Origin of the sequence: Arthrobacter sp. AG1021, assembly GCF_003633665.1 — a bacterium.
Lineage (GTDB): Bacteria > Actinomycetota > Actinomycetes > Actinomycetales > Micrococcaceae > Glutamicibacter > Glutamicibacter soli.
Genome location: NZ_RBLB01000009.1, coordinates 454223 through 510179, shown reverse-complemented (window position 1 = coordinate 510179; position 55957 = coordinate 454223). Strand labels below are relative to the sequence as shown.

Annotated in this window: 56 protein-coding genes and 1 riboswitch (2 of these 57 cut by a window edge); of the genes, 30 read left to right on the top strand and 26 right to left on the bottom strand. The window is 65.3% G+C overall.

Features of this window, described 5'->3' with window-relative positions; genetic code table 11:
* The 3 genes from DFO58_RS13515 to DFO58_RS13505 form a co-directional block, all read left to right on the top strand.
* A protein-coding gene (locus tag DFO58_RS13515; protein ID WP_120991387.1) for an AMP-binding protein crosses the window boundary here: on the top strand, positions 1–1132 show its 3' portion. 485 nt of this gene lie to the left of the window's left edge; 1132 of the gene's 1617 nt are visible here — the last part of the coding sequence; its start codon lies off the left edge, out of view; its stop codon occupies positions 1130–1132.
* A 123-nt stretch (positions 1133–1255) separates the two neighbouring features.
* The gene (locus tag DFO58_RS13510) at positions 1256–2686 is read left to right on the top strand and encodes a glycosyltransferase family 2 protein (protein ID WP_120991386.1); all 1431 of its coding nucleotides are present in this window, start codon (positions 1256–1258) and stop codon (positions 2684–2686) included.
* A gap of 2 nt (positions 2687–2688) precedes the next feature.
* Positions 2689–2910 carry a hypothetical protein gene (locus DFO58_RS13505; RefSeq protein ID WP_231735878.1) on the top strand — a complete coding sequence of 74 codons (222 nt, stop codon included), beginning with the start codon at positions 2689–2691 and terminating at the stop codon, positions 2908–2910.
* Here DFO58_RS13505 and DFO58_RS13500 read toward each other — a convergent pair.
* Complete coding sequence (locus DFO58_RS13500) at positions 2872–3567, bottom strand: EAL domain-containing protein (RefSeq protein ID WP_047120382.1); 696 nt, start codon at positions 3565–3567, stop codon at positions 2872–2874. The two genes, DFO58_RS13505 and DFO58_RS13500, sit on opposite strands and share 39 nt — an antisense overlap.
* A gap of 140 nt (positions 3568–3707) precedes the next feature.
* On the opposite strand from DFO58_RS13500, the gene DFO58_RS13495 reads away from it, so the two are divergent.
* A complete protein-coding gene (locus tag DFO58_RS13495; protein WP_183043206.1) occupies positions 3708–4730 on the top strand; it encodes a GGDEF domain-containing protein in 1023 nt (340 codons plus the stop codon).
* On the opposite strand, the gene DFO58_RS13490 is transcribed toward DFO58_RS13495, so the two are convergent.
* Positions 4727–6211, bottom strand: a complete 1485-nt coding sequence (locus DFO58_RS13490) for a SulP family inorganic anion transporter (protein WP_047120381.1) — start codon at positions 6209–6211, stop codon at positions 4727–4729. The genes DFO58_RS13495 and DFO58_RS13490 overlap by 4 nt on opposite strands.
* Before the next feature lie 94 nt (positions 6212–6305).
* Here DFO58_RS13490 and DFO58_RS13485 point away from each other — a divergent pair, with 94 nt between their 5' ends.
* From DFO58_RS13485 to DFO58_RS13445, 9 genes are all read left to right on the top strand, one after another.
* Positions 6306–6494 carry a hypothetical protein gene (locus DFO58_RS13485; protein ID WP_047120380.1) on the top strand — a complete coding sequence of 63 codons (189 nt, stop codon included), beginning with the start codon at positions 6306–6308 and terminating at the stop codon, positions 6492–6494.
* A gap of 640 nt (positions 6495–7134) precedes the next feature.
* Positions 7135–8211: a sugar diacid recognition domain-containing protein gene (locus tag DFO58_RS13480; protein WP_183043205.1), complete on the top strand. Its 1077-nt coding sequence runs from the start codon at positions 7135–7137 to the stop codon at positions 8209–8211.
* Positions 8212–8220: 9 nt separating this feature from the next.
* A complete protein-coding gene (locus DFO58_RS13475; protein ID WP_047120378.1) occupies positions 8221–9387 on the top strand; it encodes a glycerate kinase in 1167 nt (388 codons plus the stop codon).
* A 108-nt stretch (positions 9388–9495) separates the two neighbouring features.
* Positions 9496–10329: an alpha/beta hydrolase gene (locus DFO58_RS13470; protein ID WP_047120377.1), complete on the top strand. Its 834-nt coding sequence runs from the start codon at positions 9496–9498 to the stop codon at positions 10327–10329.
* A gap of 192 nt (positions 10330–10521) precedes the next feature.
* A riboswitch (SAM riboswitch) is annotated at positions 10522–10612 on the top strand.
* A 51-nt stretch (positions 10613–10663) separates the two neighbouring features.
* Positions 10664–11869, top strand: coding sequence for an acyl-CoA dehydrogenase family protein (locus DFO58_RS13465; protein ID WP_183043204.1), 1206 nt, complete (start codon positions 10664–10666; stop codon positions 11867–11869).
* Between the two features lie 49 nt (positions 11870–11918).
* Positions 11919–13136, top strand: a complete 1218-nt coding sequence (locus DFO58_RS13460; RefSeq protein WP_120991383.1) for an acyl-CoA dehydrogenase family protein — start codon at positions 11919–11921, stop codon at positions 13134–13136.
* Between the two features lie 57 nt (positions 13137–13193).
* Positions 13194–14924: an HNH endonuclease signature motif containing protein gene (locus DFO58_RS13455; protein ID WP_120991382.1), complete on the top strand. Its 1731-nt coding sequence runs from the start codon at positions 13194–13196 to the stop codon at positions 14922–14924.
* 117 nt (positions 14925–15041) lie between these two features.
* On the top strand, positions 15042–15470 hold the full coding sequence (locus DFO58_RS13450; RefSeq protein ID WP_120991381.1) for a DUF6069 family protein: 429 nt from the start codon (positions 15042–15044) through the stop codon (positions 15468–15470).
* A 149-nt stretch (positions 15471–15619) separates the two neighbouring features.
* A complete protein-coding gene (locus DFO58_RS13445; RefSeq protein WP_120991380.1) occupies positions 15620–16057 on the top strand; it encodes a DUF6069 family protein in 438 nt (145 codons plus the stop codon).
* Positions 16058–16120: 63 nt separating this feature from the next.
* Here DFO58_RS13445 and DFO58_RS13440 read toward each other — a convergent pair whose 3' ends face one another.
* The 6 genes from DFO58_RS13440 to DFO58_RS13415 form a co-directional block, all read right to left on the bottom strand.
* Positions 16121–16378 (bottom strand): hypothetical protein, encoded by a 258-nt coding sequence (locus tag DFO58_RS13440; RefSeq protein WP_120991379.1) that lies wholly within the window; start codon positions 16376–16378, stop codon positions 16121–16123.
* Between the two features lie 149 nt (positions 16379–16527).
* Positions 16528–17325, bottom strand: coding sequence for a CoA ester lyase (locus DFO58_RS13435; RefSeq protein WP_053799040.1), 798 nt, complete (start codon positions 17323–17325; stop codon positions 16528–16530).
* Positions 17322–17822: a MaoC family dehydratase gene (locus DFO58_RS13430; protein WP_120991378.1), complete on the bottom strand. Its 501-nt coding sequence runs from the start codon at positions 17820–17822 to the stop codon at positions 17322–17324. Before DFO58_RS13430 ends, DFO58_RS13435 begins: the two co-directional genes overlap by 4 nt.
* Entirely contained in the window at positions 17815–19788 is a 1974-nt protein-coding gene (locus tag DFO58_RS13425; protein WP_120991377.1) for a biotin carboxylase N-terminal domain-containing protein, read from the bottom strand. The genes DFO58_RS13430 and DFO58_RS13425 overlap by 8 nt, the downstream gene beginning before the upstream one ends.
* A gap of 2 nt (positions 19789–19790) precedes the next feature.
* A complete protein-coding gene (locus tag DFO58_RS13420; protein WP_120991376.1) occupies positions 19791–21386 on the bottom strand; it encodes a carboxyl transferase domain-containing protein in 1596 nt (531 codons plus the stop codon).
* On the bottom strand, positions 21383–22015 hold the full coding sequence (locus DFO58_RS13415) for a TetR/AcrR family transcriptional regulator (protein ID WP_120991375.1): 633 nt from the start codon (positions 22013–22015) through the stop codon (positions 21383–21385). Before DFO58_RS13415 ends, DFO58_RS13420 begins: the two co-directional genes overlap by 4 nt.
* Positions 22016–22162: 147 nt before the next feature.
* Between DFO58_RS13415 and DFO58_RS13410 the strand changes: the two genes are divergently transcribed.
* Positions 22163–23350: an MFS transporter gene (locus tag DFO58_RS13410; protein WP_120991374.1), complete on the top strand. Its 1188-nt coding sequence runs from the start codon at positions 22163–22165 to the stop codon at positions 23348–23350.
* Here DFO58_RS13410 and DFO58_RS13405 read toward each other — a convergent pair.
* Positions 23238–24065 carry an ABC transporter permease gene (locus DFO58_RS13405; RefSeq protein ID WP_120991373.1) on the bottom strand — a complete coding sequence of 276 codons (828 nt, stop codon included), beginning with the start codon at positions 24063–24065 and terminating at the stop codon, positions 23238–23240. The two genes, DFO58_RS13410 and DFO58_RS13405, sit on opposite strands and share 113 nt — an antisense overlap.
* 312 nt (positions 24066–24377) lie before the next feature.
* Complete coding sequence (locus tag DFO58_RS13400) at positions 24378–25019, bottom strand: metal ABC transporter ATP-binding protein (protein WP_053799034.1); 642 nt, start codon at positions 25017–25019, stop codon at positions 24378–24380.
* A gap of 23 nt (positions 25020–25042) precedes the next feature.
* Here DFO58_RS13400 and aztB point away from each other — a divergent pair, with 23 nt between their 5' ends.
* From aztB to aztD, 4 genes are all read left to right on the top strand, one after another.
* On the top strand, positions 25043–25951 hold the full coding sequence (aztB, locus tag DFO58_RS13395) for a zinc ABC transporter permease AztB (RefSeq protein WP_120991372.1): 909 nt from the start codon (positions 25043–25045) through the stop codon (positions 25949–25951).
* Positions 25948–27219, top strand: coding sequence for an ABC transporter (locus DFO58_RS18285; RefSeq protein WP_147407289.1), 1272 nt, complete (start codon positions 25948–25950; stop codon positions 27217–27219). The genes aztB and DFO58_RS18285 overlap by 4 nt, the downstream gene beginning before the upstream one ends.
* Positions 27216–28139 (top strand): zinc ABC transporter substrate-binding protein AztC, encoded by a 924-nt coding sequence (aztC, locus tag DFO58_RS13385; protein ID WP_183043203.1) that lies wholly within the window; start codon positions 27216–27218, stop codon positions 28137–28139. Before DFO58_RS18285 ends, aztC begins: the two co-directional genes overlap by 4 nt.
* A 76-nt stretch (positions 28140–28215) precedes the next feature.
* Complete coding sequence (gene aztD / locus DFO58_RS13380) at positions 28216–29409, top strand: zinc metallochaperone AztD (RefSeq protein ID WP_053799031.1); 1194 nt, start codon at positions 28216–28218, stop codon at positions 29407–29409.
* A gap of 416 nt (positions 29410–29825) precedes the next feature.
* Here the strand turns inward: aztD and DFO58_RS13375 are convergent, their stop codons facing one another.
* From DFO58_RS13375 to DFO58_RS13360, 4 genes are all read right to left on the bottom strand, one after another.
* Positions 29826–30581 (bottom strand): ATP-binding cassette domain-containing protein, encoded by a 756-nt coding sequence (locus DFO58_RS13375; protein ID WP_053799030.1) that lies wholly within the window; start codon positions 30579–30581, stop codon positions 29826–29828.
* The gene (locus DFO58_RS13370; protein WP_120991417.1) at positions 30578–31561 is read right to left on the bottom strand and encodes an iron chelate uptake ABC transporter family permease subunit; all 984 of its coding nucleotides are present in this window, start codon (positions 31559–31561) and stop codon (positions 30578–30580) included. The genes DFO58_RS13375 and DFO58_RS13370 overlap by 4 nt, the downstream gene beginning before the upstream one ends.
* Before the next feature lie 55 nt (positions 31562–31616).
* Complete coding sequence (locus DFO58_RS13365; protein ID WP_060617053.1) at positions 31617–32597, bottom strand: iron chelate uptake ABC transporter family permease subunit; 981 nt, start codon at positions 32595–32597, stop codon at positions 31617–31619.
* 87 nt (positions 32598–32684) lie between these two features.
* On the bottom strand, positions 32685–33671 hold the full coding sequence (locus tag DFO58_RS13360; RefSeq protein ID WP_120991368.1) for an ABC transporter substrate-binding protein: 987 nt from the start codon (positions 33669–33671) through the stop codon (positions 32685–32687).
* Positions 33672–33972: 301 nt separating this feature from the next.
* Between DFO58_RS13360 and DFO58_RS13355 the strand changes: the two genes are divergently transcribed.
* Positions 33973–34569, top strand: coding sequence for a GNAT family N-acetyltransferase (locus DFO58_RS13355; RefSeq protein WP_113608096.1), 597 nt, complete (start codon positions 33973–33975; stop codon positions 34567–34569).
* On the opposite strand, the gene DFO58_RS13350 is transcribed toward DFO58_RS13355, so the two are convergent.
* Positions 34559–35089 carry a DUF488 domain-containing protein gene (locus DFO58_RS13350; RefSeq protein ID WP_120991366.1) on the bottom strand — a complete coding sequence of 177 codons (531 nt, stop codon included), beginning with the start codon at positions 35087–35089 and terminating at the stop codon, positions 34559–34561. The genes DFO58_RS13355 and DFO58_RS13350 overlap by 11 nt on opposite strands.
* A gap of 3 nt (positions 35090–35092) precedes the next feature.
* Positions 35093–35308, bottom strand: a complete 216-nt coding sequence (locus tag DFO58_RS13345) for a DUF2945 domain-containing protein (protein WP_047120975.1) — start codon at positions 35306–35308, stop codon at positions 35093–35095.
* A 196-nt stretch (positions 35309–35504) separates the two neighbouring features.
* Here DFO58_RS13345 and DFO58_RS13340 point away from each other — a divergent pair, with 196 nt between their 5' ends.
* Entirely contained in the window at positions 35505–36185 is a 681-nt protein-coding gene (locus DFO58_RS13340) for an SDR family oxidoreductase (RefSeq protein WP_120991364.1), read from the top strand.
* Between the two features lie 231 nt (positions 36186–36416).
* Here the strand turns inward: DFO58_RS13340 and DFO58_RS13335 are convergent, their stop codons facing one another.
* The 3 genes from DFO58_RS13335 to DFO58_RS18805 all read right to left on the bottom strand — a co-directional run bounded on the left by DFO58_RS13335 (position 36417) and on the right by DFO58_RS18805 (position 38962).
* Entirely contained in the window at positions 36417–37166 is a 750-nt protein-coding gene (locus tag DFO58_RS13335; RefSeq protein WP_120991362.1) for an aspartate/glutamate racemase family protein, read from the bottom strand.
* Between the two features lie 9 nt (positions 37167–37175).
* A complete protein-coding gene (locus DFO58_RS13330; protein ID WP_120991360.1) occupies positions 37176–38705 on the bottom strand; it encodes an NCS1 family nucleobase:cation symporter-1 in 1530 nt (509 codons plus the stop codon).
* A gap of 131 nt (positions 38706–38836) precedes the next feature.
* On the bottom strand, positions 38837–38962 hold the full coding sequence (locus DFO58_RS18805) for a hypothetical protein (RefSeq protein ID WP_272926293.1): 126 nt from the start codon (positions 38960–38962) through the stop codon (positions 38837–38839).
* Between the two features lie 479 nt (positions 38963–39441).
* Between DFO58_RS18805 and DFO58_RS13325 the strand changes: the two genes are divergently transcribed.
* The 9 genes from DFO58_RS13325 to DFO58_RS13285 all read left to right on the top strand — a co-directional run bounded on the left by DFO58_RS13325 (position 39442) and on the right by DFO58_RS13285 (position 49525).
* Positions 39442–40239 carry a TIM barrel protein gene (locus DFO58_RS13325; protein ID WP_120991358.1) on the top strand — a complete coding sequence of 266 codons (798 nt, stop codon included), beginning with the start codon at positions 39442–39444 and terminating at the stop codon, positions 40237–40239.
* Between the two features lie 39 nt (positions 40240–40278).
* Positions 40279–41178: a 2-hydroxy-3-oxopropionate reductase gene (locus DFO58_RS13320; RefSeq protein ID WP_120991356.1), complete on the top strand. Its 900-nt coding sequence runs from the start codon at positions 40279–40281 to the stop codon at positions 41176–41178.
* 322 nt (positions 41179–41500) lie between these two features.
* Complete coding sequence (gene gcl / locus DFO58_RS13315) at positions 41501–43294, top strand: glyoxylate carboligase (protein WP_120991354.1); 1794 nt, start codon at positions 41501–41503, stop codon at positions 43292–43294.
* Between the two features lie 143 nt (positions 43295–43437).
* The gene (gene allB, locus DFO58_RS13310) at positions 43438–44820 is read left to right on the top strand and encodes an allantoinase AllB (protein WP_047120347.1); all 1383 of its coding nucleotides are present in this window, start codon (positions 43438–43440) and stop codon (positions 44818–44820) included.
* A 152-nt stretch (positions 44821–44972) separates the two neighbouring features.
* Positions 44973–45914, top strand: a complete 942-nt coding sequence (locus DFO58_RS13305; RefSeq protein WP_120991352.1) for a zeta toxin family protein — start codon at positions 44973–44975, stop codon at positions 45912–45914.
* 165 nt (positions 45915–46079) lie between these two features.
* Positions 46080–47204 carry a YihY/virulence factor BrkB family protein gene (locus DFO58_RS13300; RefSeq protein WP_286163600.1) on the top strand — a complete coding sequence of 375 codons (1125 nt, stop codon included), beginning with the start codon at positions 46080–46082 and terminating at the stop codon, positions 47202–47204.
* A gap of 6 nt (positions 47205–47210) precedes the next feature.
* A complete protein-coding gene (locus DFO58_RS13295) occupies positions 47211–47672 on the top strand; it encodes a DUF2243 domain-containing protein (protein WP_047120345.1) in 462 nt (153 codons plus the stop codon).
* Positions 47669–48469 carry a cytochrome c oxidase assembly protein gene (locus tag DFO58_RS13290; protein WP_120991349.1) on the top strand — a complete coding sequence of 267 codons (801 nt, stop codon included), beginning with the start codon at positions 47669–47671 and terminating at the stop codon, positions 48467–48469. The genes DFO58_RS13295 and DFO58_RS13290 overlap by 4 nt, the downstream gene beginning before the upstream one ends.
* A 363-nt stretch (positions 48470–48832) precedes the next feature.
* Positions 48833–49525 carry an ASCH domain-containing protein gene (locus DFO58_RS13285; protein WP_286163599.1) on the top strand — a complete coding sequence of 231 codons (693 nt, stop codon included), beginning with the start codon at positions 48833–48835 and terminating at the stop codon, positions 49523–49525.
* A gap of 10 nt (positions 49526–49535) precedes the next feature.
* Here DFO58_RS13285 and DFO58_RS13280 read toward each other — a convergent pair whose 3' ends face one another.
* The 7 genes from DFO58_RS13280 to DFO58_RS13250 form a co-directional block, all read right to left on the bottom strand.
* Positions 49536–50525: a putative sulfate exporter family transporter gene (locus DFO58_RS13280; RefSeq protein ID WP_120991415.1), complete on the bottom strand. Its 990-nt coding sequence runs from the start codon at positions 50523–50525 to the stop codon at positions 49536–49538.
* A gap of 296 nt (positions 50526–50821) precedes the next feature.
* Entirely contained in the window at positions 50822–51022 is a 201-nt protein-coding gene (locus DFO58_RS13275; protein WP_147407288.1) for a hypothetical protein, read from the bottom strand.
* A gap of 78 nt (positions 51023–51100) precedes the next feature.
* Positions 51101–51304: a hypothetical protein gene (locus DFO58_RS13270; RefSeq protein ID WP_120991345.1), complete on the bottom strand. Its 204-nt coding sequence runs from the start codon at positions 51302–51304 to the stop codon at positions 51101–51103.
* A gap of 21 nt (positions 51305–51325) precedes the next feature.
* Positions 51326–51865, bottom strand: a complete 540-nt coding sequence (locus DFO58_RS13265) for a hypothetical protein (protein WP_120991343.1) — start codon at positions 51863–51865, stop codon at positions 51326–51328.
* A gap of 302 nt (positions 51866–52167) precedes the next feature.
* Positions 52168–53436, bottom strand: coding sequence for an ATP-binding protein (locus tag DFO58_RS13260; protein ID WP_120991341.1), 1269 nt, complete (start codon positions 53434–53436; stop codon positions 52168–52170).
* Positions 53433–54143, bottom strand: coding sequence for a response regulator transcription factor (locus DFO58_RS13255; protein WP_286163598.1), 711 nt, complete (start codon positions 54141–54143; stop codon positions 53433–53435). The genes DFO58_RS13260 and DFO58_RS13255 overlap by 4 nt, the downstream gene beginning before the upstream one ends.
* On the bottom strand, positions 54140–54763 hold the full coding sequence (locus tag DFO58_RS13250) for a hypothetical protein (protein ID WP_147407287.1): 624 nt from the start codon (positions 54761–54763) through the stop codon (positions 54140–54142). The genes DFO58_RS13255 and DFO58_RS13250 overlap by 4 nt, the downstream gene beginning before the upstream one ends.
* A 188-nt stretch (positions 54764–54951) precedes the next feature.
* On the opposite strand from DFO58_RS13250, the gene DFO58_RS13245 reads away from it, so the two are divergent.
* Positions 54952–55957, top strand: partial view of an acyltransferase family protein gene (locus DFO58_RS13245; RefSeq protein ID WP_183043201.1) — the 5' portion only. Its footprint extends 896 nt past the window's final position; 1006 of the gene's 1902 nt are visible here — the first part of the coding sequence; its start codon is at positions 54952–54954; the stop codon falls past the right edge of the window.

Here is a 55957-nt window from a genome sequence, read left to right as displayed (position 1 = left end):
AGAATCCGTAACGGACCAGGCGCTCGCCGAGCGGCTGGCAGCCACCTCACCGGGGGACGCCATTAACATCCAGTACACCTCCGGCACCACCGGCTACCCCAAGGGTGCGGTGCTCAGCCACCACAACATCCTGAACAACGGCTACCAGGTCACCGGCATGATCGACCTGACCGAAGAAGACCGGCTGTGCATTCCGGTGCCCTTCTACCACTGCTTCGGCATGGTCATGGGAAACCTGGGCTGCGTGGCCCGAGGCACCGCCATGGTCATTCCGGCGCCCGGCTTCGACCCGGAAGCCACCTTGAGGGTGGTCGCCGAGGAGCAGTGCACGGGCCTGTACGGGGTACCCACCATGTTCATCGCCATGCAGAACCATCCGAACTTCGCCGACTACGACCTCTCGCTGCTGCGCACCGGCATCATGGCCGGATCCATCTGCCCGGTTCAGGTCATGCGCCGCTGCGTGGAAGACATGGGCATAAGCGCGGTGTCCATCGCCTACGGCATGACCGAGACCAGCCCCGTCTCCTGCCAGACGCGCAGCGACGACGATTTCGAGCACCGCACCAGCACCATCGGCCGCGTCCATCCGCACGTGGAAATCAAGGTCATCGATCCGGTGAGCGGCGAGACTCTGGAACGCGGCGAAACCGGGGAATACTGCACCCGCGGCTACTCCGTGATGCTCGGCTACTGGGACGACGATGAGAAAACCCGCGCCGCCATCGACGCCGAGGGCTGGATGCACACCGGGGACCTGGCGGTCATGCGCGAGGATGGCTACTGCACCATCGTCGGGCGCATCAAGGACATGGTCATCCGCGGCGGGGAGAACATCTACCCGGCGGAGATCGAGGAATTTCTCTACAAGCACCCGGACATCGAGGACGTCTCGGTCATCGGAGTGCCGGACCCGAAATTCGGCGAGGCCATCTGCGCCTGCATCCGGATGAAAACCGGGCGCGAACCGTTGGATGTCGAGCAGCTTCGCGCCTACTGCGAAGGGCATCTGGCGCACTACAAGATCCCCGCCTACGTGCGCATCCTGGAGGAATTCCCGACCACCGTGACCGGCAAGATCCGCAAGAACCAGTTGCGCGAGGACGCCGCGCAGCAGCTTCGTCTTTCCTAGGCGCGCAAAGCTGCGGATTCCCGGTGCACCGCACGGCGAGTCCTGTACGAACTCCGAGGTGATGGGATAGGTTTTAGCTGGGGTCCCACAGCTGAATATTTTGCCTATTTCCGAAAGATAGTTATGCACAAGCATTTCGGTCGCCTCGTGGGTATCGCCGTCATCGTCATCGTCGTGCTGGCAGCGCTGCTGCTCTGGTGGGTGCTGAGCGCCAGCGGGACGACTCCGCAGATGTGGCACCCGGTCAAGGTGCAGCTCGGCGGCATCTGGTCCACGTTCTACAGCACCCAGTTGCCCGACCTGTCGATCCTCATTGGCGCGGTGCTCATCGCCCTGGTCCTCATCCTGTTCGTCGTGGTCGGCGAACGCGTGGTCACCCTGCGCTACCGCCGCACCCCGATCCAGAAGTCCTCCCGGCCGCTGGCGCCCAAGCGCATCATGGACCGCACCCGCGGCGTGTACGCCGGGCCGGTTACCGTCACCGTGCTGATTCCCGCGCACAATGAGGAAGCCTCGCTGGGGCACACCATCAACGCGCTGAAGCAGCAGAGCTTCCTGCCCGCCCGGATCCTGGTGGTCGCGGACAACTGCACCGACGGCACCGTGGACGTCGCCCGAGCGCACGGCGTCGACGTGTTCGAATCCGTGGACAACAAGCACAAGAAAGGTGGCGCGCTGAACCAGGCGCTGGCGCAGATCCTGCCCGGCATGGGCGACAACGACTGCGTCATGGTCATGGATGCCGACAGCCAGATCGGCACCGACTTCCTGGCCACCGCCCGCGACCGCTTCACCGCCGACCGCGCGCTGATGTCCGTGGGCGGGCTGTTCCACGGCGAAGAGGGCCACGGGGTGCTGGGCCAGTTCCAGCGCAACGAATACGCCCGCTACCAGCGCGAGATCGCCCGCCGCGACGGCCGCGTTTTCGTGCTCACCGGGACCGCCTCGGTCTTCCGCGCCACCGCGCTGCGCGAGGTGGCCGCCGCCCGCGGCACCACGATCCCGGGCAAGCATGGCGAGGTCTACGACACCGCGGCGCTGACCGAGGACAACGAGCTGACCATCGCGCTGAAGTCCCTGGGCGCGCTGATCACCTCCCCGAACGAGTGCACCGTGGTCACCGAGCTGATGCCCAACTGGAAGATGCTCTGGGCGCAGCGCCTGCGCTGGCAGCGCGGGGCGCTGGAGAACCTGGGCGCCTACGGAGTCACCCCGCAGACCGTGCGCTACTGGTCGCAGCAGATCGGCATCGGCTACGGGGTCATCGCCCTGTTCAGCTACTTCTTCCTGATGGTGCTGATGCTTGTTTCCATGGACACCTGGGTGTGGTTCCCGTTCTGGATGCTGCTCGGCCTGGTCTTCGCGGTTGAACGCGTGGTCACCGCCTGGAGCGGCGGCTGGAAGGCCCGGCTCCTGGCGGCGCTGGTGCTGCCGGAGCTGGTCTACGACGCCTTCCTGGACCTGGCGTTCCTCAAGGGCGTTTGGGACATCGCATTTGCCAAGAGCGCCGACTGGAAGCACGTCGAGCACGCACCGGCCCGAAAGGAAGCCTAGTCATGATGGAATTAGCGATGTATGTCCCGCGAGGCATACTGCTTCCCGAGTCGGTGCTCTACGCGCAGTGGTTCAGCGTGCTGGCGTCGTTCGTCGCGATCAACACGGTGATCTACCTGATCCTGGGCATCACCAAGATCCTGCCGCCGATCCGCTTCGGCGGCTCCAGGGGGCGCGAGCGGCGCTCAGAAACCCGGAGTATCGATCCCGACGCGCCGGTTTAAATCGCGCATGGCATCTGCAAGCTCCGCGGCGGGCAGGCCCCGGCTGTAGTAGAACCCCTGGGCGTAGCTGAAGCCCAGCCGGTCGACCAGCTCGATGTGCTCCGGGGTCTCGATGCCCTCGGCCAGGGTCCGGGCCCCGGTCTCCCGGGCGGCCTCCAGCAGGTTGGCGACCATGCCGCGTACCTCGGCGGAGGACTCGTAGTTGATGATCATGCTGCGATCCAGCTTCACGATGTCGGGATGCAGGCATTCGATGCGCTCGCGGTTCGCGTAGGCGACGCCCGCGTCGTCGATCAGCAGCAGGCACCCGAGGGTATCGGCGTACTGCCGGGCGCGGCCGGAGCTGCAGGGCTCGGATTCCTCATTCAGCTCCAGCCCCCAAACCAACCGCCCATCAAGCTTCATCGCGGAAGCGGCGAAGGCCTCGATGGTCGGGCCCGAGGCATTGAGCGTGACCAGGTACTCGTCTGGCAGCTGGCGGCTGGCGTCGAGGATTCCCTGGATGGCCTCCAGCTCCAGCTCGACGATCCGGCCCTCGGCGCGGGCTTCGCTGAAATGCTCTTGAGGGCCGCGGCCGTCGTCGAATCGGGTCAGTGCCTCGAAACCCAGTAGAGTTTTGTTTCGAAGATCAATGAGGGGCTGGAAAACGAACTTCACTATTTGCCTAACGGGTGAGGGACCGTACGTTGCGTCTGGCCAAGGTCAGCCGGAGCTTACGCCCGAAGCAGATTTTACACATCCGGCCGATCCGATGCGGTCCGTTTTTGAACAATTTGTAGACAATGGGGTGGCGGGGCTTGGAAAAACAGGTAGAGCGCCGAAGTCAGGCGGGTATTTCATGGCGCTCCAGGCTGCTTCCTGCGCGAGTCCGCGCCATCACCAGTATGGAGATCGCGGTGACCGGCATGGTCGCCTGCTTCCTGTCCGTCTTCTACGGCCTGAACCTGTTCAGGACCTTCCCTTCGGAAGCGCTGCAGGTGGTGGCCGTAGGGCGGTTTGTCGGGGCCCTGGGTGTCGCGACGCTGGTGGTGATCCTGCGCGACGCGTTCCCGCTGTGGCTCGCCTATCTCGGCGCCGTGGCGGAACTGACGGCCTTCGTTTACTTTGTGGGTTTCACCGTCGACCACGAGCAGTTCGTCTTCAGGCTCCAGGAATTCCCGCTGATCGCGCTGTACATGGCGTGGCTCTTCCCTTCGGTGATCTCCCGGATGACCATTTATCCCATCCTCGTCTTCACCCTCACCTATTCGCTGCTGTTCGGCCCGGCGGTGGGCACCGAGCACCAGAACGGCCTGCTTAACGTCCTGAGCCTGGTGTTCTTCACCGTGGTCGGCATGTTTGTCGGCAGCTTCGTGAAACGCAAATTCAAGCAGCAGACGGAAATCGACGTGCTCACCGGCGCCTACAACCGCCGGGCGCTGGGCCGGATGGGCGATGCCGCCCTGGCCCAGGGGCGCCGGCAGAACCAGCCGGTCAGCGTCGCGTTGGTGGACATGGACGGCTTCAAGCAGATCAACGATCAGTTCGGCCACGCGGCCGGCGACGAGGTGCTGCGCGGGCTGGTCCGGCACTTGAAGCGCGCGACCCGCAAGAACGATGTGATCACCCGGCTGGGCGGCGACGAATTCGTGCTCCTGCTGCCCCAGACCGGATTCGACCAAGCCCAGCAGCTCATGGAACGCGTCCACGAATCCTCCGAGCACAGCTGGAGTTTTGGTGTGGCCACCGCGGAACCGGACGACAACCTGAGCATGGTCATCCTGCGCGCGGACCGCGCCATGTATATCTCCAAGCGCGAGCGGGCGGAGCAGCGCGACTAATCCAGGTTGCCGCTGAGCCGGTCGCGGAACCTGGCGCTGGGCTCGTTCAGCCCGCGGACCTCGACGCTCTTGCCGTAGCTGGCGTACTTGGCGGCTACGGAATCCAGCGCGGCCACGGTCGAGGCGTCCCATACGTGCGAGGCGCCCAGGTCGATCACTACCTGCTGCGGATCCTGCGCGTAGTCGAACTGCGTGTACAGGTCGTTGGACGAGGCGAAAAACAATTCCCCGGTCACCGTGTAGATAGCGGTGTCCCCGTCCACCCTGCGGTCGACCGTCACAAAATGCGCCACCCGGTTGGCGAACAGCACCATTGCCGTGAGGATGCCGGCGCCCACCCCGATGGCCAGGTTGCTGGTCGCCACGGTCAGCACCACGGTGACGAGCATGACGAAGGTTTCGCTCTTGGGCATCATCCGCAGCGTGGAAGGCCGTATGCTGTGCCAGTTGAAAGTCGCGGCGGAGACCACCACCATCACCGCGACCAGCGCGGCCATGGGGATCTGCGCCACCACGTCGCCGAACGCCACCGCCAGCACCAGCATGAACACCCCCGCGAACAGCGTGGAAATGCGCGTGCGCCCGCCGGAAACCTTCACCCCGATCATGGTCTGGCCGATCATCGCACAGCCGCAGATCCCGCCGAAGAAGCCGGTCACCACGTTGGCGGCCCCCTGCGCCCAGGACTCGCGCGTCTTGTTCGACGGCGTGTCGGTGATGTCGTCGACAAGCTTCGCCGTCAGCAGCGACTCCAGCAGGCCGACGAACGCCACCGCCACCGCGAACGGCGCGATGATCCGCAGGGTTTCCATGTCGATCGGGACAGAGGGCAGCGTGAAGACCGGCAGCGACTCGGGCAGTTCGCCCTGGTCGCCCACCGTGGGCACCGTGATCTTCGCGAACACCGTCACCGCCGTGAGCACCGCAATGGCGATCAGCGGCGCCGGAACCGCGTTGGTCAGCTTCGGGAACAGGTACACGATCGCGATCCCGACTGCCACCAGTGGATACACGGCCCACGGCACATCGACCAGCTCGGGCATCTGTGCCAGGAAGATCGAGATGGCCAGGCCGTTCACGAAGCCGATCATCACCTGCCGCGGTATGAACCGCAGCAGCTTGGCCACGCCCAGCGCGGCCAGCAGGATCTGGATGATTCCGGCCAGGATCACGGCCGGGAACAGGTACTCCACGCCGTGGGTCCTCACCAATGGAGCGACCACCAAGGCCACCGCTCCAGCCGCCGCGGTAATCATTGCCGGCCGTCCGCCAGTGAAGGCGATGACAACTGACATGGTGAACGAGGCGAAAATGCCGACCCGCGGATCCACCCCGGCGATCACGGTGAACGCGATGACCTCCGGAATCAGCGCCAGCGAGACCACCAGCCCGGCGAGCAGCTCGGTTTTCAGCAATCGGGGAGACTTGAGGGTTCGCCACACCGACTGCCGTTCTAAGGGGGTCAATGCCGCCGTTGCCATGGTGGACCTGTTCTTTGGCTCGCCGAATTCCGTACCTATGTATTCTAGTTGCCCGGCAGGTTCCAGCACTGCGCTTGGCTGTTAGATTACTGCCATGGCCATATTGAAGGATCCCACCAAACGCACCATCAATATCTGTGAAGCCGCGGGGAAGCAGCGGTACCGCACTAACGCGATCGCGCTCAAGGCCGCGCTGAGGCATTCCACGGTAGCTGGCAAGCAGCTGGGCACCTACGCATGCGAACAGTGCAAAGGCTGGCATATCGAAGGCCAGGGCGGTTAAAGAAAAGTTCCCGTTGGGAGGAAATCCAACGGGAACTTCACGATCATCACTCGCACCTTTATGAGGTACTTCAATTCTAGGAATGCACCCTGTGCCGGAGCTTTGGAATTCCGAGCCGCTAGCTAAGCATTTCTGCGGTGTCCACGCAGCTGGCCGGACGTTAAACTCAAAACCCCCACCGAAATCATTTCGTTGGAGGGTTCTCGATCATCACTCGCACCTTTTGAGTTACCTTCACTGCACTTCCGGTTCCTATGCCGGGCCTGGACACCATCTGGAGAATGCCGGCGCATCGGTGATGCGGCGCTCGAAGGTTTCTTAAAAATACTGGCTCCGTTGCCGTGCGCAACGGAGCCAGACTTACATCATCACTCGCACCTTTGAGGAAGGTAACTTCCATTTTAGGGAGCAAGGCTATGCCTCGGCTTTGCCCGAGCCCGGCGCAGGCAAAGAGTCTGCATCAGCCATGGGACGCAGGAAAGTGAAAACTCCCGCCGGCTGAAGCCGGCGGGAGTTTACGATCATCACTCGCACCTCAAGGAGGTGTGTACGACATTACTGCCCGACTCTGTGCAGAAGCTTGGCTCAGCCTCCACGTTGTCAAAAGACGCGTGGTCAGATGGTGGGTAGACTACCAAGCATGGCGCAGAAGGCAACAGGAAAACTCACCCACACGGTGGCGCTGCGTGTTGTCCAAACCATCGCCCCGCGCGTCGACTACCCGCTGAACATCATGGACGAGCGCGGGATCATCATCGCTTCGTCCGACCCTAAACGGTTGGGGAACCCGCATCCGGACGCGCTCAGGGCCCTGTCGGAGAACCGCACAATTGTCACCGCCCAGGCCGACCCGGTGTCCGGGCAGCTGCCGGGCGTCAACGTGCCACTTTATGCGGACGGCATCGTGCAGGGTGTCGTGGGGGTGACAGGGGCACCGCAGGAGGTTGCGTCGCTGGCCCAGCTGATTTCGCTGACCGTGCAGCTGCTGCTTACCCAGCACGAGGAGCATGTCCGAAGCACGGTGCGCGCCACCCAGATTAGTGACATGCTCTCCGGACTTGTGTCGGGATCCGCGAGCGACGAAGCCTTGGCTGAGCAGCTCGAGCAGCTGGGCTTGAGCGCGCCATGGTCGCTGAGCCTGCTGCTCGACGAGGACGGGCCTGAGCAGTACGAAGCAGCATTGACGATTAACAATGCCCGATGGGTGCTGTCCTCCGGTCCAATCGAGGATCCTGCTTCTGCCCGCGCGATCCTCGGGCCCCCTCGGACACAGCCCAGCGACCTTCTGGTCGACGCCGAGAACCTGCGGACCCTGGGCGCGGTGCCCGCGCTGGTTCCGGCTGCCGGACTTCGCGAGCTCTGGAACGAGGACATGGCGCTGTCGGCGGCCAGAGCACCGGAAGCGTACTGCCGTTCGCTGGCCCGGCGCACGGCCCAGATCAGTGCGGAGCATGCGTTCACGCTGCTGGCGCTGGCCGCCAGTTCGACGCAGTCCGAAGCCATCGCAAGGCTCACGGTCCACCGCAATACGCTGATCCAACGAATGGACCGGATCAAGCAGGTCACCGGCAGCGACCCGCGGGTTCCCGGCGAGCTGATGGCCTTGCTCAACTCCATCTACGCCCGGGTCCGGCTGGGCGAAATGCACATATTCCAGTATTCGAAGCAGCTGAAGTATGGGCTTCGGCCTATAGGACTTGTGGAGGAATCTCCATAGGGTTAATGCATGACCTCAACACCGAACTCTTCGCCGGCCACTGGGTTGCAAATCGCCGTGGTGCCGGATTCCTTCAAAGGCAGCGCTCGCGCCAGCGAGGTCGCCGAAGCCATCAGGACCGGATTCCTCGCAGGTGCCGGCAGCCTGGGCCGTGAAATCTCCGTGACCGCGGTGCCCTTCGCCGACGGAGGCGAGGGAACCCTGGAAGCGCTGATCGACGCGTGGGGCACCGAACCGGTTCCGGTGCAAACCGCTGATGCCTTAGGCAGACCGGTGCAATCACGGCTGGGGCTGTCTGCCGACGGGAAGATCGCGGTGGTCGAAGCAGCCGAAGCAGCCGGCCTGCCGCAGGTCGCCGATGCGCCGCGCCAGCCGCTGTCGGCCACCACCTACGGGCTCGGCGCGCTGGTATCCAAGGCGCTGGACCTCGGGGCCGAGCAAATCATCCTCTGCCTGGGCGGCTCCGCGACCACCGACGGCGGCACCGGTTTGCTTTCCGCTCTGGGCGCCAAGTTCCTCGACGCCGACGGCAACCAGCTGCAATCGGGAGGCGGCCCGTTGAACGAGCTACACAGCATCGATGTCAGCGGGCTGGATCCGCGCGCCGCCGGGGTAGTGTGGCAGATCGCTTGCGATGTCACCAACCCGCTATTGGGCGAGAACGGCGCCGCAGCGATCTTCGGGCCGCAAAAGGGTGCTTCCCTGAAGGATGTCGCAACCCTCGACGCCGGGCTGGGCCGGCTGGCCGATGTGCTGGAAACCGCCACCGGCCGGGTGCTGCGCGACCGAGAAGGCATGGGCGCCGCCGGAGGCCTGGCCTTCAGCCTGGGCAGCTACTTCGCGGTCGACCTGGTCCCCGGGTGGGAGCTGGTCGCCCGGGTGCTGGACGCCCACCGCATCATGGGCGGCGCGGATCTGGTCATCACCGGCGAGGGCCGGCTGGACTCGCAGTCCCTGCAGGGCAAGGTGGTATCCGGGGTACTGCAGGCCGCCGGGGGAGACGTTATCGTGATCGCCGGATCGGTCAGCCTGGAAGACCAGGTTTTGGCCGACGCCGGAATCCTCGCGGCCTACTCGATCGCTCCGGGCCCGGCGAGTTTGGCCGAGCTGTCCGCCGACGCGCTGAAGCTGCTGGAGCGCACCGCGTTCAGCGTCGCACGGACCTACCTGCGCTGAAGCGCTCGCTGTCGCTTTGCGCAAAACCCTTGCCACCGTCGAGGACCGATGCCTAGCGTGGGAGGCAGCGCGGCAACCGCCGCGACCTTCGTCGGAGAAAGGGCCAGCATGGCAACCGTGAAAGTCGGAGAAGAGAACACCACCGATATCGAGCTGTACTACGAGGACCACGGCTCCGGGCAGCCGGTGGTGCTGATCCACGGCTACCCGCTGGACGGATCCTCCTGGGAGCTGCAGACCGCGACGCTGCTCGGCGCCGGCTACCGCGTCATCACCTACGACCGCCGCGGCTTCGGCAAGAGCTCCAAGGCGGCCGTCGGCTACGACTACGACACCTTCGCCGCCGACCTGCACACGCTGCTGGAAACGCTTGACGTGAAGGACGCAGTGCTGGTGGGCTTCTCCATGGGCACCGGCGAGGTAGCCCGCTACCTTTCCACCTACGGCTCGGCCCGCGTCGCGAAGGCCGCCTTCCTCGGCTCGCTGGAACCGTTCATCCTGCAGACCGATGACAACCCCGAGGGTGTGCCGCAGGATGCGCTGGACCCGATGGCCGAGGCCGCCAAAACCGACCGCTACGCGTTCTTCAGCAGCTTCTTCGAGAACTTCTTCAACACCGAGACCTTCCTGGGCAACCGGCTGAGCGAAGAGGCGCTGGCCGCGAACAAGGCCCTGGCCTATGCCGCCTCGCCCTACGCCTCGGTCGCGGCCCAGTACACCTGGACCACCGACTTCCGCGCCGACATCCCGAAGATCGACGTGCCCGCGCTGATCGTGCACGGCACCGCCGACCGGATCCTGCCCGTGGACGTCACCGGCCGGCGCTTCGCCGAGGCGCTGCCCGCCGCCGAGTACCACGAGGTGGATGGCGCCCCGCACGGGCTGCTGTGGACCCACGCCAAGGAGGTCAACGACCTGCTGCTCGGCTTCCTCTCCCGCTAGCCGCAGGGCCCGCCGGGCCCGGGCACTGCGTGCGCCAATATGACGTCGTGCGACGGCTGGATGCTGCCGCGCGCCGTCGCGATCTGGGCCCGGCGCGGGTTCCAAACTCCCAATATGACGCAGTTTTGCGGTGCGTTCCGCCGCGTGACGGGGCGGTTCCCTCCGGCTTCGGCGGCGTGCTTGAATCGGTGCACACCATCCAGAGCGGCTGAGAGACCTGGCTCCGCGACGCCGCAGCAAGCCTGTAATCCGCAGGGAGTGCTAACGCCAGGTTCGATGGAGCCCGGGCCGCGTCCCGGTATCCCTCGGAAGTCCAATTCCAAGGAGCCCGATCATGACCGTCACCGCATTGCCCCGCGTCCCGTACACCGGCACCGCCAGCCAGGCCGAACTGGAGCGCTGGCGCGCCGTCGCCCGCCAGGTTGCCGGCACCCTGGCCGCCGACGCGCTGGCCCGCGACCGCGCCAACAAGCAGCCCTTCGCCGAGGTGCAGCTGCTGCGCGAGGCAGGGTTGCTGGAATTGCTGGTCCCGGCCGAGTTCGGCGGCGCCGGCGGGCACTTCGAGACTGCCTTCGAGGTCATCCGCATCCTGGCCGCCGCCGACGGGTCGATCTCCCAGCTGCTGGCCTACCACTACATCAACCAGTCGGGCATCGCCTTCTACGCCCCGGCCGAGGCGCAGGCCGACTGGTGGCGGCGCACCGTGGCGGGAAGCTGGCTGTGGGGCGACTCGGTCAACCCGGTGGACCCGAACCTGGTGCTGACCCGCGAGGGCGATGGCTACCGGCTGAACGGGGCCAAGCGCTTCTCCACCGGCTCCGGGGTGGGCGAGGTCATCGTCGTCAACGCGGAGGTCGAAGGCAGCGGCGAGCTGCTGGCCTTCGTGGTCCCGCGCGAGGCCGAAGGACTGCGCATCGTCGACGACTGGGACTATCTGGGCCAGCGGCTGAGCGCCTCGAACTCGCTGGTGTACCGCAACGTGCGCATCGAGCCGTCCGACGTGCTGGGCCCGGTCACCGACGAGCCGGTGGCCACCCTGCTCACCCCGGGCATCCAGCTGGCCTTCGCGAACTTCTACCTGGGCATCGCGGAGGGCGCGCTGGCGCGGGGCCGGCAGATCCTGCTGGGGCGCACCAACGCCTGGTTCCTCTCGCAGGCCGAAACCTATTCGCAGGACGTCGTCTTCCAGCGCACCGTGGGGGAGCTGAAGGCCCGCACTGCCGCGGTGGCCGCGCTGGCGGAGAAGCTGGGCCGCCGCTTCGATCAGGTGCTGGGCGGGGCAGTCAGCCAGCCGCAGCGCGCCGAGTTGGCGGTGGCGATCGCGGAGCTGAAGGTCGTGGCCAGCGAGGCCGGCGTGGAGGTCGCCAACCGCATCTTCGAGGTCACCGGATCCTCCTCCACCAAGAGCGACGTCGGGCTTGACCTGTTCTGGCGCAACGTGCGCACGCACTCGCTGCACGACCCGGTGGACTACAAGAAGATCGAGGTCGGCGCCTACTTCCTGCGCGGCGAATCGCAGCCGCTCTCGCTGTACACCTAGACACTGGACGCCTACGCCACCCTGCCTGCAACACCGATTGGAACACCAGATGACTGTCCTGTCCACATCTCGCCTGGCCTGGCTGCGTGAACGCTTCGCCCCGCACTTCCAGGCCATCGCCGACGGCGCCGCCGACCGCGACCGCACCGGCGAACTGCCCTACCGCGAGGTCGCCGACCTCGCCGCCGCCGGTTTCGGCGCGATCCGCGTGCCCGTCTCCCACGGCGGCGCCGGCGCCACCCTGCCCGAGCTGTTCGAACTGCTCACCGACCTGGCCGCCGCCGACTCCAACATCGCCCAGGCGCTGCGCGCGCACTTCGCGTTCGTGGAGGACCGGCTGGTCGCCGCCCCGGGTCCGGCGCGCGATACCTGGCTGGCCCGCTTCGCCGCCGGCCAGCTGGTCGGCAACTCCTGGACCGAGGTCGGAGCGGTGACAGTGGGCGAGGTGGCCACCAAGGTCAGCCCGGACGGTTCCGGCGGCTTCACGATCACCGGCGCCAAGTACTACTCCACCGGATCGATCTTCGCCGACTGGCTTGACACCTACGCGCAGCGCACCGACACCGGAACCCGCGTCATCGCCGCGGTCTCCCGGCACCAGCCGGGCGTGGAGCTGGCCGAGGACTGGGACGGCTTCGGCCAGCGCACCACCGGCACCGGCACCTCCACCTTCACCGGCGCGGCGGTGGAGGAGCTGATCGAGTTCGACACCCGCTTCAAGTACCAGACCGCGTTCTACCAGCAGGTGCTGCTGGCGGTGCTCGCCGGCTCCGCCAAGGCCGCCGAACGCGAGTTCGCCGCGCAGCTGGCGGCCCGCAAGCGCACCTTCAGCCACGCCGCGGCCAACATCGCCGGGCAGGATCCGCAGCTGCTACAGGTCATCGGCGAGGTCTCCGCCGCCGCCTTCGCCGCCGCGGCCACCGTCGAGCGCGTCTCGAACGCGCTGCAGGGCGCCTACGAGTCGGCGCTCGCGCTGCACTCCGGCGGCTCGATCCAGGAGGACGAGGCCGCCAACGACGCGGCCGAGCTCGCCTCCGCCCAGGGGCAGGTGGTGCTGACCCCGCTGGTGCTCACCGCGCTCACCCACGCCTTCGACGCGCTGGCCGCCTCCGCCACCAGCGTGTCCAAGAACCTCGACCGCCACTGGCGCAACGCCCGCACCGCCGGCAACCACAATCCGTGGGTGTTCAAGGCGCGGCTGATCGGCGACCTCGCGGTCAACGGCACGCAGCTGCCGCGCGTCTGGGCGATCGGCGCCTCGAAGTAATCCACAATCCGCAGCTGCGGCGGCCGGCCCTCCCGGCGCCCGCCGCACGCTGGGGACATGCAGACCTCCACAAGCACCGAAGCGGTCGGGAAACTGGCCGAGGCCCGCAGCCTCATCGCAGCGGCCTGGGCGGACGTGGCCGACGCGGACCTCCCCGCCGGCCACGCCGCCTACTTCGCGCTGCTTGTCGAACAGCTGGGCCAGGAGTTCGCCCGCGCCCAGCTCTTCGCCGCCGACCTGCTGCGCCGCACCGGCGCCCACCAGCTGGACGCCGACTCCTTTCAGGCCATCGCCGACGCCGGCGAGCACCCCTCCGCCGAGGACCTCGCCCGCGCTGCCGGGCGCACCACCATGGGCCGCACCCCCTACAAGAACACCGCCGGGCTGCTGCACAACTGGCTGGGCATCCCGCTGGGCACCGCCCGCGACCGCCTGGCCCAGACCGACTGCCTCATCGCCCAGGTCACCACCGCCGGGCACCGCGCCGCGCCGCTGCTGCCCCAGTTGGCCGCCGAATTCACCGCCCCGCGCTCCGACCCGCGTCTGGTGCTTTCCGCCTCCCGGCTGATCCACGGCGCCCAGAAGGACTTCGGCCCCGGCCCCGCCGGGCAGAAAGCGCGCGCCAACATCCAGGCGGAGGCCGTCGCGCTGATCCGCGAACAGCCCGCAACCGCCCGCAAGCACGTCGCCGACCTGATCCACCAGCTCAAGTCCGGCAAGCGGCCGCTGGGCGCGCTGCTCTCCGAGATCGGCTTGTTCAAGCTCGGCTGCCGCAAGGGGCTGGAACACTACCTGCTGCGGGTGCTGCCCTCGCAGGCCGAAGTGGTCGACGCGCACTTGCGCAAGGTGGACAACCCCAAAACCGAGACCGGCAACCGCGAAGAACTCCACCGCCAGGCCGCCGAGGACCTGGCCGCTGAAAACGGCGACCCCGCCCCGCCGGACTGGGACGATTCCGAGACCATGCCGGATTGGGCGCAGGACCCCAAGGAAGCCGACGACGCGGCCGCTGAAGAGCCGGACCACGAAGATCTGGATACAGACGGCACTGATCATGAAGGCTTCGACGTCGACAGAGAACCCGCCGAGGACATACCGCCGGCAGACCCTGAAGCCGCCGAGCTGCTGGTTCCCTTCGAGGACATGCGGCCCGAGCTGCGCCACCTGATGGGCCTGCTTGCGACGCTAAGATCCGCCGGAACCGGCAAACGCCGAGGCTCTGCCACCGAGGTCGGCATCATCATCGACTACGACAAGATGGTCGAAACGGGGCAGGACTTCGCGGTGACCATCACGGGCAAGCCGATTTCCGCAGGCGAAGCCAGGGCCGCGGTCTGCAATGCCGGCATCTACCCGGTGGTGCTGAACGGGCGAGACCGGATCCTCAACCTCGGCCGCTCGCAGCGGCTGTTTTCCAAGAGCCAGGCCAAGGCCCTGCGCACCGCACGACGCGGCTGCGCCTTCCCGGGGTGCACCATGCCCGCCGAACGCTGCGAACTCGACCACTTGGACGCATGGGAAAAGGGAGGCCGGACGGACATCGACCGCGGCGACCTCTACTGCACGGTGCACCACATCGGGCGCCACTGCGGCTTGTTCCATGCAGTCAAGGTCGAAGGCAGCAGGCCCATGGTGCTGCTGCCCAAGAGCGTGGACCCCGAGCAGCGGCTTCACATCAACACGCACTTCCTCACGCCTGCCGAGTCGAAACGCGCCTTGGCCTGGGCCGCCGAAGCGACCCAGCTCTGGAAAGCCGGCAAGCTGGAAGTGACCATCGCCGAGGCCTGAGCACACCCCGGGCGATCGAAACCGCGAGCCGTAAAATGGCCGGGTTCAAAGCTTGTTTTCGGGCGTACAGTGAAAGAGCGGGGATTCGGTTTTTCACATCAAAGGAGATGTCCGGCCATGCAAGCTGACGTCAAATTCACAATGCCGTTTAACTTCGTTCAGGTGTTGCTTGCCGCCTTTGGCGCCATGGCCCTGAGCGTGCTCACGTTCTTCATCGCGGAGGCCGCCGGAGCATCTATGAAATTCTCCGACGGGATGTTCCGGAACATCGATTTCATCCACATTATCCGGTTCACCGTGCCTCCGATCGTGGTGCTCGGCTTCCTGACTTTCCTCATCGCACGCGGCCGTCCGGGATTCTGCCGCGTCGCGCAGGTGCTCGGGATTGCCCTGCTGCTCCTCTCGGCCGTGACGCAGCTGTTCTTCGCCGAAGACGCGGGAAGCGCGGTTGCGGTCGCCATCATGCACGTGATCGTCGGCGCAAGCTGGTACATCGCGGTGAACAACTCCAACAAGAAGGCCACCGAGCGAGCCGTGGCAGGTTGATTGGACTTGGCACGTTCTGGGGGCGTGTCATTTGCGAATAGTTCTGTACGGGACGGGTGTTGTAGAAGTCACCCGGCCCAAGGGTTTTGGCTGGATATGTTCGACTATAGAATCGTTGAGAACTGTCAACGATATCTTAGGGAACGTCAATGGCCCCGCAGGGAACCCCAAATAGCCCATTCAACTTCATCCAGGTAGCGATCGCCGCGCTCGGCGCCGGGTACCTCAACGTCATCATCTTCTTCATCGGCGGCTCGGCCGGAGCCTCCATGCAGATCGGTGAAACTTCGCACGATGTCGTGCACTTCGCCCAGGTTCTGGGTTACACCTGGGCTTCGATTGTTGCCCTGGGCCTTGTGGTGTTCCTGCTCGGTCGTGCCCAGAAGGGCATCACCAAGGTGGCCCAGTGGATCGGCCTGGTCATCGCCGTGGCGTCGATCGCCTTCCCGATCATGAATTCCGCCGATGTCGCCACCGCCATCACCCTGAGCCTCATCCACATCATGACCGGTGTGGCGTGGTTCTTCGCCGTGCACTACGGAAACAAGAAGCTGCATACCGAAGCGCAGGCACTCGCCATCGCCTAGTGACAGGTTGAAACTATCGGCATCGGAGGTCTTCTCCGGTGCCGATTTTGCATCCCGGGGCGACTACGGCTGGCGGTGGACCAGATAGATCAGCATCGCGATGATCTTGTGCGCAACCACGATGGAGAAGATTCCGGCCAGCAGAAAGAATCCGGTAGCCGCCATAGCAAGCACGGTCAGTCCCCACGCGTTGGTGGTGATTGCACCATTCATCAAGAAGTAGGTGTTGGCATAGATGGACACAATGCCAAGAACCCAGAGAATGACGGCGAACCAGAAAAAGACCAGAGTGTCATAGCCGGGCTTGCGAGTGGAAGACATGAACTACCTTTAGGGATCTCTGAACCGCATGGCCTGTCCAGGCGGCGCAGCTTCAACGCTAGACGCCGGCATCTTCGGTAGCAAAACTCGCCTCACTGCATGTCAGCGGAAGTTTCTGGACTCGCTGTCCCGGTGTGCTTAACAGGCCGTCACTTTTCACCTTCCACGATGGCCCGGGCCTGCCGCAACAATGGCGCGTCGACCATCTGCCCTTCGAACGTGAAGGCGCCGGCGTTCCCTTCGGCGGCGGCCAGCAGCCGCCGCGCCCGATCCAGCTGTTCCGCGGAGGGAGCGAAGGCCTCGCGGATGACCTGCATCTGGCTGGGGTGGATGCTGGCCTTGGCGGTGAAGCCGCTGGCAGCGGCGTCGGCGGCCTCGACCCGCAGCCCGTCCAGGTCCGCGATGTCCAGGTAGACCGAGTCGATGGATCCCTTGCCGTGCGCTGCGGCCTGCAGCAGCACCTGCGCGCGGGCGAAGCGGGAGACGTCCCGGTAGCTGCCGTCGGGGTGGCGCGATGAGGTGCCGCCCAGCGAGGCGGTCAGGTCCTCGGCGCCCCACATGAGTGCGGAGACGTTGGCGGCCGCCGCAATCTGCGCGGCGGCGTTGATGCCGCGGGCGGTTTCGCACAGCGCGATGACCTCGAAGGGATCCAGCTTCAGCACCTGCTCGGCGGATTCGCACTTGGGCAGCATGATCCGGGTGTACCCGGCCTGCTTGACCGCGCGCAGATCGGCGACGATGTAGTTGGTGTCGAACGGGTTCACGCGCACGATGGTGCGTTCGGGGTCCAGTGAGCTCTCAAGCACCGCCTGCCGGGCGGATTCCTTGTGCTCCGGGGCGACGGCGTCCTCCAGGTCCAGGATGACGGTGTCGGCGCGGTCGGCGGCCTTGGCGTAGCGGTCGGGCCGGTCGGCCGGGCAGAACAGGATCGCAGGTCCGAGTTTCATTGCTCCTCCTTGCTCAGTGCCGCCTCGTGGGCGGCCTTGGTCCACATCAGGCAGGTGCGGGTGGCGGTCGCGACGACCACCCCGTCCTGGTTGCGCCCGGTGTGCCGCATGGTGGCGATGCCCTGGCCGGGGCGGGATTTCGAGGGGCGGACCTCGACGATTTCGGTTTCGGTGTACAGGGTGTCCCCGTGGAACACCGGGTGGGGGAAGCTGACCGTGTCCAGCCCCAGCTGGCCGATGATGGTGCCCTCGGTCAGCTGGGGCACCGACTGGCCGATCATGGTGCCCAGCGTGAACAGCGAGTTGACCAGCGGCTTGCCGAAGGGCTGCGTGGCAGCCCAGGCGGCGTCCAGATGCAGCCCCTGGTTGTTCATGGTCAGCGTCGTGAACAGCACGTTGTCCGACTCGGTGATCGTGCGTCCGGGCCGGTGCTCGTAGAGCTCGCCCACGCTCAGTTCGTCCAGGTACAGTCCGCGCTGCACGATGCGGTTAGCCATTTTCGTCCTTTCGCGTATGCTCATCATCGGCGCTCGGCTCGATGGTGGCAAGGGTCTGCTTGGCGGTGACCAGGTCGCCGGGCTTCAGCGCCGGCATGCGCACGATCCCGTCGGCCGGCGAGGCCAGCTGGTGCTCCATCTTCATCGCCTCCACGATCAGCAGCACCTGCCCGGCGGCGACCGCGTCGCCGTCGGCCGCCCTCACCGCGATCACGGTGCCGGGCATGGGGGAGGTGACATGCGGGCAGACGGTCGCGTCGGCTTGGGCCTCGCGGATCTGCTCGCGCCGGCCCAGGCGGCGCACCGCGGTGCTCCAGCCCTCGGAACCCAGCCAGAGGGTGTCGCCCTCGCGCGCCCAGGAGATGTCGGCCAGCTGCCCGTCCAGCTGCACGCCGTTGGGGGTGTCGAGCAGCTCGTGGGCCTCGCCGTCCACCACCGCTGTGCCGGCGGACAGCGACACCTCGTGCACCCGGTCCCCGGCCTCCAGCTGCATCCGCCGCGGTGCCGGGGCGCCGGGCCGCCAGCCGTCGGCCGCCCAGGGGCCGGTGCCGGGCGCCGGGCTGAGCAGGTGCGCGGCGAGCGCGAGCTGCGCCGGGCCAATCTGGCGGAACTCGAAGCTGCGGCGCTCGACCAGCGTGGTGTCCAGCTTGCCGGCGACGACGTCGGGATCGGCCAGCAGCAGGCGCAGGTACTCGATGTTGGTTTTCACGCCCAGCACCACGGTGTGCGCCAGCGCCCGGTCCAGGGCGCGCAGCGCGGCGGCGCGGTCGGGCCCGTCGGCGATCACCTTGGCGAGCATCGGGTCGTAGTGCGGGCTGATCTGCTGGCCCTCGCGCAGCGCGGCGTCCACGCGCACGGCGCCGGGCAGCCGCAGCTTTTCCACGGTGCCGACGGAGGGCAGGAACCCGGCGGCCGGGTCCTCCGCGTAGAGCCGCGCCTCGATCGCGTGCCCCTGCAGGCCGACCTCCTCCTGGTTGAAGTCCAGCCGCTGGCCGGCGGCGATGCGCACCTGCCAGGCGACCAGGTCCAGCTTCTGCCCGCGCACGCGCACCACCTGCTCGGTGACCGGGTGCTCGACCTGCAGCCGGGTGTTCATCTCCATGAAGTAGAACTCGTCCGGGTTCGCGTCGCTGAGCAGGAACTCGACGGTGCCGGCCCCGACGTAGCCCACCGAGGCGGCGGCCGCGACCGCCGCGGCGCCCAGCTTCTGCCGCAGCCCGGGGCCAACCAGCGGGGAGGGCGCCTCCTCGATGACCTTCTGGTGCCGGCGCTGCAGCGAGCATTCGCGTTCGCCCAGGTGCAGGACGGTGCCGTGGGCGTCGGCCAGGACCTGCACCTCGATGTGCCGGGGGCTGGGGACCAGGCGCTCCAGGAACAGGGTGTCGTCGCCGAACGCCGAGGCAGCGGTGCGCCGGGCGCTGGCCAGCGCCTCGGGCAGGGCCTCGGGGGAGTGGACCGCCACCATGCCCTTGCCGCCGCCGCCGGCCGAGGGCTTGATCAGCAGCGGGTAGCCGACGCCCGCCGCGGCGGCGGCCAGCGCGGCGTCGTCGAGCCCGGGTTCGGCGATGCCCGGGGTGGTCGGCACCCGGTGGGCGGTGACGTGGTTCTTCGCGCGGATCTTGTCGCCCATCAGGTTGATGGCGTGAACCGGCGGGCCGATGAAGGTGATGCCGGCGGCCTCAAGGGCGCGGGCGAAGTCCACGTTCTCCGAGAGGAAGCCGTACCCCGGGTGCACCGCCTGCGCGCCCACTGCCCGGCAGGCGGACAGGACCGCGTCGATGTCGAGGTAGCTCTGGGCGGCCGGGGCGGGGCCCAGGCGCACCGCCACGTCGGCGGCCGCCACATGCGGGGAGCCGGCGTCGGCGTCGGAGTAGACGGCGGCCGAGCGGATGCCCAGCGCGCGCAGGGTGCGGATCACGCGCACGGCGATCTCCCCGCGGTTGGCGACAAGTACTGTGTTGAACATGCTCACATCCTGAACAAGCCGAAGGTGGTGTCCGGCAGCTGGCCGGCGCAGGCGTCCAGCGCCAGGCCGAGCACGCGGCGGGTGTCGGCCGGGGCGATGACCCCGTCGTCCCACAGCCGGGCGGTGGAGTACCAGGGGCTGCCCTGGGTTTCGTACTGCTCGCGGATCGGCGCCTTGAAGGCCTCCTCGTCCTGGGCGGGCCAGTCCTGCCCGGCGGCTTCCAGCCCGTCGCGCTTGACGGTCGCCAGCACGCTGGAGGCCTGCGCCCCGCCCATCACGGAGATGCGCGCGGCAGGCCACATCCACAGGAAGCGCGGGGAGTAGGCGCGCCCGCACATCGAGTAGTTGCCGGCGCCGAAGGAGCCGCCGATGACCACGGTGAACTTGGGCACCCGGGCGGTGGCCACCGCGGTGACCATCTTCGCCCCGTGCTTGGCGATGCCGTCCGCCTCGTAGTCGCGGCCCACCATGAACCCTGCGAGGTTCTGCAGGAACACCAGCGGGATGCCGCGCTGGTCGCACAGCTGGATGAAGTGCGCGCCCTTGAGCGCCGACTCGGAGAACAGCACCCCGTTGTTCGCGATGATGCCCACGCGGTGCCCGTACAGGGTCGCGAACCCGGTGACCAGGGTGGTGCCGTACTCGGCCTTGAACTCGTGGAACCCGCTGCCGTCCACCAGCCGGGCGATCACCTCGCGCACCTCGTAGGGGGTGTTGACGTCCACCGGGACGATGCCCGCCAGCTCGGCCGCGTCGTAGAGCGGCTCGGCGTACACGGCGCTCCGGGGCTCCGGCTCGGGCAGGGTGCAGATGATGTCGCGCAGGATCTGCAGCGCGTGCTCGTCGTTGTCCGCCAGATGGTCCACCACCCCGGAGGTCTTGGCGTGCAGCTCGCCGCCGCCGAGCTCCTGTGCGGTGACCACCTCGCCGATCGCGGCCTTCACCAGCGGCGGGCCGCCCAGGAAGATGGTGCCCTGGTTGCGCACGATCACCGTCTCGTCGCTCATCGCCGGCACGTAGGCGCCGCCGGCGGTGCAGGAGCCGAGCACCGCCGCCAGCTGCGGGATCTTGGCCGCGGAGAGGTTCGCCTGGTTGTAGAAGATGCGCCCGAAGTGCTCGCGGTCCGGGAACACCTCGTCCTGCATCGGCAGGAAGGCGCCGCCCGAATCCACCAGGTACACGCAGGGCAGCCTGTTCTCCAGCGCGATCTCCTGCGCGCGCAGGTGCTTCTTCACGGTCATCGGGAAGTAGGTGCCGCCCTTGACGGTCGGGTCGTTCGCCACCACCATCACGTGCCGGCCGTGCACCAGCCCGATGCCGGCGATCATTCCCGCGCCCGGGCTGGCCCCGTCGTACATGTCCTCCGCGGCCAGCGGCGCGACCTCCAGGAAGGGCGAGCCGTCATCCAGCAGTCGGTCCACCCGGTCGCGGGGCAGCAGCTTGCCGCGCTGAACGTGACGCGCCCGGGACTTTTCCGAGCCGCCGCGCGCGGCCCGTGCCAGGCGCTCGTAGAGCTCGTCGATCAGCGGCGCATACTCGCCGCGACGGCGGGCGAAATCCTCGGAATCCGCGTCAACGCGCGTGGGAAGGGTCTTCATCGTGCTCCTTCGGGGTCGTGCGGTTCGCTGTCCAGCCGGGCGGGAACCGGCAGCTCTTCGGGGACGGCCGGGTCGGCCGCCAGGATGCGCAGGGCCATCTGGATGAAGTTCGCCTGCACCTGGGCCAGCGGCAGCCGCCCGCCGGGGCGGTACCAGTGCGCCACGCCGGTGCCCATCTCCATGATGGCCAGCCGTGCCATGCCCGCATCCGGGGCGTGGAACAGGCCCGCGCGCTCGCCGTCGGCCAGCGCGTCGGTGAACAGCGCCTCGTATTCGTCGCGCAGGGCCTGCATGGCCGCGCGGTGCTCGCCGGACAGCGAACGCATCTCGTATTCGGCCACCCGCGCAGTCTGCGGGTTGGTGGCGGTGAAGCCAACGTGGAAGGCGACCAGCGCGGCCAGCCGTTGCGCGGGGTCGGCGTCCTCGATGGCGTCCTGCGCGCCGTCGATCATCGCGTCCAGGCAGTTGCGGATCACGCCCAGCAGCAGCTCCTGCTTGCCGCCGACGTAGTGGTAGAGGGTCGCCGAATTCAGCCCGACCGCGGCGCCCAGCTCCCGGATCCCGGTGGCCGCGAACCCCTGCCGCGCAAAGCAGGACACCGCCGCCTTGTGGATCTGTCCCAGTTGCATGCCGCTCCCAATCGATCGATTGACTCCCAGTACACCGCACGCCGTCAAGTGATGTCAATCACTTGATTGGGTTTCCCGGTTAAGCCGTGGCGCCGCCGCCGGGGAAGCGCCGTGACATGATGGAATCCCGCGACCTGGAAGGGGCCCATGCTTCACACCCGCGAGAACCGCCGCGCCCGCGGGGCCGTCGCCGCGCTGTTCCTGACCAACGGGGCGCTGTTCGCCAACATGGCCCCGCGGCTGCCCGAGTTCAAGGCGCAGCTGGGCCTGGAAGCCGGAGCCTACGGCCTGCTGGTCACCGCCTGGCCAGTGGGCGCGATCGTCGCCGGGCTGGCCGCCGGGTCTCTGATCCGGCGTTTCGGATCGGCCGCGGTCGCGGTGTTCGGCACGCTGGCCACGGGCCTGGCGGTGCTGGGCGCCGGTTCGGCCGGAAGCCTGGCGCTGGTGGCGGCGGCCTTCGTCGTCGGCGGGGCGATGGACGCGATCACCGACGTCGCGCAGAACGCGCACGGCCTTGAGGTGCAGCGCCGCTACGGCCGCCCGATCCTGAACTCGTTCCACGCGCTGTGGTCCGTCGGCGCGGTGCTCGGCGGCCTCATGGCGGCCGGCGCCATGGCCCTGGGCCTGCCGCTGGCCGCGCATTTCGCAATCTCCTGGCTGCTCTTCGCCGCCGTGGCGCTGACCGCGTGGAAATTCTGCCTGCCGGCCCGCGGACCCGTCGAGCCGGTCGAGGAGCACTCTGTTGCCGCCGAGCCCGTTCCGGCGGCGTCGTGGGCAAGGATCACCGTGGTCATCGCGGCGTTGGTGCTGATCGCCTCGGCCGGCATCATGGTGGAGGACGCGGGCAACTCGTGGGCCACGCTGTACCTGGGATCGCTGGGCGCGCCGTCCGCGCTGGCCGCCTCGGGTTACATCGCGCTGGTCGGGGCCCAGTTCATCGGCCGCATCCTGGGGGACTCGATGGTGCACCGCTTCGGCCAGCGGCTTATCGCGCAGCTCGGCGCGGTGCTGGTGGCAGGCGGCATGGGCCTGGCGCTGGCCTTCCCGAGCATTCCCGGCAGCCTGCTGGGCTTCGCCGCCGCCGGGTTCGGGGTGGCCACGCTGGTGCCGGCGGCCATGGAGCAGGCCGACCGGATTCCGGGCCTGGCCCCGGGCACCGGGCTGAGCATCGTCTCTTGGCTGATGCGGCTGGGCTTCCTGCTTTCCCCGCCGCTGGTGGGATTCATCGCGCAGAACTTCTCGCTGCGCGCGGGCCTGCTGGTGGTGCCGATCGCCGGGCTGATCGTGCTACTCTGCTCGCCGGTGCTGCGCGCACGCCGACCCGCCGGTCGATAAGCTCTGCCAACAGGCTCACCGCCACCGCCTGAACCGCCATCAGGTTCACCAGCACGATCAGCTGCACCAGCCCGGCTTCCAGCGGGCTCGCCCCGCCCAGCACCAGCCCGACGAACGCGCCGGGCAGCGTCACGGTGCCCACGGTGCGGGTCTGATCCAGCCCCGGTAGCAAGGCCTCAGCGGCCACCGGCCGGGCGACCAGGCTGCGCGCGTCCCGCATGCCGAACCCCAGGGCCAGCGCGGCTTCGACCTCCCCGCCGCGCTGTTCCAGCTCCTGGTGCAGCCGCCGCCCGGCGAGGTTTACCGCGCTCATCGCCCCGCCGATCAGCTGGCCGGCAACTGCGATCATGGCCAGTGGCGAAAAGGGCAGCACCCCGAAGGCGAGCATCAGCGCCAGCACCGGCAGCACGCCCCCGGCCATTGCGGTCGTCGGGACCCACCAGGACAGCGTCCCGATGCGGCGGGTGGAGGTCAGTATCGCGATCGTGAACATCAGCACTAGGAACGCCGCGGTTAATCCCGGGGAGCGGGAGACCTGGGATATCAGCAGGGCCACCAGGATCATCTGCGCCAGCGCGCGCACCACAGCCAGCAGGATCGCCCGGGCCGGAAGCATCAGGAAACGGCTGGCCACCACGGCGGTCGCCGCGGCGAGCAGGGCCAGCATGACCCACATGCCCGTCCCGGTATTCAGCAGGGAATCGTTCCCGCCCATCGGCAGCCTTCCACCCGTCGATCGACCGCGAATGCCCGGTCGAGCAGGCGCAATGCCTGCACTCCATCCTATCCAGCCCTTGTGCCTGGGTCCCGCCGATGTCCAGTGCGGCTTGCACGGGCACGGCCTGGATGACGGAGTGTGCTTGGATCGGCGGGACAGGCTATTGGCAAGCCCGGAGTGTTCGGTAGAGACGATGTTGGCGGCGTCCGGCTATTCCCGAAGCTGAATATGTCGAGGCTCGGTGCATGTGCGGCGTGATCCCTGTGGGGCCGCCCTTCCTGAGGCTGCGTAGACTTTTCAGATGCCGGCCTAGGCAGTTGCGCTCATCGTATCGGGGACGATGCGACCAGCTTCCAGAAGCATGACCCGATCACAGATCGCCAACCCATGAAAATCATGGCTTACCAGAGCGACAGCCCGGCCCCGAGCAGCCTCTTCGACCACTTCCTGGTAGATCCGGCGACGACTTTCCTTGTCCAGCCCGGTGGTCGGTTCGTCCAAGATCAGCGTAGGGGCGTTTTGGACTAATGCCTGGGCTAGCAACGTGCGTTGGCGCTGGCCCCCGGACATCGCGTGAAATGGGCGGTCTTCGAGTCCTTGCATTCCTACGCGGTGTATTGCCGTGGCAACTCTCTTATCCGCTAGGCGGCGCGGTATATGGCAGCGCCAAGTGCCCATGCGGACCACCTCTCGCACGGTCAGCGGCAGAGAGTCGGGGGCTTGGCTGCGTTGTACAACCAATGCCACTGCTCCTCGCCATTGGATCTCACCACGCTGTGGCCGCTGAAGGCCGGCGAGCAGGGAAACCAGTGTCGACTTGCCTGACCCGTTCGGGCCGGCGATCCCCAGGATGCTTCCCGGGGTTAGCTGGAGGGTTATGTCATGTAAGACGTCCGTGTCGGCGTAGGAAAAACACAGTTTTTCTGTGGTGATTGTAGGCAGGTCGTTCATGTTTCAACCGTACCAAATTGCTAATGATTCTCATTAACGATAAGTTTTCTGCTGTGTTGATTGAGCCTTTGCAGACAGACTTCATGCTTCGAGCGGTAATCGGTGGAACCTTGGCGGCCACGATTTGCGCCATCGCTGGGACCTGGGTTGTGATTCGGGGAATGGCATTCCTCGGAGAAGCCTTGGGCCATGGAATGCTTCCCGGGGTTGCCCTGGCCACGGTGTTCGGGCTGCCGCTGATTCTCGGGGCTGTCGTCAGCGCCGCGGCGATGAGTGCCGCCATCGGGGTACTGCAACGACGGGGGCGGATGTCTTTCGACACGAGTATCGGTCTGTTGTTCGTGGCAATGCTCTCGATTGGTGTCATCGTGGTTTCCCACTCGCGTAGCTTCGCCACGGACGCGACAACCATGCTTTTCGGCGACATTCTCGCACTTAAGGACACGGACCTGCTGATTTTGTGTGCAGGGCTGGGTATCGCGCTGTTCATCGCAGTGAAGTTCCACCGCAATTTCACCGCTACGGCCTTCGACGAGCGCATTGCTACCACGTTGGGACTGCGACCTCGGCTGACGCAGGTGGTCTTGGTGGGCTTGGTGACGTTGGCGGTTACGGCGTCTTTCCAAGCTGTGGGAACACTTTTGGTGGTCGGACTGCTGCTGGCTCCCGTGGTGGCAGCAAACCGCTGGTCTACTCGCATCCACACCACCATGTGCTTGGCCGCCATTTTCGGTGCCGTTTCCGTTGTAGGCGGCCTGTTGATGTCGTGGTACTTCGGCACCGCTGCGGGGGCCACGATTGCAGGTAGCGCGATCCTCATCGCCGGGTTGTCGGCCTTCTGCCGAATTGCGGCCAAACGGCTGCGCGCCACGAATCTTGAACCTCGTGCAGCTTCTGAACTATCCATTCCCGAATTCGAAAGAACGACATGAATCGCGTCTTTGCATCCTTCTCCATGACCGCAGTAACCCTGGCATCGCTGACTGGCTGCGTTGTGTCCACAGATCTACCACCACCAGCTGAGTCAGTGACGGATGCGCGCCACCCTGATGATTCCTTGCATGGCACCGTACAGGGTGCTCAAGAGAGCACCGAAGCACCGCTGCATGTCGTTGCCGTTGATGCCATGGGCCACGCAAGTATGAGCGATTTACTGGATGGCGCGGAATCTCGCTTGGAAACTTTCGGTGTACCAACCGCACTCGCCAGCGACGGGCGATACGTCTTCGCCTCGACGCGCGACGGGTTGTCGATCATTGACAGCGGGATGTGGAGTTGGGCTCATGGAGACCATTTCCACTATTACCGGGCCGCCCCTCGAAGCGTGGGAACAGTGCAAGGGGGAGCGCAAGCTACGGTCACCGGATCGGCGTTGTCTACCGCCGGCGGGACGGGTGTTTTCTTCCGGGACACTGGAAAAGCCGTGCTGTTGGACAACGCTGAACTTGCTGAAGGGCGCCTGAAGCCCATATTCGAGTTGGACGCGGGCGTGCACAACGGTCTTGTTGCGCCGCTCGGCGATGGCGCGCTGGTTACGGTCGCCGAGGACAACGGCACATCATCGGCTCTCCAGTTCATCAGCGCCTCGGGACAGCCTGTCCCCGGAACCGAAACGGAGTGCGAAGACGCCAGCGGATCTGCCGTCACGCCTGCGGGATTGGTCATCGGCTGCGCGGGGGGTGCCCTGGTCGCCACCGTGGACGAGGCCAGCGGCGGTGCACCGCACTACCAGCGCATCGCCTACCCCAAGGGGACCAAGGCGGAAGATCGGGCAGAGCGTTTCGACGGGCGCAAGGGACGCACCAGTGTCGCCGCAGTTGCCGGTGATCATGGCGCATGGGTGCTTGATGTGCGTGAAGGAACATGGCGGCGTATTTTGGCTGACGTTCCGCTGCTGAAGGTGAGCGCGGTAGACGACAAGGAAGGACACGTAGTCGCAGTGGATACGTCGGGACGTATCCACGTTCAGAAGCTCAACGGCAATGACCGGCCCGACGTCTCCAAGCCGTTGTTGGCCGAAACCCTCGAAGATCAGGAATCGCTCGCCGGCGTGCAACTGGTGACTGACCAGCAGCGAGCCTATGTCAATGATCCGGCGGCCGGAACCGTGTATGAGATTGCCTTTGCCGATGGGGCACGCATCGCCAGGAAGATCGACACTGCTGCCAAACCGGTATTCATGGCGGTGACCGGACGATGAACAAAGGCAGCATTCGTACATTCGGCATCCTCGCCATGGTGCTGGCCGGCTTCCTGTTGTCGGGTTGCGTTCCCGGGGGCATGGCGGATGGCACTGCGCGCATTGTGGTCACCACCAATATTCTCGGTGACGTAACCAAAAACCTGGTTGGGGGCGCCGCTGAGGTAAGCACCTTGATGAAGCCGAATGCCGATCCGCATTCTTTCGAAATTTCTGCGCGTGAAGCTTCTCAGTTATCGCACGCCGATCTGCTGGTATCAAATGGAATGGGACTTGAAGAGGGGCTGGAGCAGCACCTTGAATCAGCTGCAGCCTCGGGAACTCGACGATTTGTGGCGGGGGATCACCTGGAGCCAATCGCCTATGACCCCGAAGCGGGCAATAACGCGCCCGATCCCCATTTCTGGACGGATCCTGCCCGGATGCTCGACGTCATTGACGCCCTGACAACAGAATTACGTGCAGTCGAGGGTATGGACCAGCAGCAGCTGGAGCGTGCGTCAGCGTCGTTCCGCGAGCAAGTGGTGCAGTTGGATCGGCGAATGTCCGATTCCTTTGCGCTGATCCCCTCCGAACGACGTGCGCTGGTGACCAACCACCATGTTTTCGGGTACCTTGCCGAACGCTTCGATTTCCGCGTGATCGGTGCCGTGATTCCTGGTGGTACCACGCTCGCCTCGCCAAGCGCCGCGGATCTGAAAGACCTGGCGGATGCGATCCGCCAGGCACACGTCCCGGCAATCTTTGCCGACTCCTCACAACCGGATCGGCTGGTCCAAGCTCTGGCCAGGGAATCCGAAGTCCAGGTCGAGGTCATCGAGTTGTTCACCGAATCCCTGACCGAGCCCGGGCAGGGTGCCTTCAACTATCTGGAAATGATGGCAACGAACACCGAACGTATCACCCGCGGGCTCGGCTGAAGAGCCCACTGAACGAAAAAAGTGTTCAGGAACGTACCAGTGCTCCTGAACCGCACACAAGAAAGGTAAGAACCATATGTACAAGACATACCGCCGATCTTTCGGCATGCTTTCCTCGCTGGCGGTGCTTGCGCTGGCCGCCAGCGCGTGCGCGTCAACCGGCGACGCGGCCTCCAAGACTTCCGCGGAGCCAGAAGAAACAGCTGGTTCCGCTGCGCTGGCGGTCTCCTATGAAAACGGCATCGCTGTACTCGACGGCAAAAGCCTGGAAGTCAGGCAAAGTTTCGACAGCGAGGCATTTACGCGCTTGAATGCGGCCGGGGACGGACGCAGCGTGCTTGTGACGACCTCAAAAGGATTCCAGGTGCTCGACACCAAGACTCCGGAATTGCGCCAAGCGACCTTCGCCGCGAAAGCACCGGGGCACGTGGTGCGCCACGATGGAAAGACCATCCTGTTTGACGATGGCACCGGAGACACAACGATTTTCGAATCCTCCAGTCTTGCACGCAGCGGGAATGATTTGCCCCAAACCAACGTCGTGGCAGGACAGGAAGCGCATCATGGGGTGTCAGTCAAACTCTCGGACGGCGCGTTGGTGACAACAGTGGGCACCGCGGAATCACGTAGCGGAGCCAAGGCGCTCGACGAACAGGGGAATGAAATCGCTCGCAGCGAGAATTGTCCAGGCGTGCACGGAGAAGGCACTGCCGCCGGCGAAGCAGTGGTCTTCGGCTGCGAAGACGGGGCGTTGCTCTATCACGATGAACACTTCGATAAGTTCACCGCGCCAGATAAGTACGGACGCATGGGCAACGCGTTCGTCTCCGAATCCAGCCCGTTGATTGTCGGCGATTACAAAAACGACCCGGACGATGAGGGGTACCTGCTGGAGAAGGTGGCGTTGATCGATACCGAAAAGCACAGTTACAAGGTCCTCGACCTGCCGGGGGACCTCAAGTACACGTGGAGAGGAGTGGTTCGTGGCCCGCAGGATCGCGCATATATCCTCGCGACCGATGGTTCGATTCATGTCTTGGATCCGGCCTCTGGAAAAGTCACCGGGCAATACCCTGTGATCGGTCCGTGGGAAGGGCCGAAGAATTGGCAGGACGCGCACCCGGCGTTGACAGTGAACGGAGACACGGCCTATGTGGCTGATCCGCAGAACAAGCAAGTCCATGCGGTGAACCTTGCGACGGGCGAAAAGACTGCGAGTGTCACACTCGACGGCGTCCCGAATGAAATGGCAGCCGCCATAGGCCGTTAGCCAAGTTCGGTATTCCGGAACCGGGTTCCGAGACACCCGTGTGAATTCGCACTTGTCTTCGGCCCGGCTCCTGGGCATGGAGACGAACCCATACGGCTCTAATCTGGAATTACGTTAGGGATATCGCTGGGATCCGCGAAATTACCCGGATCCCAGTGCGCTGGGAACGCGCCACCCCGGCGGAACGTGAGTATGTGAAGGCCATGGCTGTCGACGGAGACGACGGCTCACGAAGCGCGGACATCGCTCAACGTCTGGGAAAATCTGCACAGGCGTTGGCACCGTTAAGGGCTTCGCTGATTTCCAAGGGGATTATTTGTGCGCCGCAGCGTGGGTACATCGCGTTTACCGTACCCGGGATGGCCAGTCTCATTGAACGTCAGCGACAATTACTGGAGGACTGAGCCGGCAACCGGCTAGTAGTACACCGCCAGAGGGCCTTCCGGGCCGGCGATCACGCGCACCGGAGTTTCGAACACGTCCGTGAGGATCTCATCATTCATGATGCGCTCCGGGGTGCCGAACTCGACGACCTTGCCCTGCTTCATCGCGCAGATGTAGTCCGCGTAGTGCCCGGCGAAGTTGATGTCGTGCAGCACGATCACGATGGTGCGGTTCAGTTCCGCTGCGGCGCGCTTGAGGTGGCGCATCATGATGACCGAGTGCTTCATGTCCAGGTTGTTCAGCGGCTCGTCCAGCAGCACGGTGTCGGTGTCCTGCGCCAGCACCATCGCCACGTAGGCGCGCTGGCGCTGCCCGCCGGAAAGCTCGTCCAGGTAGCGGCCTTCCAGCTCGGAGAGGTCCAGGAAGTCGATCGAGCGTGAAATGATCTCCTCGTCCGCCATGGTCAGCCGTCCCTTGGAATGCGGGTAGCGGCCGAAACCCACGAGCTGGCGCACGGTCAAGCGGGTGACGAAGTGGTTCTCCTGACGCAGGATCGAGACGATCTTCGCCAGGTCCTTGGAATTGGTCTTGGACACGTCGTAGCCGGAAACCTCGATGTTGCCCGAGTCGATGCCCAGCAGGCGCCCGACCATGGTCAGCATGGTCGACTTGCCGGCGCCGTTCGGGCCGACCAGCGCGGTGATGCCGCCGGCGGGGATCTGCAGGGTGACCGGGCCGATCGAGACCTCGGATGAGTACTTCTTCTGGACGTCGTTGAGGGTAATCACAGCCGGCCCTTTCGCAGGATGAAGATGAGGAATGTAATGCCGCCGACGGCTTCGATGATGATGCCGACCACACCCTGGGCGTAGAAGACGTTTTTCATGATGAAGTAGGACCCAGCCAGCACCACGAAGCCGGCCAGGAAGGCCATCGGGTAGATGAAGCGGTGGTCGTAGGTGTCGGCCAGCTGGTAGGCCAGGGTCGCGACTAGGAAGCCCAGGAAGGTCAGCGGGCCGACCAGTGCGGTGCTCACCGCCATCAGAATGGAGACGAAGAACAGGGTGGTCATCACCTCGCGGCGATGGTTGATCCCCAGGTTGATTGTGGTTTCCTTGCCCAGCGCCAGGATGTTCAGCTTCTTGGAGCTGGCTACCAGGTAGCCGCCGGCGACGAGCATCAGCGGGATGGCCAGCGGCATGTAGCTCATGTCGGCGTTGGTCATCGAGCCGAACAGGCGCGCGGTGAGCACGTCGAACTCGCTCGGGGTGAGCATGCGCTGCATGAATGTCGCCACCGAGCCGAGCCCGGTGCCGATGATGATGCCCACCAGCAGCATGATCTGGATGTTGCCCAGCTTGCCGCTCAGCAGCCAGCCGTACAGGGCCACGGAGAGCGCCACCATGATGGCTACCTGTAGCGCGAACTGGCCGATGCCGGTGAAGAAGGTGATGCCGGCGATGCCGAGGAAGAACACCGCGCCGGTCTGCACCACGCGGTACAGCGCCTCGAAGCCCATGATGGACGGGGTGAGCAGGCGGTTGTTGGTGACGGTCTGGAAGGAGACGGTGGCGATCGCCTGGCAGGCGGCGACCACTGCCATGGTCAGGATGCTTCCGGCGCGCATCTTCGCGATGATCCAGAAACCCTCGGAGCCCACCGGCATGGGGTTGTCCCAGGCCAGCAGCCCCGCGCCGAAGACCAGCGCGAGCGCGATCATGATCCCCAGGGTGATCCAGTAGCGCTTGCGCACCTTGGAGGTGGGCATCGCTCCGGAAGCCCGGGAGGAGTTGTGGCCGGCAAGTTCCGGCAGTGAAATCAGATTAGCCACGTTTGCGCTGCCTTAGAAGCATGATGATGAAGACGACGGCGCCGACCACACCCAGGATCAGCGACACCGGGATTTCGAACGGCATGATGATGGTGCGGCCCACGAGGTCGCACACGGTGGTGATCGCGATGCCCAGCAGGCACACCCACGGCAGGTTGCTGCGCAGGTCGTCGCCGCGCACCATGGACACGAGGTTCGGCACGATCAGCCCCAGGAACGGCAGGTTGCCGATCACCACGGTCACCACGCCGGTGGCCACCGCGATCAGCGCGGTGCCCAGCAGCATGACGTTGCGGTAGTTCAGCCCCACGTTGGTTGCGATCTCCTCGCCCAGGCCGGCGACGGTGAAGCGGTCAGCGACGATGAAGATCGCCACGGCCACGGCGGCCACGATCCACAGCACCTCGTACTGCCCGCGGATCACCGAGGTGAACGAGCCTGCCAGCCAGATGCCCAGGGACTGCAGCTTGTCGGTGGTCAGCGCCAGGAACGTGGAAAACGCCCCGACCACCGAGCCAAGCATGATGCCCACGATGGGCACGGTCAGCGAGGCCTTCAGCGAGACGCGGCGCAGGAAGAGGAAAAAGAGCATGGTGCCGGCGAAGGCGAAGACGATCGCCACTGCCATCTTGGAGAGGATGGAGGCCTGCGGGAAGAGCACCAGCATCACCAGCAGGCCCAGGCCCGCCCATTCGGTGGTGCCGGTGGTGGTCGGCTCGACGAACCGGTTCTGCGTCAGCAGCTGCATGACCAGCCCGCTCATCGCCATCGCCGCGCCGGCCAGCACCAGGGCGATGGTGCGCGGGATGCGGGTGATGGCGAACATCTCGGCGCCGTCCTGCGCGCCGAAGACGTCGTACACGCCGGTGAACAGGGAGAACGCCAGGAGGACGAGCACACCGATGATGCCCAGGAGCAGCTGCCAGCTCAAGAGCCTGCCCTTGGTGCGAGGTGTGGACAACGTGGTAGTCATGAGGCCGCCGATGAAAGTGTGGTGGTGGTGCAAAGTGGCGAGACCGTCGCCGGCCCCGCCACTTCTACGCTGTGATGCGCGGTTGGATTACTTCGCCGCTTCCAGGGCGTCGGCGAATTCGTTGAGGAACTCGGTGTAGGTCTGGATGCCTTCGTTGGTGTAGGTGTCCGCCGGCATGACGACGACGTTGCCTTCCTTGGCCGCGGTGACGTTCTTCAGCGCCTCGGAGTTCTCCAGCAGTTCCTTGGCCGGCTTGTAGCCCTCGGCGTCGGCCTCCACGGCTGCGTCGCGGTCCATCAGGATGATCCAGTCCGGGTTGGACTTCGCGATGGCCTCGACCGAGACGTCGTCGCCTTCGTGGTCGGTGGAAGCTTCGTCCAGCTTCAGCGCCGGGGTCAGGCCCAGCACGTCGAACAGCGGGCCGACGGTGCGGCCGGTGCCCGGCGCGGAGTAGCCGAACTCGCCACCGGAGGTGATCAGGCCCATGACGGTGTCTTCAGGGTTGTAGGCGTCGGTGACGCGCTTCTCGGCGGCCTGGAGGTCCGCGACCAGCTTGGCCGCTTCGTCCTGCTTGCCGAAGATCTCGCCCAGCACGGTGGTCTGGCGCTCCAGCTCGGCGTCCAGCGGCTCGCCGTCGCGTGGGTCGAGGTTCACCAAGGTGGCCTTCGGAGCCAGTTCCTTGAGCTTGTCGGCGTGCTGGGTGAAGCGCTGGCCGTTGATGATCAGGTCGGGCTGGACCTCGACGACTGCTTCCAGGTTCGGCTCGCGGTGGCTGCCCAGGTCGACGATCTTCTCGTCCTTGGTGTAGGCGATGGTGTCCGGCATCAGCGCGACGGCGCCGGCCTTCAGCTCCACGCCCCAGTCGGACAGGGTCTCGAAGGTGCGGTTGTCGGTGGCGACGACGGAGGCCGGCGGGGTGGCGATGTTCTTCTCGCCCTCGTTGTCCGTGATGGTCACGGTCTTGGCTGCGGCGTCGGTGTCGCCGGAAGCGGCCGAGGTGGTCGAACCGCAGGCGGTCAGGGACAGGGCTGCGATGCTCAGCAAGGCTGCTGCGCGAAGCTTCATGGAGGCCATGGTTTCCTTCGTGTCGAAGCAACCGTAAAGGTTGCTGGAACAAGTGATCTAAGTATTAGCTTAGCCTTAGCTGCAAGAAATACGTTAAGCCGTTTTCCTGTTGTGTGGGACACACGAAGTAGGCCTGCATTGGCTAACTTCGGGCGAAACCCCCGGTTTTCCGGGCATTAATAGACGCACCTAAGATTCATGGTTGATAATTGCAACCGAAAAAAGTTAGCTATTTGTGACTTGCCGTGGCGACCAATGGGCCGAATTCTGGCTCAGGCCGGCTGAAACGCCATGGAATAAGCTTCTTGGTATGGAAGATTCTCTGAATAAAGTCGCCTGGCCCGTAGCCACCGAACGCCTGACCCTGCGCAGGCTCGAATCCGAGGATCTGGAGGCCACCTGGCGGTATCGCCAGCTTCCGGAAGTGACCCGGTGGATCACCTCCGCTCCCGGAACCCTCGAGGAGTACCGCGTGTATTTCCACGAGGAAGGCCGGGTGGAGCGCGATGTGGCAGTCGAGGTCACCGAGGACGACGGCAGCAAGGTGCTGATCGGCACGGTCATGCTCAAGGTGCATGATGCCTGGGGACAGAGCGAAATCCTTGACCAGACCCGCCACGTCGAAGCGGAGATCGGCTGGAGCTTCGACCCTGCCTACGGAGGCAAGGGCTACGCCACCGAGGCGGTCCGGGCGGTGCTGGAGCTGAGCTTCGGCGCGTTGGGCCTGCGCCGCGTTGTCGCGGAGAGCTTCGCGGCCAACGACCCGTCCTGGAAACTCATGGAACGGGTCGGCATGCGCCGCGAGTCCTACAACCGCCGCAACGGGCTGCACCGCAGCGGCGAATGGATGGACGGCGTGGTCTACGCGATGCTGGCCGACGAGTGGGGAGAACTGGTCACCGCCTAGGGTAGGTCACCTGGCATTCCGGGCCGATCACCGCACCCGGGCTGAGTTCGGCTTCCGTAGCCGACTCGACGATATGCAGCACCCTGGCACCGCGGGCCATCAGGTGGTCGGCGAGGATGCGCCGGTGGCAGCGCCACCATACGGCCTCGGAGCACATCAGCGCCATGCGCTCGGAGCCTGCCTGCGCCACCAGATCCCGCGCGGCGGCGTCGAATTCCCGTCCCAGCGCATGATCCGCGTAGTTGTGGAAGCTGCGGTTCTCCCACCAGGCATTGGTCTCGAACGGCACCGTTGTGCTCACCGGGCGCCGTCCCTCCAAGGCCGGATCGGCGCGCAGCCCGATGCCGTATTCCGCCAGCGAGGCGCCCAGGGCGTCGGCGTTGAACTGCGGGTATCTGTTCGAACCGCGAAGCTTGCGCACGTCGATGACCGTCTGCACCTCGTTGGCGCGCAGCAGTTCGATGAACTGCTCGATGCTGCGTGTCGAATGGCCGATGGTTAGGATCGTTGGTTCGGCCATGATCTAGTCGTCGAGCAGCCGCAGCGCCTGGCCCTTGTGCGCCGCGATGTGATCGGTCTTGTCGCTCTTGATCTCGTATTGCGGATCCTCCGAGGACGCCCGGTGGGTGTGCCCCTTGTAGTCGAAGTCCCGGTGGTGGACCTTGACGATGCGGCCCGAGACGCGTCCTGCCTCGGAATTCCACGAAACGTGGTCGCCGACCTTGAATGTGCGTGCCATGGGAACCTCCTTGGTGGTTACGGCCATTGAACCAGCCGGGCACGGAGGCAGCAACCGTTCATGAGGATTGCCCAGATGCAGTCCGTATAGGAGCCGGGAGTTCGGCCCGAGGTGCGCCGCCCACCACCAGGTCCATGGAATAGTGGGCCGAATCGCGAGGTTATGCGAAGTGGAGACCAAGCAGGAAGGAAGGTTTATGACCGAATCACCACGAGTAGTCATCATTGGCGGCCACGGCAAGATCGCATTGCTGGCCGCCCCCAAATTGAAGGCCAAGGGGTTCGCGGTGGACGCGCTGATCCGGAACCCGGAACATGCCTCGGATGTCGAGGCCGTATCGGCCAACCCCGTGGTGCTCGACATCGAACGTGCGGGGATGGACGAGCTGGCCGAGGTGTTCAACGGTGCGCAGGCCATCGTCTTTTCGGCAGGCGCTGGCGGAGGCAACCCCCGGCGCACCAACGCCGTGGACTTCGAAGCTGCAACGCGGGCGATCCGCGCGGCCCAGCAAAGCGGCGTAAAGCGATTTGTCATGGTGTCCTACTCGCGCGCCCTGGTCGATGTCGACAACCTCGACCCTGCGCATTCCTTCTACCCCTACGCCCGCGCCAAGCACGATGCGGACCAAGCGTTGCGCGACTCGGATTTGGACTACACGATTCTCGGCCCCGGAACGCTGACCTTGGGTCCGGCGACGGGCAAGGTCGATGTCGCCGACGCATCGGGCAAGATCGATGGCAGCGACCCGGCCTCGGCCGATACCTCGCGCGAGAACGTCGCCGAGGCGATTGCGCTGGTGATCGGCAAGGGCCTGCTCATTCGCCAGACGGCGAACTTCTTCGACGGGCAGACGCCGATGGAGGAAGCCTGGAGCTAGTGCCTCCATTGCATGAAGGACATGAAGCCCCGTGAACTTCACGGGGCTTCGTCTTGCCTGCGGACTGAACCAGGTCCGGTGCCAGAGCCGGCTTTCGACGGATTGGGCTTAAACGGAAATCCCCGCTGCATCAGCAGCGGGGATTTCCATGTCATCACTCGCACCTTCATGAGGTACTTACAAGTCTAGGACGGGTTTCTGTGCAGCAACTAGGCTGGGACTCCCTGTTTGCTAGGCGCGCGTTCCGGCGTCGGCAGGCTGGCGGGTGATCGGCCAGCCGGTGACCTGCTTGGGGCGCGGCGGGGCGTAGGTGCGCACCTTGGAGGTGCTCAGCCCCATGCGGACCAGCGATTCGGCGATGGTCACCGCGGCGCGCACGCCGTCGACGATCGGCACGCCGGTGGCGGCGGCCACCTGTTCCTCCAGCTCCGCCATGCCGCCGCAGCCCAGGCAGATGACCTCGGCCTTGTCCTGCTCGACCGCCTGGCGGGACTGCTCCACGATTGCCGCCACGGCGCGCTGCGGGTCGGATTCGAGCTCCAGCACGCCCAGCCCGCTGGCGCGCACCGAGGCCAGCCGGTCGGTGAGCCCGGCCAGCTTGAGCCGGTCCTCGATCAGCGGCACCGCGCGGTCCAAGGTGGTGACCACCGAGTACTTGTGACCCAGGAACTGGGCGGTGGAGGCGGCGGCCTCGGTGATGTCCACGACCGGCACGTCCAGCAGCTCCTGCAGGCCCTCGCGGCCGTGCTCGCCGTAGCCCGCCTGGATGACCGCGTCGAAGGGCTCGGTGTAGTTCGCGACCTTGTCCATGACGGCCAGCGCGGCCAGGTAGCTTTCGAAGTTGCCCTCGCAGCTGTCGGCGCCAAAGTCAGGGGTCAGCTCCACGATTTCGGTGCCGGGGGAGGCGACCTGGCGGGCGGAGTCGCCGATGGCGCGGGTCATGGATGCGGTGGTGTTCACGTTCAGTACAAGAATGCGCATGGTCGGCTCCTAGTGCTTCGGGGTGACGGCGATGGCTTCGCCGTCCAGGTCGACGAGGTTCTGGTGGCGCTTGGCCAAGGCCAGGTAGGTCAGCGCGCCGGCGCCCGATCCCAGGAACCAGGCGAAGGCGCCGACCACGTGCAGAGCAGGGACGAACGCGAGCAGCAACGCGATCACGGAGCTGATGGCCAGGGCGGCAATCGCGCGGAAGTTGAAGCCGCGGGTGAAGTAGTAGGTGCCGTCCGGCTCGGCGCGGTACAGGTCCATGACGTTGATGCGCGCACGGCGCACCAGCCAGTAGTCCGCCATGATGATGCCGAACAGCGGGCCGAGCAGCGCGCCCAGGCCGCCCAGGAAGTAGTTGATGATCTCGGGCGAGTTGTACAGGTTCCACGGCAGGATGGCCAGGCCGATCACGCCGGAGATCAGCGCCGCCTTCCGGAAGTCCAGGTGCTTGGGGAACAGGTTGGTCAGCGCGTAGGTCGGGGCGACGAAGTTCGCCATCAGGTTCACCGCGATGGTCAGCACCAGCAGCGCGCCGGATGCTAGCAGCAGCAGGAAGGTGTTCGGGATCGCCTCGACCACGTCGGACGGCGAGCTGATGATGTCCCCATTGATGGAGAACTGCGTGCCGGTCAGCACCACGACGATGGCGCCGAAGAACAGCATGTTCAGCGGGATGCCGAAGAAGTTGCCGCGCACGATTGCCTTCTTGGAGACCGCGCCGCGGGTGAAGTCGCAGAAGTTCAGCACGAAGGTGCCGTAGATGGAGACCCACAGGGCGGCGGCGCCGAACATGCCGACCCACATGTCCAGCCCGGACTTGGGGGTGCTGGTGTGCATGGCGACATTGAACCCGGACTCGAAGAGCATCCAGATCGCCAGCGCCAGGAAGGTGACAAGGATGATCGGGCCGGCGAATGCCTCGTACTTGCGGATCATCTCCATGCCGTAGCTGACGATGACCAGCTGGATGCCCCACAGGGCCACGAAGCAGATCCAACCCAGCGTGTTCAGGCCGAGGAAGCTGGTCTCGGTCAGGCCGGCGGCGCCGGGCGCCAGGGCGATGACCATGACGGACAGCACCTGGGAGGCCAGGAAGGTCTGGATGCCGAACCAGGCGATGGCAACAGCCCCGCGCAGCAGCGCCGGGATCTGGGCGCCGTTGATGCCGAAGGCGATGCGGCTCATGACCGGGAACGGGACGCCGGTCTTCTCGCCCATGAACCCCGAGAGGGTTAGCAGCGCGAAGAGCAGGACCGCGCCGATGCCCAGCGCGCCCAGGATCTGCCAGCCGCTCATGCCCAGGGCGAAGAGCCCGATGGCGAAAGCGTAGTTGCCCAGCGAGTGCACGTCGTTGGCCCACAGGGTGAAGATGCTGTAGGCGCTCCAGGTGCGTCCGGACCGGGTGGTCGGGGCGAGATCCTGGTTGTAGAGCGAGGGGCTGAGCTCATAGGGGTTGGCGGGATCGATTCCCGACCGGTTGTGCCCGGTTTCTGCCGCAAGGGCAGGCGAAGCTTGAGGCGTATTCTGCGCCATGATGGACATCCTTTAACAGGGGCCGCGGCCGGAAGGCGGGAAGTGCCTGGATGATGGCGGGGCGGCGGGATCTACTGGTAGGCGTGCGCGGCGGGTCTGAACGCGTGGGTTCGACGGCGGCGGGAGGGGCGCTACGGGTAGATCGGCATGCCGAAGTTCGAATAGAACTCTGCCGGCGTGCCGGAGAACGGCAGGACCGGAAGCGAAGTTTCGCCGACCGGGTTCATGCTGTGCTCCGTGCTGAAGTGATTCTGCATGGCTGCTCCTGAGTATTGAATCTGACTCCGAGATATGTGCCAATCGTGCTTGGTGAATTAACTGTATGTGATGGGTCACATTACCGCAATAGAAAATACAGATTCCGCAATGCGAGATAACTGGACGCGGGTGAAATGTTTCGTTTCGCACTAGTGGGGCGCGGGGGGCGCGGTGCCCTGATGCAAGAAATTAATCAGGTCGGGCTGAGGGTGCCATCGGGCCCCGCGTGCTGCGGGCCGAATTTGGAAAAATCTCGGAGAAATTTGTTCGCCTCGTGGAAAAACATCAGTTTTTCGCGCGTCGGCCCGGGCGGTTCGGAGGTGCACGGAGACTTATTTAGCGCCGGCTGCCCGCGATGTTTCGCGGGGTTCCGGGTAGCGCTTGACAGTGACGCGGATCTCGCCCTACAGTTTTCATAAAGCAAAACCCAAATTCCATAAAGCGGAATCTTGGGGCACGGTCTCGAAGGGAAAAACCAGTGTCGTACACTCTGAACTGCTCGATCCTGCTCACCGAACTCCCAGTCCTGGAGCGCGCCGACGCAGCCAAGGCTGCCGGCTTCGACAGCGTCGAGTTCTGGTGGCCCTTCGCAGAGGCCGTGCCGACCGATAAGCAGGTCGACGAATTCGTTGCTTCCATCAAGAACGCCGGCGTGCAGCTGGACGGATTGAACTTCTTCGCCGGCGACATGCCTGCCGGCGACCGCGGCCTGGTCTCCTGGAAGGGACGCTGCGGCGAGTTCAAGGACAATGTGGAAGTAGTCGCCGCCATCGGCGAAGCCACCGGCTGCACCTCCTTCAACGCCCTGTACGGCAACCGCCTGGACGGCTTCACCGCGGCGGAGCAGGACGAGCTGGCAGTGAAGAACCTGCTCGCCGCCACCTCGGGAGTCGCCAAGATCGGCGGCACCGTGCTGATCGAGCCGGTCTCCGGCACCGAGGCCTACCCGCTGAAGACCGCCGCGGACGCACTCGCTGTGGTGGACGCGGTCAAGGCGGCAGGCGGCCAGAACATCGCCCTGCTGGCCGACTTCTACCACCTGGCGGTCAACGGCGACGACGTGGCAGCCGTCATCGAGGCGCACGCCAAGGACTTCGGCCACATCCAGATCGCCGACGCCCCGGGCCGCGGAGCTCCGGGCACCGGCAACCTGCCGCTGCTGGACTGGATCAGCCGCTCCCGCGAGCTGGGCTACGCGGGCAAGGTCTCCCTGGAATACAAGCAGGACGCCGCCACCGCCTTCGACTGGCTGAAGACCGCTTCCGCCAGCGCCTAAGCACCCATCGCACCACCGCAAATTTTTTGGAGTAGAAACATGTCGCAGAACGTAGCATTCATCGGCCTGGGAATCATGGGCCTGCCAATGGCGAAGAACCTGGTCAACGCCGGCTTCACCGTCACCGGCTTCAACCGCAGTCAGGGGGCCATCGACGCGCTGGTCGCCGCCGGCGGCCAGGGCGCCGGATCCGTCGCCGAGGCCGTGGAGGACGCTGACGTGGTGATCACTATGGTGCCGGACTCCCCGGACGTGGAAGCCGTTGTCTCCGGCAAGGACGGCGTCTTCGCCAACGCGAAGGCCGGCGCACTGTGGATCGACACCTCCTCGATCCGCCCTGACGTCTCGGCCAGCCTGGCCGCAGACGCCCGCGCCGCGGGTCTGCGTCCGCTGGATGCCCCGGTCTCCGGTGGCGAAGCCGGCGCGATCGGCGGCGTGCTGTCCATCATGGTCGGCGGCGAGCAGGCTGACTTCGATGCCGCCGCGGCGGTGCTGGACGCGGTGGGCAAGACCATCGTGCTGGTCGGCCCGTCGGGCTCCGGCCAGACCGTGAAGGCCGCCAACCAGCTGATCGTCGCCGCTAACATCCAGGCGCTGAGCGAGGCAGTGGTCTTCCTCGAGGCCTACGGCGTGGACGCCGACGCGGCCATCAAGGTCCTCGGCGGCGGCCTGGCCGGCTCGGCCGTGCTCGACCAGAAGGCCCAGAAGATCCTGGACCGCGACTTCGCCCCGGGTTTCCGCCTGGCCCTGCACAACAAGGACATGGGCATCGTCACCTCCGCCGCCCGCGAGGCCGGCGTGGTGCTTCCGCTCGGCGCACTCGTCGCCCAGCTGGTGACCTCCACCGTGGCCAGCGGCGACGGTGCGCTGGACCACTCGGGCCTCTTCCGCGGCGTACAGCGCCTGTCGGGCAAGGTCGAGGAAACCGTCGGCGCCTAGCCGACCGAAAAACTTCCTGCGGCGGACTCGCCGGGCACCTTCAATCCCTCGGATATCCGGCCGCGCGCCGATCCCACAGATGCTGCTGACTTGCTGCCGGTGATGACACGGCACCGCACGAGAAAACATCAGCGGCGCGCACTGAGCTCTGTTCCAGTTCAGTGCCGGATTCCGATGCTCAAGGGCGCGAAGTCATGGTGACTCATGCGCCCGGGTGTCCGCCGCAGGACACTACCTCTCCCTCTCTCCAAGACCCGCCGCCGGCGTTCCCGCTCAGTTCCGCCGGCACCGGGCACCCGAAAATTCTTAGGACGTGAAACCCATGGCAAAAATGCGCGCTGTAGACGCCATTGTGCTGATTCTGGAAAAGGAAGGCGCTACCGAGGCCTTCGGCCTGCCAGGCGCAGCCATCAACCCGCTGTACTCGGCGATGAAGGCGCATGGCGGCATCCGCCACACCCTGCACCGCCACGTCGAGGGCGCCAGCCACGCGGCTGACGGCTACTCGCGGGCCACCGGCAAGATCGGTTTGTGCCTGGGCACCTCCGGCCCTGCCGGCACCGACATGATCACCGGCCTGTACGCCGCGATCGCCGACTCCATCCCGATGCTGTGCATTACCGGACAGGCTCCGACCAGTGTGCTGCACAAGGAAGACTTCCAGGCTGTGGATATCGAGTCCATTGCCAAGCCGGTCACCAAGTACGCCTCCACCATCCTGGAGCCGGGACTGGTCCCGGGCACCTTCGCCAAGGCCTTCCAGGTCATGCGCTCCTCGCGCCCCGGCCCGGTGCTGCTGGATTTGCCGATCAACGTGCAGCTGGCGGAGATCGACTTCGACATCGACGCCTACGAGCCGCTACCGGTTGAGAAGCCCAAGGCCACCCGCGGCCAGGCGGAGAAGATTGTCGACCTGCTGACCAGCGGCACCAAGCCGATCATCATCGCTGGCGGCGGCGTGATCAACGCCAACGCCTCCGGGAAGCTGGTCGAGCTGGCCGAAGAGCTGAACATCCCGGTGTCCCCGACCCTGATGGGCTGGGGCGCCATCCCGGATGACCACCGCCTGCAGTCGGGCATGGTCGGCATCCAGACCCACACCAAGTACGGCAACGCCACTTTCCTGGAGTCCGACGTGGTGCTGGGCCTGGGCAACCGCTGGGCCAACCGGCACACCGGAGCGCTGGACACCTACCGCGCGGGGCGCAAGTTCATCCACGTGGACATCGAGTCCACCCAGATCGGACGCGTGTTCTCCCCGGACCTGGGCATCGCCTCGGACGCCGGCGCGGCGATCGACGCGATCCTGGAGGTCGTGCGCGAGCGCAAGGCCGCCGGATTGATCCCGGACTACTCGCAGTGGGCCGATGCGACCACCGCCCGCAAGGGCACCGGCCACCGCAAGACCAATTTCGAGAACATCCCGATCAAGCCGCAGCGCGTGTACCAGGAGATGAACGCGGCCTTCGGCCAGGACACCACCTATGTGTCCACCATCGGCCTGAGCCAGATCGCCGGCGCGCAGATGCTGCACGTCTATGGTCCGCGCAAGTGGATCAACGCCGGACAGGCCGGCCCGCTGGGCTGGACCGGACCGGCCGCCCTGGGCGTCGTGCGCGGCAAGCCGGGCGAGCGCGTGGTCGCCCTTTCCGGAGACTACGACTTCCAGTTCATGATCGAGGAGCTGGCCGTGGGCGCGCAGTTCAAGCTGCCGTACGTCCACGTGGTTGTGAACAACTCCTACCTGGGCCTGATCCGCCAGTCGCAGCGACCGTTCGAGATGGACTACCACGTCTCGCTGGGCTTCGACAACATCAATTCCCCCGAGACCAACGGCTACGGCGTGGACCACGTCAAGGTCGCCGAGGGCCTGGGCTGCAAGGCAGTGCGCGTTCAGGACCCTGCCAAGCTGGCCGAGGGCTTCGCCCAGGCCAAGGCCCTGGCCGACGAGCACCAGGTGCCGGTGGTGGTGGAAGTGATCCTGGAAAAGGTCACCAACATCGCGATGGGCGCGCAGCTGGATGCCGTCAATGAATTCGAGGACCTGGCATTGGAGCCTGGCGATGCGCCAACCGCGTTGGTGCCGCTGGGCGGCAGTGTCACCGTGGATGCCTGAAGGCCAGTCGTCACTGCCTAGTCACCACGAAGTTTGGCGCGGGACACCGGTTCACCAAAAGGGTGTGTCCCGCGCCACAACCAATTAGACTCATTTAGAGCCTGAATCACGAAGTACAGATTTCAAACGAGTAGGAACGCCTCATGAGCATCAACGAAGCTGTTGAACACGACGCACGTTCATCCGCACAGGCCCAGTACGATCTGGTGCTGCGCGGAGAACGCATCTTGACCACCGCGGGGATTTCCGCGCGGGAAATCGGCGTGCGCGACGGCAAGATCGTCGCGATCGAACCCTTGGGCAACAACCTGCAGGGCGAACGCGTGATCGACGTTGGAGCCGATGAGGTGCTGCTCCCGGGCCTGGTCGATACCCACGTGCACGTGAACGAGCCGGGCCGCACCGAGTGGGAGGGCTTCGAGTCCGCCACCAAGGCCGCCGCCGCGGGCGGTGTCACCACCATCATCGACATGCCGCTGAACACCATCCCGCCGACGGTGAATCTGGAAGCGCTGGAGATCAAGAAGGCCGCGGCGCAGCCGAAGGCCTACGTGAACATCGGTTTCTGGGGCGGGGCGATCCCTGGCAACAAGGAGAACCTCCGCGAGCTGCACGATGCCGGCGTCTTCGGCTTCAAGTGCTTCCTGCTGCACTCGGGCGTCGACGAGTTCCCGTCGCTGACCGTCGACGAGATGGAAGAGGACATGGAGGTCCTGAAGTCCTTCGACTCGCTGATGATCGTGCACGCCGAGGACTCCAGCGCCATCGACCACGCCCCGGAAGCCCAGGGCGACCAGTACGACCGGTTCCTGAAGTCGCGCCCGCGCGGTGCGGAGAACGTGGCGATCGCCCAGGTGATCGAGCGTGCCCGCTGGACCGGGGTGCGCGCCCACGTGCTGCACCTGTCCAGCTCGGATGCGCTGGCGATGATCAAGACCGCCAAGTCCGACGGCGTGAAGATCACTGTGGAAACCTGCCCGCACTACCTGACGCTGCTGGCCGAGGAGATCCCGAACGGCGCCACCGCCTACAAGTGCTGCCCGCCGATCCGCGAGGCCTCCAATCGTGAGCTGCTGTGGAAGGGCCTGGAAGAAGGCATCATCGACTGCATCGTCTCGGACCATTCGCCCTCGACCATCGACCTGAAGGACGTGGAGAACGGCGACTTCGGCGTGGCCTGGGGCGGCGTCGCCTCGCTGCAGCTGGGCCTGCCGCTCATCTGGACCGAAGCGCAGAAGCGTGGCATCGCCCTGGAACAGGTTGTGCAGTGGATGGCGGTGAAGCCTGCCGAGCTGGCGGGCCTGAAGCACAAGGGCTCCATCGCCCTGGGCAATGATGCGGACTTCGCGCTATTCGCCCCGGAGGACGCCTTCGTGGTGGACGTGGAGAAGCTGCACCACAAGAACCCGATCTCGCCGTACCACGGCAAGACCCTGGCCGGCGTGGTGCGCCGCTCGATCATCGCCGGCAACGACGTGGACTTCGCGACCCCCCGCGGGAAGCTGATCCGTCGCGGCGAAGCCTAGCAACGCAAGGAGCCGCCACACCCCAGGAAGCCGCCGATGGCCGGCGGCATCCTGGGGTGTTCTTGTGCTGGAAACCGGCTGGAATTCCGGGCCGCGTTCTCGCACCCGGATATCCGCCCCGCTACGGTGGAAGAAAAAGGAAGGAACGGCACATGGCGGCAAAAGAGGAGATTGAACACCACCGACGCACCGTGGATCGCATGTCGCGGCCGGGCGAGGCGCTGGCGCAGGACTCGGAGAACATCACGGTGTCTAATCCCGAGTGGTTCTACCAGGACGGGGGCGAATCCATGAAGCCCAAGCCGGAGCGCCGCAAGCTGCACGAACGGCTGAAATCCGACTATCGCCGGAAATGGCCCCGGGCCAAGCAGGAGCGGCGTGCTCTCATCCTGGCCGGCGCTCCGGGGGCCGGAAAGAGCACCTTGCTCAAGGAGCTGCTCGGCGAGCAACTGGAGGATTATCTGGTGCTGGACGCCGATGAATTCAAGGAGCTTCTGCTGCGCCAAGCGCAGGCTGACGGCAGCTATGAAGCGACGATCAAGCCCGATGAGGTCAAGCGGCGTGAGACGGCGGGGGAAGAGTTCTTCCCGCTGGAGCTGGCGACCTTGGTGCATGAGGAATCCTCCCAGCTCTCCACCCAGTTGCGCAGCGAGTGCATTGCCGACGGGCTGAATATCGTCGTGGACAAGGTGCTGCACTCGGCGGATGGAGCGAAGCAGCTGATGGCCGAGCTGGACGAGGCAGGCTACCGTGTCGAGATCGTGGAGGTGCGGGTGCCGTTCGAGGTCTCGCAGCAACGCATCACCCGTCGCTGGGAGGAAGCCTACGAGGCCTCGCTGCACGGCGAGGACGATTTAGGCGCCCGCTGGGTTCCGTACCAGTTTGCACGCAAGGTCTTCGACGCCCCGGGGGACAAGTCCAAGCCCGAGATCATTGCGGAGAAACTGGCCTTCCAGTCGCCGGCGGTGCTGCGCTACCGCGCGTACCGCACTGCCGACAGCGACACGGCGGATGCCGATGACTTCGGCTCACTGGAAGTGGACATGTCCAGAGCCGGTTACGGAGCGGAACTGGCAGCCACGCCGCAACGCTAGCCGCGCACCTCTCTTCCTGAGTATTTCGGCAATGCCATTGATGAGCTTCGCCGGATCCTGCTTCAATGTCGGCAAAAGCACACGAGCAGTCTAAGATCTCGCGGAGGTTTGGAAATGGTCAAGTCAGCCGGGGCCTCTGGTCACCCGTTTGAAGGTCGCCCGGACGTGGATGAAGGATCGGCCACCGATACACGGCGCAAGTACAAGAATGCCCCTGAACCGGAGGACGACTCGAAACCGGATTCGCCGGTCCAGCTTCACGGCAATTCGTGGAAGTACATTTTCAAGCGTTCGCTGAGCGAGTTCTCCCGCAACAAGTGCACGGACCTGGCCGCCTCACTGACCTACTTCGCGATGCTCTCCATCTTCCCCGGCCTGCTGGCTTTGGTCTCGCTGCTGGGATTGGTGGGTCAAGCCGAAACCACCACCAAGACCATGATCGATATTCTCGATCGGTTTGCCAGCGGCCAAGTGGTTGAGACGCTCCGGCAACCGATTGAGCAACTGTCCGCGGCGCCGTCGGCAGGACTGGCTTTTGCCGTCGGTTTGATCGGTGCGCTGTGGAGCGCTTCGGGCTATGTGGGGGCATTTGGCCGTTCCATCAACCAGATCTACGACGTGCAAGAAGGCCGCCCGGCGTACAAGCTGAAGCCGATCATGCTGCTGGTGACTTTGGTCTTGCTCCTGTGCGCGGCGTTGCTGATCATTTTGCTCGTCGTCTCGGGACCAGTGGCCCAGACCATCGGAGATGTCGTCGGGCTCGGGGAAACCACGATCATGGTCTGGAATATCGCCAAATGGCCGGTGATTGTGCTGGCGGCGGTGCTCATGATCGCCTTGCTCTTCTACGGGACGCCGAACGTGCGGCAACCAAAATTCCGCTGGATCAGCCTCGGATCGGCAATTGCACTGCTGATCCTGGCCGTTGCCACCCTTGGATTCTTCTTCTACGTCGCCAACTTCTCGAACTACAACAAAACCTACGGCGCCATTGGCGGCGTAATCGTGCTCCTGTTGTGGATCTGGATCGGCAACCTGTCGTTGCTCTTCGGCGTCGTGTTCGATTCGGAAGTGGAGCGCGCCCGGCAGCTTCAGTCCGGGATTGCCGCAGAGAGTTCGATCCAGCTTCCTCCGCGGGACATCAAGGCCAGCGAGAAGCAGCTGTCCAAGGAGGAGAAGGACATCCGCGAGGGCAAGCAGCTGCGGATCGCTGCAGAGCTGGAACGCGAGGAAGACCTGGACGAGGCCTCCGACGGCTCGAAGCCGGATACCGGCACCCCCCGGGAGTGAGCGCCGATGGATCTTCCCGTCACAGCGCGTGGCCGAAACCTGTCCGCCGGAGTGTTCCTGGGGCTCGGAAGCGTAGCGTTCCTGGACGAAGTGGTCTTCCACCAGCTCTTGCACTGGCACCACTTTTACGACAGGTCCAGCAGTTCCATGGGCCTGGTGTCCGACGGGCTGTTTCACGCGTTCAGTTGGTTTGCGACCGTCGCGGGCTTGCTGCTGATGGTGGGGCTGGTCCGCGATGCCAAGTTCGCCAAGCTGACATTTGCCGCCGGCATGCTCACCGGAGCGGGATTCTTCCAGCTGTATGACGGCTTGGTCCAGCATAAGCTGCTGGGCCTGCACCAGATCAGGTATGGAGTTCCGCTGCTTCCCTATGATGTGGTGTGGAACGTGGTCGCCGCCGTGATGCTCGCAGCCGGGATTGCCCTCTGGGCCATGACGAGTCGAATGCAGCGCAGGCACGAATCGTGACTAAGGCCGTGGATCAAACGTGGGCCACGGATCCCGCGCAGCTCATCTGGGTGGCGGCAGTTATGTCGGCCATGGTGCTCTACGGGCTGGCGCATAAAAAGCTTCGGGAACAGGGGAGCACTTGGCCAGCGCACCGTACGGTATCCTGGTTTGCCGGTTGCCTGCTGGTGTTGGTTTCCGTGTATGGTCCTCTGGCCCAGCTTGCGCACCATGATTTCCCCGTGCACATGGTCGTCCACGTGTTACTGGGAATGTTGGCCCCCTTGCTGCTGGTGCTTGCAGCGCCGGTCACGCTGACCCTGCGGGCGTTGCCGCATGCCACCGCCCGACGGCTTGGACGGCTTCTTTCCGGCAAAGCGGCTGGTTTCGTGGCGAACCCCTTCGTGGCGGCGATCTTGAATGTCGGCGGACTCTGGTTGATCTATAGATCGCCGCTGTTCGTACTGATGCACCACAACCTGCTGGTGGGTGCCTTCATCCAGTTGCACGTGCTGTTGGCGGGTTATCTGTTCTCCTATGCAATTCTCGGCGGGCCGGATCCCGCGCCACACCGGCGAAGCCCCGGAGAACGCGCGGCTGTGATGGTCATGGCCATTGCTGCCCATAACATCTTGGCCAAAAGCCTCTACGCGATGCCTCCTGCAGGCCTGCAAGTAACCGACGCCCAGACGGGCGCACAGATCATGTACTACGCCGGCATGCCCGTCGAGATCGCTCTCCTCATTGGCCTCTGCCTCCCGTGGATTCTGGGGAACCGGGCGAAGTCACATCGCAGGAAGACCGCTGGCCAGCTCTGAGATAGGCATTCATGCCCCCTGAAGCATCAAAAGGACAACCCTCCTGCATTCAACAGGCTACGGAAACTCGCGCCGGACAGCTTGTCGTCCAGAGAGGTCGCGACGATGGATGTCCCGACGTATTTCGTCAAGCAGCCTTCAGTGCATGCACCCGGAACCACATCCGGCTCCGATACCTCCGGACGAGTCAGACGAGGATTTGTATGCGCAGCCGGTGCAGATCTTGATGCAGCGGGCCGAGGGACTTGCGGGCCAGCCCATGACTTCGTGAGCATTCCCGGGGAGCCGGCGCAGAAATACGACGTGAAGCTGCGATTCAAGCCTGCGGAGGTCATCTGGCCGGACCCGACGAAGGATTGCCGGATGACGAAATACAGCCTCAGCGGAATGTCGATTTTCTGTGTCGGCGAAGCCGTCCTGCGGGTGAACATGCCCCATGTGCACGGCGGCCAGGCGATCCGGTTCCTGATGCCGTCCAACCCCGACTTCTACAGGGAGTTCGAGCTGGACGACCAGTACGATGGCCACATGAGCGAACTGCCCGAGCTGAACCTAGAAGCCGCAGAGAAAATGTGGCTCGCGTACCTGTCCGCCCGCTCCATCGCGCCCGAGGACGCGCCGGGCTATGTGGTCGAATGCTACGGCGACAGCGCCGAGCTGGCCGACGAGCTACTGCATGAGGTCATGTACGGAACCAAGCGTGCCACCTCGTCGCTGGCCAAGGAATACAGGCAGCACGGCGAAGCCGAACCCAAGGCGGGGGACCACTGGGTGGTATGCGACGGCTCGGGAGAACCGCGGATCATCCAGCGCGTGGTTTCTGTGCAGCGCTCCAGCTTCTTCGACGTACCCGCCGAGTTCGCCGCCGCCGAGGGCGAAGGGGACCTCTCGCTGGAATATTGGCGCCGGGTGCACAAGGAGTTCTGGACGCGCACCCAGGCGGAGATCGACTGCAACTGGACGCCGGAGCAGACCACGCAACCGGGCGAGGAGCTGCTGCTGGAGCGCGATGAAATCTGCTGGCCGCCGGAATTCGCGGATGCGCCCTCGCCGTGAGGCAGCTGGCCTACTGGATCGGGCTGTAGAGCAGCGCGCCGACCACGGCGATGACCAGGATGACCAGGGTGGACAGCAGTGCCAGCACCAGCGAGCGTCCGCTGGACTTCACGATCGACTTCAGGTGCACTCCCAGGCCCAGGGCGAACATGGCGGCGGCCAGCAGGATGGTCTGCGCGGTGGAAGCCAGCGACAGGAAGGACTCGGGCAGGATGCCGCTGGTGCGGATCAGCATGGCGACCAGGAACAATGCCACGAACAGCGGGACCAGCGGCGGCTTCTTGCCGCCTTCAATGTTGTGCTTGCGGCTCATGTAGAGGGACAGCCCGGCCATGATCGGGGCAAGCATCACCACGCGGGCCAGCTTCACCGTGACTGCAACGCTCAGCGCGGTGGCGCCCACGGCGCCGCCGGCGGCGACCACCTGGGCCACCTCGTGGGTGGAGGCACCGATGAGCACACCGATGCTCGTTTCGTTCAGGTCCAGCAGCGCGCCCAGCGCTGGGGTCAGCGGAATCATCAGGGTGCCGAAGAGCACCACCAGGCCGATGGCGGTGGCCACCTGGTCCTGCTTGGCCCTGGTGGCGCCCTCGGCGCCGGCCACGGCGGCTGCGCCGCAGATGGAGAATCCGGCCGCGATCAGCAGGCGCTGGGGCAGCTCAATGCCCATGCGTCCGCCGATCCATACGGTAGCCAGGAAGGTGACGCCCACGCAAAGCACCACGATGACCAGCACGCCCGGGCCGAGGTCCAGGATGGCGCCCAGCGAGAGCTGGAAGCCCAGCAGCACGATGCCGGTGCGCAGCAGCTTTTTCCCGGAGAAGGTGACGCCGGGGCCGAAGACCGCGGGCACGGGCGCCAGGTTGCGCCACAGCGCGCCGAGCAGGATCGCGATCAGCAGCGCGCTCATGCCCGGCACCAGCCGGGCCGCGGCAAGCGACACGCCGCCCATTGCCAGGCACAGAATGATACCGGGAAGGAAGCCGCCGATCCGTGTCATGACGGAAGGTTTCGGCTGCGCATCATCGCGTGCCGGGGCGGGGGCGGGGTCCGCCGACATATTTGTTCGCTTGGGTTCATCAAGTGCCATGTAATTGACTTTGCCATGATTCGGCTCCTGCCGGTGATGCCTATATCGCTATCACGGTCATATCGCACTCATATGGGATGTTAATTGCAGGCGGCGGGCACCGAGGAATAGTCTCAATGCCCGCCGGTCCCGCATGCTCTGGACGGATCAGACGCGGATCGCGTCCACTATCCGCACGCGTGCCGGCATCACACCTGTCAGCGCGCCTACCGCAACGGAAACCCCCATGCCCAGCAGGGGGCATTGACCAGGAAGCCCGGCATTTCGTCCAGGCCGGTGGCCAGCACCGAATTGATCAGCTTCGGGTTGCTGACGATTGCCATGGAGATCAGCACCTCGAGCCTGCCGGCCACCGCGGTGGCCGGCACTATCAGCACGTTCTCGGCCGATCCGGCATCGATGTCCATGCACATGGACAGACGTTCGAAGACCACCCCATGCTCGGGGACGTCGCAGGAGATTTCGCTGCCCGACCCACCGCCGGGCTACCCTCCGTCGTCCAAGGAGCCCATGCCCGGCTCGATGCCCTGGATCGTGGAGACGGAGCCCAGCTCGGAGCCCGGCGCCGCCTCAAGGGTTTCCGAGGCGGAGTCCGCTACGGACAGGTTCTTGCAATCGAATGGTTCGGTACCTCCCTCGATGGAGATCTCGGCGCTCTGGGTGCCTTCCGTGAGCCGGTAGCGGTCCAACGGGTTGATGGTGCCGACTGCCTAGAAGTTCTCCGGCTGCATCTTGCCCAGGGCTGTGCCCTTGGTGACCTCGTCCTCGAGCGCGATGGCGAATTTGCCGACCTTGCCCGTGGCTGTGGCGCGCACGTCGTGGTACGTCACCACGGCTTTGGCCGGCGTCTGGGGTTGTTCGTCCGCCGACTTCGAGCCGTTGTCAGCGGACCTGGTGGTATCCGTGGCCTCGGGCTGGATTTCCGCGCGGACCTGGAAGATCCGGGCGCCCTTGCTCACGTTGTCGCCGGGCTTGACGAAGGCCCAGTTCACGACGCCGTCCACCGGGGCGTTGAGCGTTTGGGCTTCATCGAGCTTGATGGTCCCGGTAATGGCCAGGGTGTTCTCCACCGTGGCCTTGCCGACGGTGACCGTTTCCGCCGGCACTTCACCAGTGGGATCTAGCTGGTCGTCGTTGGCCGAACTGCTGCCGGTGAAGGCGAAGCTGACAAGACTGACGGCGATCACCGAACCGGTAAGCAGCCAGGAAATGGGCAGGACAAAGCGCCTGAAGACGCGGCGATGGCTCATGAGGCAGTACTTTCCATTCTTCGATGAATAGCGCAACTGCCAAGCGATACCAACGAACGAAATGCCCAACTTCAATCTTATAAGTTGGATTATTACCGCTTGGGTCAAAGCTAAATAGAGAACTCGCCCTCAGCGAATGTTCGGAATGTGCGTCGGGTGAGTTGCCGTGACGTCGAGTACCCGGTTCCCGGTGGCCTGCTCAGCTGCGCCAGACAGACCCTACGACATATTCGCGCGGGAGTGGCCGCCTGCCACCGCAGCCTGCCTGCCCTGCCGGGGCATGCACGATAGCCGCCAAGCGCTCAGGCACTGGGAGATCTGGGAGCTGCCGCTGTTGCCGTGCGCGCCTGAAGCGTGAGCTCCACCCGGGCGCCGCCGTGGTTGGACAGTTTCATCGTGGCGCCCAGGGCCTGCGCCTGTCCGCTGGCGATGGTCAGCCCCAGCCCGATGCCGCCACCCTTGGAGACGAAGCGTTCAGGACCGGTGTCGAGGATGCTGCGCGGAAATCCCGGCCCGTGGTCCAGCACGCTGACGCTCGTGCCCCGGGTGCCGACCAGGATTGCCCCGGAGCCATGGGTCGAGGCGTTGCTGATGAGGTTTTCCAGGATGCGCTCAAGACGCCTGGGTTCCACCAGCACCGTGCTGCCGCCGGATTGCAGCTGAAGCTCGAGATGTGCGCACTGCTCGGGCCGCCGTTCGCAGATGCGCCCTATGAGTTCGGCAACGCACGAATCAAGGTCCAGCTCTGAGAGCTGGGCGGTTTCAACGCCTGACTCCAGCCGCGAGACCTGGAGCAGGTCCTCGACGAGGTTGCGCAGCTTGGCGACCCGGTCCTGGACAAGCTGCGTGGGACGGGAGTCGGGAAGCAGGCTGGAAGCGGTGACCAGCCCGGTCAACGGGGTGCGCAGCTCATGGGCGAGATCAGCGGAGAAACGCTGCTCGGCGGCGATCTTCGCCTTCAGCTCCTGGGCCATGGCGTCCACTGCCCCGGCGAACTGGTCGACTTCGTCCTTGCCTCCGAAGGGTTTGCCGATCGCGTCTTCCACCAGCACCCGGCGCTCGCCGGAGGCGATGGCGCGCGCCGCCTGGGAGCCCTTGGACAGCCTTTGGACGAGGCGGGAAACGATGAGCGTGCCCAATGCCGAGACCAGAACCAGCGTCGCGACACCTGCCCAGAGCAGGGCGGTGTCAACGCTGTGCCGCATCTGCTGGCTGTTGGCCCAGGACACCGACAGGGACAGGATTGCCGGCTGCGTGCCCAGGCTGACCGGGGCTGCCGCGTAGATGATGTCCTGGCCGTCGAGCCTCGCGCGGTAGGTGATGTACTGGCCTGCCTTGGCGGCATCCCGGGCCTCGGCCGGCAGCTGCGGATCGTTGACCTTGGCTCCCAGGATGCTGATTCCCGTCTCATCCAGGATCCGCACCGCCTGCTTCAGCGAGCCGGTGGCCTCGTCGCGCAGCCGCTGTTCCTCGGAAATCGTGATCATCTGGCGCACCAGCAGCGCCGAGATCACCAAGGTCAGCAGGACCGACAGGATGGTCATCCCGGTAATTTTCCACCGAAGGCTCATGGGGCTTCATCCTGCAGCCGGTAGCCGAAACCGCGGACGGTCTCGATGCGGGATGCGCCGATCTTCCTGCGTAGCCGCTGGACATGGACATCGATGACGCGGTGGTCGGCATCCCAGGTGTAGCCCCAGACCTCGGAGAGGATATCGCTGCGCGAGACGACCACCCCCGGATCCTCGCTGAGCATCAGCAGGATCTTCATCTCGGTGGGAGTCAGGTGGATCTCCCGCGCATCCAGCGTCACCACCAACCGGTGCGGGTCGATGTCCAGCCCCTTCGCGTCCGGCACCGGTTCTCCATGGGCAACGGTGTTGGCCTGCGGCATCGCGGTGCGCCGCAGCACCGCCCGCAACCGGGCGTCGAGCACCTGCAGGTCGAACGGCTTGGCCAGATAGTCGTCCGCCCCGGCGTCCAGCCCGGTGACCATGTCCAGGCCTTCACCGCGGGCCGAGAGCATGATCACCGGTACGTTGCTGAAGCCGCGCAGCTGGCGGCAGACCTGTGTTCCGTTCATGGTCGGCAGCATGACATCCAGCAGCACCGCGTCCACCGGGTCTTCTTCCTGCAGGCGCCGGAAGAGCTCAAGGCCTTCCAAGCCGTCCTCGGCCCCGAGGACGTGATAGCCCAGGCGCTCAAGTCCGATGCTCGTTGCCTCCCGGATGACCGCGTCGTCCTCGATCATCAGCACGCGGACGCCATCGGCCTTCACTGCTCCGTCCCCTGGTCCTGGGCCGGATCGACCGGGCTGGCGAAGGAGTCGCCTTGGATGAACTGCCCATCCTGGTAGCGGAACATGCGTACCGACCAGCCCGAGGGACAGCACATGGGGTCATCGGGTCTGTAGACAGCTTCCTGCGCGACAAGGCTGCCTTCCTTGCCCGCGCTCAGGTACACGTCGGAGCCTCCGACGGCGAGCGCGACCTCCGGTGTGCCCTTGGCATCGCGGATGGCGAAGGAAGCGAAGCTGTAGGCGTCCCCGGCGGTGCTCACGGAGTAGATCTGGAACTTTTCGCCTGCAGTTTCGTAGGCGGGCATCGCGACCAGGCATTTGTCGCATTCGGTCAGGTACTCGCGGATGTCCGCTTCGGAGTTCTCCTGGGTGCTCACGGCGTCCAGGTCGGTGGCCAGCAGGACCTGCCTGACCTGCGCGGGAGAGAAAGGCCGTTCCCAAGCCCCTTCGTCGTTGACTGACGGTGCGGAGGACTGCGCGGCAGGCGTGGTAGGGAGCGCCGGAGATTCGATCCGCAGCGGATCGTTGGAGCTGCAGGCACTGGTTCCACAACATAGCAGCAGTGCGCAGAGCATGCCGAGTGCACGCCGTAAAGCCACGGGATCCCTTTCGATTGTCTGCCGGAAGTGTGCGGAGCGCTGACCGGCACTGCCAATTATGCCCGCGGCAGTCCGTGAAAACGCCTGAAACTGCCGTCGAGCAATCTGTCGATTGTGTAACAAAACCGATGGATTGCCGATAGGTGGTCGGGAGCTGGCAGTCGGTGCGTGTTGGAAGCATCTTAACCGTGAATCATCAAGTCTCCCTCGCAGCTCCACCACCGGGTGCAGCCACGCCCCTCCGCGAAACACCCACCCGCAATTTCGCCCTGGACGGACTGCGCGGCATCGCGGTGCTTGCCGTACTCGTTTACCATTTCTGGCCTGCGGCCTTGCCCGGAGGTTTCCTCGGAGTGGACCTGTTTTTCGTCCTGAGCGGGTACCTCATTACCGGCGGCCTGCTTCGGAGCACGGAAGCCGGACGATTCCCCGACCTGCGCGCCTTCTGGAGCCGACGAGCCAGGCGCCTACTGCCGGCCATGGTTCTGGTGCTGGTGGTTTCAACGGCGCTGGCCCTGCTGGCTGCGGGGCAGCTTCCAGCCGGGCTGCGCTGGCAGTGGGCCGGCGCGTTGACCTACACCAGCAACTGGATGCAGATTGCCCACGGCAACAGCTATTTCGCGTCGATGGAACCGGCGTATTTCCAGCACTTCTGGTCACTTGCAGTCGAGGAGCAGTTCTACCTGCTGTGGCCGCTGGTGTTGGCCGCGCTGGCGTGGCTGCTGCGAAGCCGCCGGGCCTTGATGTGCGGAATTCTGGTTCTGGCCACTGCCTCCGCAGCGAGCATGGCGTGGGGCTTTGACCCGTCCAAGGATTCAAGCGTGCTGTATTTCGGAACCTGGACGCACGGTTTCGGCCTGTTGCTCGGATCCGCGGGCGCCGCAGCCAGTGCGAGCAGAAAACCTGCGGACGCGACGGTGCCGCGCCGGAAGCTGATGTTCATCCAGCTGTCCCAGGTCCTGATGCTCCTGGCCATGCTGGCTGGATTCTTTTTCCTTCCGGACACTTCTGCCGCGGCTTATCAGGGCGGCATGGCGCTGTTCAGCCTGCTCGGAACGCTGCTGGTCCTCACGTTGACGATATCCGGGACCTTCACACGGGCGATGCTGGGCCTGAAAGGCTTGCGCTGGTTGGGCAACCGGAGCTACGGGCTGTACCTGTGGCACTGGCCGCTGCTGCTGCTGGCCCAAACGG

Coding starts and splice junctions, on each gene's coding strand:
- DFO58_RS13510 (WP_120991386.1), top strand. CDS start 1,256: ATGCACAAGCATTTCGGTCGCCTCGTGGGTATCGCCGTCATCGTCATC.
- DFO58_RS13505 (WP_231735878.1), top strand. CDS start 2,689: ATGATGGAATTAGCGATGTATGTCCCGCGAGGCATACTGCTTCCCGAG.
- DFO58_RS13490 (WP_047120381.1), bottom strand. CDS start 6,211: ATGGCAACGGCGGCATTGACCCCCTTAGAACGGCAGTCGGTGTGGCGA.
- DFO58_RS13485 (WP_047120380.1), top strand. CDS start 6,306: ATGGCCATATTGAAGGATCCCACCAAACGCACCATCAATATCTGTGAA.
- DFO58_RS13480 (WP_183043205.1), top strand. CDS start 7,135: ATGGCGCAGAAGGCAACAGGAAAACTCACCCACACGGTGGCGCTGCGT.
- DFO58_RS13475 (WP_047120378.1), top strand. CDS start 8,221: ATGACCTCAACACCGAACTCTTCGCCGGCCACTGGGTTGCAAATCGCC.
- DFO58_RS13470 (WP_047120377.1), top strand. CDS start 9,496: ATGGCAACCGTGAAAGTCGGAGAAGAGAACACCACCGATATCGAGCTG.
- DFO58_RS13465 (WP_183043204.1), top strand. CDS start 10,664: ATGACCGTCACCGCATTGCCCCGCGTCCCGTACACCGGCACCGCCAGC.
- DFO58_RS13460 (WP_120991383.1), top strand. CDS start 11,919: ATGACTGTCCTGTCCACATCTCGCCTGGCCTGGCTGCGTGAACGCTTC.
- DFO58_RS13455 (WP_120991382.1), top strand. CDS start 13,194: ATGCAGACCTCCACAAGCACCGAAGCGGTCGGGAAACTGGCCGAGGCC.
- DFO58_RS13450 (WP_120991381.1), top strand. CDS start 15,042: ATGCAAGCTGACGTCAAATTCACAATGCCGTTTAACTTCGTTCAGGTG.
- DFO58_RS13445 (WP_120991380.1), top strand. CDS start 15,620: ATGGCCCCGCAGGGAACCCCAAATAGCCCATTCAACTTCATCCAGGTA.
- DFO58_RS13440 (WP_120991379.1), bottom strand. CDS start 16,378: ATGTCTTCCACTCGCAAGCCCGGCTATGACACTCTGGTCTTTTTCTGG.
- DFO58_RS13435 (WP_053799040.1), bottom strand. CDS start 17,325: ATGAAACTCGGACCTGCGATCCTGTTCTGCCCGGCCGACCGGCCCGAC.
- DFO58_RS13430 (WP_120991378.1), bottom strand. CDS start 17,822: ATGGCTAACCGCATCGTGCAGCGCGGACTGTACCTGGACGAACTGAGC.
- DFO58_RS13425 (WP_120991377.1), bottom strand. CDS start 19,788: ATGTTCAACACAGTACTTGTCGCCAACCGCGGGGAGATCGCCGTGCGC.
- DFO58_RS13420 (WP_120991376.1), bottom strand. CDS start 21,386: ATGAAGACCCTTCCCACGCGCGTTGACGCGGATTCCGAGGATTTCGCC.
- DFO58_RS13415 (WP_120991375.1), bottom strand. CDS start 22,015: ATGCAACTGGGACAGATCCACAAGGCGGCGGTGTCCTGCTTTGCGCGG.
- DFO58_RS13410 (WP_120991374.1), top strand. CDS start 22,163: ATGCTTCACACCCGCGAGAACCGCCGCGCCCGCGGGGCCGTCGCCGCG.
- DFO58_RS13405 (WP_120991373.1), bottom strand. CDS start 24,065: ATGGGCGGGAACGATTCCCTGCTGAATACCGGGACGGGCATGTGGGTC.
- DFO58_RS13400 (WP_053799034.1), bottom strand. CDS start 25,019: ATGAACGACCTGCCTACAATCACCACAGAAAAACTGTGTTTTTCCTAC.
- aztB (WP_120991372.1), top strand. CDS start 25,043: ATGATTCTCATTAACGATAAGTTTTCTGCTGTGTTGATTGAGCCTTTG.
- DFO58_RS18285 (WP_147407289.1), top strand. CDS start 25,948: ATGAATCGCGTCTTTGCATCCTTCTCCATGACCGCAGTAACCCTGGCA.
- aztC (WP_183043203.1), top strand. CDS start 27,216: ATGAACAAAGGCAGCATTCGTACATTCGGCATCCTCGCCATGGTGCTG.
- aztD (WP_053799031.1), top strand. CDS start 28,216: ATGTACAAGACATACCGCCGATCTTTCGGCATGCTTTCCTCGCTGGCG.
- DFO58_RS13370 (WP_120991417.1), bottom strand. CDS start 31,561: ATGCCCACCTCCAAGGTGCGCAAGCGCTACTGGATCACCCTGGGGATC.
- DFO58_RS13365 (WP_060617053.1), bottom strand. CDS start 32,597: ATGACTACCACGTTGTCCACACCTCGCACCAAGGGCAGGCTCTTGAGC.
- DFO58_RS13360 (WP_120991368.1), bottom strand. CDS start 33,671: ATGGCCTCCATGAAGCTTCGCGCAGCAGCCTTGCTGAGCATCGCAGCC.
- DFO58_RS13355 (WP_113608096.1), top strand. CDS start 33,973: ATGGAAGATTCTCTGAATAAAGTCGCCTGGCCCGTAGCCACCGAACGC.
- DFO58_RS13350 (WP_120991366.1), bottom strand. CDS start 35,089: ATGGCCGAACCAACGATCCTAACCATCGGCCATTCGACACGCAGCATC.
- DFO58_RS13345 (WP_047120975.1), bottom strand. CDS start 35,308: ATGGCACGCACATTCAAGGTCGGCGACCACGTTTCGTGGAATTCCGAG.
- DFO58_RS13340 (WP_120991364.1), top strand. CDS start 35,505: ATGACCGAATCACCACGAGTAGTCATCATTGGCGGCCACGGCAAGATC.
- DFO58_RS13335 (WP_120991362.1), bottom strand. CDS start 37,166: ATGCGCATTCTTGTACTGAACGTGAACACCACCGCATCCATGACCCGC.
- DFO58_RS13330 (WP_120991360.1), bottom strand. CDS start 38,705: ATGGCGCAGAATACGCCTCAAGCTTCGCCTGCCCTTGCGGCAGAAACC.
- DFO58_RS18805 (WP_272926293.1), bottom strand. CDS start 38,962: ATGCAGAATCACTTCAGCACGGAGCACAGCATGAACCCGGTCGGCGAA.
- DFO58_RS13320 (WP_120991356.1), top strand. CDS start 40,279: ATGTCGCAGAACGTAGCATTCATCGGCCTGGGAATCATGGGCCTGCCA.
- gcl (WP_120991354.1), top strand. CDS start 41,501: ATGGCAAAAATGCGCGCTGTAGACGCCATTGTGCTGATTCTGGAAAAG.
- allB (WP_047120347.1), top strand. CDS start 43,438: ATGAGCATCAACGAAGCTGTTGAACACGACGCACGTTCATCCGCACAG.
- DFO58_RS13305 (WP_120991352.1), top strand. CDS start 44,973: ATGGCGGCAAAAGAGGAGATTGAACACCACCGACGCACCGTGGATCGC.
- DFO58_RS13295 (WP_047120345.1), top strand. CDS start 47,211: ATGGATCTTCCCGTCACAGCGCGTGGCCGAAACCTGTCCGCCGGAGTG.
- DFO58_RS13285 (WP_286163599.1), top strand. CDS start 48,833: ATGACGAAATACAGCCTCAGCGGAATGTCGATTTTCTGTGTCGGCGAA.
- DFO58_RS13280 (WP_120991415.1), bottom strand. CDS start 50,525: ATGACACGGATCGGCGGCTTCCTTCCCGGTATCATTCTGTGCCTGGCA.
- DFO58_RS13275 (WP_147407288.1), bottom strand. CDS start 51,022: ATGGACATCGATGCCGGATCGGCCGAGAACGTGCTGATAGTGCCGGCC.
- DFO58_RS13265 (WP_120991343.1), bottom strand. CDS start 51,865: ATGAGCCATCGCCGCGTCTTCAGGCGCTTTGTCCTGCCCATTTCCTGG.
- DFO58_RS13260 (WP_120991341.1), bottom strand. CDS start 53,436: ATGAGCCTTCGGTGGAAAATTACCGGGATGACCATCCTGTCGGTCCTG.